Genomic DNA, 57,671 nt, shown 5'->3' on the forward strand with positions numbered 1-57,671 from the left:
TTTGCTATTCGTGAAGGTGGTCGTACTGTTGGTGCCGGTATCGTCTCTAAGATCATTGAATAAATAATGCTTGTTGAGTGCTTTGATTATTGAAGGCACTTTGTATAACAGGGAAATAAAGAGCATGAACAGTCAAAATATTCGCATTCGCTTGAAAGCGTTTGATCATAGAATTCTTGATACGTCGACGCGTGAGATTGTATCGACTGCTAAACGTACCGGTGCAAATGTCCGTGGTCCTATTCCGCTTCCGACGCGGATTGAGAAATTTACGGTCAATCGTGGACCGCATATCGATAAGAAGAGTCGTGAGCAGTTTGAGATGCGAACACATAAGCGTCTTCTTGATATTGTTGATCCAACGCCGCAAACAGTGGATGCGCTTATGAAGCTCGATCTTTCTGCTGGTGTGGATGTAGAAATTAAGCTCTGAGGTTTGAGGACAGAAGGAACAGACCCGATGCGTTCAGGTGTAATAGCACAGAAGCTGGGCATGACCCGTATTTATAATGATGCTGGTGAGCATGTGCCGGTGACGGTACTTCGTTTGGAGAATTGTCAAGTCGTTGCTCAGCGTACAGTTGAAAAGAATGGTTATACTGCTGTTCAATTAGGTGTAGGCTTTGCTAAAGTTAATAATACTTCACAAGCTCTTCGTGGACATTTTGCTAAGGCTTCTGTTGAGCCTAAAGCCAAAATAGCGGAGTTTCGTGTGAGTCCCGACAATCTTCTTGATGTTGGTACTGAGATTACAGTAGAACATTTTGTTCCAGGGCAAAGGGTTGATGTGACTGGTACCAGTATTGGTAAGGGGTTTGCTGGTGTTATGAAACGGCATAACTTTGGTGGGCATCGTGCTTCCCATGGTAATTCGATCACACATCGCTCTCATGGTTCTACAGGGCAGTGTCAAGATCCTGGTAAAGTTTTTAAAGGTAAAAAAATGGCTGGCCATATGGGGCGAGTACGTGTAACAACACAGAATGTTGAAGTTATTTCCACTGATAGTGAGCGTGGTTTAATTTTAGTGCGTGGCGCTGTTTCTGGTTCTAAAGGTTCTTGGATTTTGATACGGGATGCTGTGAAGAAGTGTCTTCCTGATAATGCTCCAAAGCCTGCTGGTATTCGCCGTCTTGTGAAGGAGAAAACAGAAATGGTTACTCCGGTGACGGAAACCTCTGAAGTTGAGGGAGCCTAATAATGGATCTTGTAATTAAAACTCTTGATGGTAATGAAGCCGGCAAATTAAAGGTTTCTGAAGCTATTTTTGATCTTGTTCCACGTGAGGATATTTTGCAACGTGTTGTTCGTTGGCAGCTTGCACGTCGTCAGCAGGGAAATCATCAATCCCAAGGTCGTTCTGATGTGTCGCGAACAGGGGCAAAAATGTTTAAACAGAAAGGAACTGGGCGTGCTCGACATTCATCTGCACGTGCACCGCAGTTTAGAGGTGGGGGTAAGGCACATGGACCGGTGGTTCGTAGCCATGCGCATGATCTTCCTAAAAAGGTTCGTGCTCTTGGGTTACGTCTTGCTTTATCTGCAAAATTAAAAGCAAAAGATTTAATTATTGTGGATGAGTTGACTGTTAAGGATGCTAAAACGAGAATGCTTGTTTCTCATTTTTCTAAACTTGGATTTAATAACGCTCTCTTGATTGGTGGTAAAGAGATTGATATTACCTTTTTTCGTGCAGCCTCTAATATCCCTAATATTGATATTTTGCCTATTCAGGGAATTAATGTTTATGATATTTTGCGTCGCAGCAAGCTTGTTTTATCAAAGGCAGCTGTTGAGGCTCTTGAGGAGCGTTTTAAATGACAGATCTTCGCCATTATGATATAATTATTAGTCCAGTTATTACTGAAAAGTCGACTATGATTTCTGAATGTAATCAAGTTGCTTTTAATGTCGCGCCGAAAGCGACGAAGCCTGAGATTAAGGCTGCTATTGAAGCGCTTTTTAGCGTAAAAGTTAAAGCAGTTAACACGATAGTCCGTAAGGGTAAAGTGAAGCGTTTCAAAGGTATAGTTGGTCGGCAGAGTGATGTCAAAAAAGCGATCGTGACTCTGGCCAGTGGTCAGACTATCGACGTTTCGACAGGTCTTTAAAGAGGCTCGGAGATAGGAATAATGGCACTTAAGCAATTTAATCCAACAACACCTGGGCAGCGTCAGCTTGTTATTGTAGAACGTTCTTGCCTTTATAAGGGAAAACCTATAAAGATGTTGACTGAAGGTTTATCTTCAAAGGGTGGACGTAATAATCGTGGTCGTGTTACTGCCCGTTTTCAGGGTGGTGGACATAAACGTAGTTATCGGTTTATCGACTTTAAGCGTCTTAAACGTGATGTTTCAGCAAAGGTTGAGCGTTTAGAATATGATCCTAATCGTACCGCTTTTATTGCTTTAATTCGCTATGAGGATGGGCAATTGAGTTATATTCTTGCGCCACAGCGTCTTGCTGTTGGTGATTCTGTTATGGCTGGTTTAAATGTGGATGTTAAACCAGGTAATGCTATGCCTCTTGGTAATATGCCCGTAGGCACAATTATTCATAATGTTGAGATGAAGCCAGGAAAAGGGGGGCAGATTGCACGTTCAGCAGGTGCTTATGCGCAGTTGGTTGGGCGAGATCATGGTATGGCTATTCTTCGTTTAAATTCTGGTGAACAGCGTTTGGTTCCTAGTAGCTGTTTTGCAACTGTTGGCGCTGTTTCAAATCCTGATCATGGGAATATTAATGATGGTAAAGCAGGTCGGTCACGTTGGCGTGGTAAACGTCCACATGTTCGTGGTGTTGCTATGAACCCCGTTGATCATCCGCACGGTGGTGGTGAAGGTCGTACATCGGGGGGGCGCCATCCAGTATCTCCTTGGGGTAACCCTACGAAAGGTAAGCGTACGCGCTCCAATAAAGCCACTGATAAATTTATTATGCGTACGCGTCATCAACGCAAGAAATGAGAAAGGTAGTCTGAAGTGGTTCGTTCAGTTTGGAAAGGTCCGTTTGTTGACGGCTATCTTCTTGGTAAAGCAGAAAAGGTACGTGCAAGTGGGCGCAATGAAGTTATAAAAATATGGAGTCGTCGCTCTACTATTTTACCGCAATTTGTTGGTTTAACTTTTGGTGTCTACAACGGTAATAAGCATATTCCTGTTTCTGTTTCTGAAGAGATGGTTGGACATAAGTTTGGTGAGTTCGCTCCTACCCGGACTTATTATGGTCATGGTGCTGATAAAAAAGCGAAGAGGAAGTAGGAATGGGAAAAGCTAAAGTTTCGCGCCAGCTTAAAGATAATGAAGCAAGAGCTGTTACACGGACAATTCGTGTTAGTCCGCAGAAGCTTAATTTAGTTGCTGCAATGATTCGTGGTAAAAGAGTTAATGTAGCACTCGCTGATTTGATGTTTTCACGCAAGCGTATTGCTGCTACTGTGAAAAAAACGCTTGAATCAGCGATTGCAAATGCAGAAAATAACCACGATCTTGATATTGATTCGCTTATTGTGGCCGAAGCTTATGTTGGTAAGTCGATAGTGATGAAGCGCTTTCATGTTCGTGGTCGAGGGCGTGCTAGTAGAATTGAACGTCCATTTTCGCATCTTACTGTTATTGTTCGTGAAGTTACCGAAAAAGTGGAGGCCGCGTAATGGGTCAGAAGATCAATCCAATAGGACTTCGTCTTGGTGTTAATCGGACTTGGGACTCTCGTTGGTATGCTGATAGTGGTGAATATGGACGCCTTCTTCATGAAGATTTGAAAATTCGTTCATATGTGCTTGAAGAGCTTAAACAGGCCGCTATTTCTAAGGTTGTTATTGAGCGTCCTCATAAAAAGTGTCGTATTACGATTCATTCTGCACGTCCTGGTTTGATTATTGGTAAAAAGGGTGCTGATATCGAAAAGCTTCGTCGTAAGCTCTCAGAAATGACGGATGCTGAAACTTCATTGAATATTGTGGAGATTCGTAAACCGGAGATTGATGCGACGATTATTGCACAATCAATTGCTCAACAGTTAGAGCGTCGTGTTGCTTTTCGTCGTGCAATGAAGCGTGCTGTTCAGTCTGCTATGCGTCTTGGTGCGGAAGGTATTCGTATCAATTGTTCTGGCCGTCTTGGTGGTGCTGAAATTGCTCGTATGGAATGGTATCGTGAAGGTCGTGTTCCACTTCATACCTTGCGTTCTGATGTTGATTACGGTACAGCAGAAGCTAAGACCGCTTATGGTATTTGTGGTATTAAAGTTTGGGTCTTTAAGGGTGAGATTCTTGAACATGATCCGATGGCTTCGGAACGTCGTGCAACGGAAGTTGATCAATCTGGTTCTTCGTCGAATCGTCGCCGCGAAAATGCTTAGTTTTTAAGATTGAACTAAAATTTGGAGTAGAGAACAATGTTGCAGCCAAAGCGCACAAAGTTCCGTAAACAGTTCAAGGGCCGTATTCACGGTTTTGCGAAGGGTGGTACGGATTTGAATTTCGGTGCTTACGGTTTGAAGGCTGTTGAGCCAGAGCGGGTTACGGCTCGTCAAATTGAAGCGGCGCGCCGTGCGATTACACGTTATATGAAGCGTTCTGGTCGTGTGTGGATTCGCATTTTTCCAGATCTTCCGGTTACATCGAAACCGACTGAAGTTCGCATGGGTAAAGGTAAGGGAAGTGTCGACTATTGGGCTGCACGTGTCGCTCCTGGACGCATCATGTTTGAGCTTGATGGAATTCCTGAGGATGTTGCACGTGAAGCATTAAGATTGGGTGCTGCAAAGTTGCCTATAAAAACGCGTTTCATCCAGCGTATTGCTGAATAATGAGGTTAAGCGATGAGAGCCACAGAATTACGGGCGCAAACGCTCGACCAAATGAAAGATGAATTGGCTAAGTTAAAGAAAGAGCAATTTAATTTGCGTTTTCAAAAAGCAACAGGTCAATTAGAAAAGACTGCGCGCGTTAGACAAGTTCGTCGTGATATTGCGCGTATTAAAACTTTTCTTCGTCAAAAGATTAAGTGAAAGTAAGGTTTAAGGAAATAAGAAATGCCTAAACGCGTTTTGCAGGGTGTTGTTATTAGCGACAAAAGTGATAAGACTGTTGTTGTCAAAGTTGAGCGCCGTTATTCTCATCCGCTTCTTAAGAAGACTGTTCGGCAGTCTAAAAATTATAAAGCGCATGACGAAAACAACCAATTCAAGATTGGGGATCAAGTTTCTATTCAAGAATCTAGACCAATTTCGAAAGATAAATGTTGGATTGTTGTAAAAGACAATGTAGCGTAATGAGTTAAGTTTATTGTTTTAGAATTTAACGGTGTTTTTATCATTGATAAATTTGAAGGCGATAACTTTATTGTTATTTGGCAGGCAAATCCGAGTGTATAAAAGGTACAATTGGATATATGTGTTAAGAGAAGGTGCCCAGTCATGATTCAGATGCAAACAAACCTCGACGTTGCTGATAATTCTGGTGCTCGTCGTGTCATGTGCATCAAGGTGTTAGGTGGTTCAAAGCGGAAATATGCTTCGGTCGGTGACATTATTGTTGTTTCGGTTAAGGATGCTATTCCTCGTGGCCGTGTTAAAAAAGGTGATGTTATGAAAGCTGTTGTGGTTCGTACTGCTAAGGATATTCGTCGTGCAGATGGTAGTGTCATTCGTTTTGATAGTAATGCTGCGGTTTTAGTGGATAATAAAAAAGAGCCGGTTGGTACTCGTATCTTTGGACCTGTTCCTCGCGAATTGCGTGGTGGGAATCATATGAAGATCATCTCGCTCGCTCCTGAGGTTTTGTAAGGAGTAAATGTTGTGCAGAAGATTCGAAAAGGTGATAAAGTTGTTGTTTTATCCGGTAAGGATAAAGGATGTAGTGGTGAAGTAATTAAGGTTAGTCCAAAAGAGAATAAGGCTTTTGTTCGTGGGATTAATATGATTAAACGTCATCAACGTCAAACGCAGAAGCAAGAAGCTGGAATTATTTCTAAAGAAGCTCCGATTCATCTGTCTAATTTGGCGATTGCTGATCCTAAAGATGGTAAGCCTACACGTGTAGGCTTTCGTATGAATGCAGATGGTAATAAAGTGCGTTTTGCCAAGCGTTCGGGAGATTTAATTAATGGCTGAGGACAGACAAATACCGCGTATGAAAGTGCATTATTTTGAAGTGATTCGTAAAGTGCTTCAAGAGAAGTTTAATTACAGAAATGCGATGCAAATTCCGCGGATTGATAAAATTGTAATAAATATGGGGATAGGTGAAGCAACTGCTGATTCAAAGAAGCCTTCCCTCGCTGCTGAGGATTTAGGGCTAATAACAGGTCAGAAGGCTGTTGTTACGCGTGCGCGTAATTCTATTGCGACCTTTAAGGTTCGTGAAGGAATGCCTCTTGGGGCTAAAGTTACATTGCGTAAAGATCGTATGTTTGAGTTTTTAGATCGTCTTGTTACGATTGCTCTTCCACGGGTTCGTGACTTTCGTGGTTTAAATCCAAAGAGTTTTGATGGTCGTGGCAATTTTGCTATGGGTATTAAAGAACACATTGTATTTCCAGAAATCAACTATGATAAAGTTGATCAAATTTGGGGCATGGATATTATCGTTTGTACGACAGCAAAAACGGATGATGAAGCTCGTGAGTTATTGCGTGCTTTTAATTTTCCTTTTCGTTCGTAACGGCAAACGTAGTGAGGTGAAATTATGGCCAAAGTAAGTGCCGTTGAAAAAAATAAGCGTCGTGAGGTGATGGTAAAGCGTTATGCTGCCCGTCGTGCACGTTTGAAAGCAGTAGTTATGGATCAGAAGGTTTCTCTTGAAGAACGTTTTAAAGCTTCTGTTCAGTTGGCAGAGTTGCCGCGTAATTCTTCGAAAGTTCGTATTCGTAATCGCTGTGAGGTTTCAGGTCGTCCGCGGGCTTATTATCGTAAATTAAAAATGTCGCGAATTGCGTTGCGTGAGCTTGGCTCTATTGGCCATATTCCTGGTATTGTAAAGTCTAGTTGGTAAGAGGAGATTATTTAATGTCTATGTCAGATCCTCTTGGTGATATGTTAACGCGTATTCGTAATGCACTTGGTCGTAAAAAAAGTAAAGTAGTTACTCCAGCTTCGAAGCTTCGTGCGCATGTTCTTGATGTTCTTCAGTCTGAAGGTTATATTCGCGGATATAATCAAATTGATTTAGGTGATGGGAAAGCTGAAATTGAAATCGAATTGAAGTATTTTGAAGGGTTGGCTGCTATTCGTGAGATTTCACGTGTATCAAAGCCAGGTCGTCGTGTGTATGTTTCTGCTAAGTCACTTCCACAGGTGGCAAATGGTCTTGGTATTTCGATTTTATCGACTCCTAAAGGCGTTATGGCAGATCATGAGGCGCGTGAACAGAATGTTGGTGGAGAACTCCTTTGTCGTGTTTTCTAAGTTATGTCAAGAAAACGGAAGAAAAAGTAGGTTAGAAGAATGTCTCGTATTGGAAAGAAACCCGTTTCAATTCCTTCTGGAGTTACTGCTACTGTTGAAGGTCAGCTGGTTAAGGCAAAAGGTCCAAAAGGTGAGCTGAGTTACGTCGTCAATGATGAAGTCTTAGTCAAGTTTGAGGAAAATATCATATCAGTTATGCCGCGGGATCAGTCAAAAGATGCGCGTTCTAAATGGGGTATGTCGCGCTCAATGATTGAGAATATTTTTTGCGGTGTGAAAGATGGTTTTGAAAAGAGATTGGAGATTAATGGGGTTGGTTATCGTGCTGCTTTGCAGGGTAAGGATGTTCAACTATCTCTAGGCTTTTCGCATGATGTGGTTTATAAAGTTCCATCGGGTGTTACTGTGACTGTTCCTAAGCCAACAGAAATTGTTATTTTTGGAATTGATAAGCAGAAAGTTGGACAAGTTGCAGCAGAGATTCGTGAGTATCGTAGGCCTGAGCCTTATAAAGGTAAAGGTGTTAAGCATGCAGATGAACGTATCTTTCGTAAAGAAGGTAAAAAGAAATAAGGATTTTGTATTATGGTTTCATCTAAGGACATTATCCAACGTCGTGCAAGGCGTGTTCGTCGTAGAGTTAAAATGGTTTCTCATGATCGTCCTCGTCTTAGTGTTTATCGTTCAAATCAGAACATTTATGCTCAAGTTATCGATGATTTACGGGGATGTACACTTGTTTCAGCCTCTACTCTTGAAAGTGATTTAAAAAAGTCGTTAAAGAGTGGTGCTGATAAAAAAGCGGCCTTCGCTGTTGGTAAGTTAATTGCTGAGCGTGCGAAGAAAGTGGGTGTTAATGAGGTGGTTTTTGATCGTGGAGCCTATGTGTACCATGGTCGAGTCAAAGCTTTAGCTGAAGCTGCTCGTGAAGGTGGTTTGAATTTCTAAAATTTCTTATTTATGAATGAGTAAGGAGAGTTTAGAGTGTTTCATTTAAGTTCTTCCAGTTTGATGAGGGACTTTGTTATCGTGCTTCCGGAAAAGAAAAAGGAATGAGGAATGGCACAAAAAGAACGTGGTGAGAGAGAAGAACGCGATAATGAATTTGTCGATAGGCTAGTTCATATCAATCGTGTTGCTAAAGTTGTAAAGGGTGGTCGGCGTTTTGGTTTTGCCGCTCTTGTTGTCATTGGAGATCAAAAAGGGCGTGTGGGTTTTGGACATGGTAAAGCCCGTGAAGTTCCAGAAGCCGTTCGTAAAGCAACGGAATCTGCAAAACGTGGGATGATTTATGTTCCGCTTCGGTCTGGACGTACATTGCATCATGATCTTGAAGGGCATCACGGAGCTGGGCGTGTTTTGCTACGTTCGGCTTCTGCTGGTACTGGTATTATTGCTGGGGGGCCTATGCGTGCTATTTTTGAAGCTCTTGGTATACAGGATGTCGTTGCAAAATCACTAGGATCGTCGAATCCTTATAACATGGTTCGTGCAACGTTTGATGCGTTGAAACATCAAATGCATCCTAGAGATATTGCTGCTCAACGTGGTATAAAATATTCGACTTTGCAGGCGCGTCGTCGCCATTCAGTCGATCTAGAAGGATAGTTTCTGAGATTATCAGAAAAGGAATTAAGAAATGGTTCAGAAAAAATCTCAGAGTGGTAAAACTATTACGGTGGAGCAAATTGGAAGCCCTATTCGAAACTCACAGATTCAGCGTGCAACCTTAAAGGGGCTTGGACTAAATAAAATGCGTCGTCGGCGCGTTTTAGATGATACACTTTGTGTGCGGGGTATGATTGCTCAGGTTCGGCATCTTGTTCGCGTTATAGATGAAGGTTAAGGGTTGCGGGAGTATTAGATATGAAACTCAATGAACTGCGTGATTGCGAAGGCGCAACAAAAAATCGTAAGCGTGTTGGGCGTGGTATTGGTTCCGGTACGGGTAAGACTGGTGGCCGTGGTGTAAAAGGGCAAAAGTCGCGTTCTGGTGTTTCCCTTAATGGTTTTGAAGGAGGGCAAATGCCTATCTATCGTCGTTTGCCAAAACGTGGATTTAGAAATTTCTTTGCTAAAAACTACAATGAAGTTTCACTAGGGCGTATTCAGGTGGCAGTTGATGCAGGTAAGTTGAATATTGAAAAGCCTGTTGATATGATTGTTTTGAAAGAAGCTGGTATTATTCGTCGTGAAAAAGATGGGGTTCGTCTTCTTTCTGATGGTGATTTGAAGGCTAAGATTATCTTTCATGTTTCTGGTGCTTCACAAGCTGCTCGTGTTAAGATTGAACAAGCGGGTGGTCAGGTTATTTTTCCTGATATTGCTCAATAATTTTTTTAATATGAGTAGAGACCTAAAGAAGAGTTACATCTGTTCTGTGGGATCGTTTGTGGAGAATTTTTTAAGTTCTGTATCTATTTGTGTATGCATATATGAATTTTAGGGTTATACTTCTTTGATTTAAAGAACTGGAGTGTGAAGTGGAGACGTTTTATGGCATCAGCAGCAGAGCAATTTGCTTCCAATATAAACTTCGGGACCTTTTCGCGTGCAACTGAATTAAAGAAACGCATCTGGTTTACTCTGTCGGCGCTTCTTGTATATCGTTTTGGTACTTACATCTCTCTTCCAGGTATTAATATCGATGCTTTGCGGCAAACATTTGAACATCACGCGTCGGGTGTATTAGGACTGTTTAATATGTTTGCTGGAGGTGCCGTTGGGCGTATGGCTATTTTTGCGCTGGGTATTATGCCTTATATATCGGCATCTATTATTGTGCAATTGTTAACATCTATTATTCCTTCTTTGGAAACTCTTAAAAAAGAAGGGGAAGTAGGTCGTAAGATTATCAATCAATATACGCGTTATGTAACAGTAGTATTGGCAATTCTACAAGCTTTTGGTATTGCGGTTGCGCTTGAAAGCGGTATAGGGACGGGGCTTCAAATTGTTTTAGAGCCAGGTCTTATGTTTCGTATTTCTTCTGTTATTACACTTGTCGGCGGAACGATGTTTCTCATGTGGCTTGGCGAGCAAATTACGTCACGTGGTGTTGGTAATGGGGTTTCGCTTATCATCTTTACGGGGATTGTAGCCAACTTTCCTTCTACTTTTGCTCAGCTTTTGACAGCTCATAGTCAGGCTGATTTATCAACTTTTCTTTTAATAGGAATCGTTCTTATTGCTGTTTTGGTTATTGGGCTTATTGTTTTTATAGAGCGTGCGCAACGGCGAATTCTTATCCAGTATCCAAAACGTCAGGTTGGTAATCAAATGTTTCAAGGAGATATGTCGCATCTTCCTTTAAAGTTGAATACTGCTGGTGTTATTCCACCTATTTTTGCTTCATCTTTATTGTTATTACCTGCCACTATTAATAATTTTTCTGATAAAATGCCACAATGGGTTCAGGCGATTTCTTATGCTCTTAGTCATGGACAGCCACTTTATATGATTGTTTATGCATTTTTAATGGCGTTTTTTTGCTTTTTTTATACAGCTATTGTTTTTAATCCAAGTGATACTGCAGATCAGTTGAAAAAACATTCTGGTTTTATTCCAGGGATTCGTCCAGGTGAGCGTACAGCCGAATATATTGATTACGTTTTGACGCGTATTACTGTTGTGGGCGCTATTTATATTATCTTGGTTTGTTTGTTACCTGAATTTATGATATCTGCATTACAGGTTCCTTTTTATCTTGGGGGAACATCCTTGTTGATTGTTGTTACTGTTACACTTGATACGGTTGCTCAAATTCAGGGGTATCTTGTTGCTCACCAATATGAAGGGTTGATAAAAAAATCAAAACTTCGTGGGGGTAGAAGGAATCGATGAGAGTTATTCTTTTAGGTCCTCCTGGAGCGGGAAAAGGTACGCAAGCAAAAATGTTGACTGAGGAATATAACATTCCTCATTTATCAACAGGGGATATGTTGCGTGAGGTGATTGCCAAAGAAACGGAGATTGGTAAAAAAGCTAAAGCTATTATAAGTTCTGGTGCTTTAGTTCCTGATAGTATTGTTAACCAAATCGTATCAGATCGGATTGATGAAACTGATTGTGTAAACGGTTTTGTTTTGGATGGATATCCGCGAACTGTGGGGCAGGCAGAAGCGTTACAACAGATACTGGAGTCAAAAAATACGCGGCTTAATGCTGTTATTGAGTTGTGTGTTGATGAAGACGTGTTGATTGAACGTATGAAGAAGCGCGTTGAGGAAGCGATAGCGGCTGGTGGACAAGTTCGTTTAGATGACAATCCTGTTGCTTTTGCAAAAAGATTAGTAGAATATCGTGAAAAAACAGCTCCCTTATCAAAATTTTATTCAGAGAGGGGAATGTTGAAGGTTATTGATGGAATGATTGGTATTGCTGAAGTGACACGTATGATTAGAGGGTTTCTTTCATGAGATTTTTTTTAAAATAAATGAAAAGAGTTGACTTTTGAGATGAAATCTATCAGAAGTAGATTTAATTTATTTTAGTGAAATAAGAGGATTCGGAAGAATTTTTTTCTGAGTCTATTTTTTTCTGTAAGGTGTATCAGGTATTTTATAACAATTTGTCAAAATAACTAAGGAGAGTAGGCGTGGCTCGTATTGCTGGCGTCAATATCCCGACAAATAAGCGTGTAATTATTGCGCTTCAATATATCCACGGGATTGGACCGAAATTTGCTCAGGAAATTATTGAAAGAGTTGGCATTCCCTTGGGGCGTCGTGTGCATGAACTTTCAGATGCTGAAGTGCTGCAGATTCGTGAGGCGATAGATCAGGGTTATCAAGTTGAAGGTGATCTTCGTCGTGAGGTTGCTATGAATGTTAAGCGTTTGATGGACCTTGGTTGTTATCGAGGATTGCGTCACCGCCGGTCTTTGCCTGTCCGAGGGCAGCGTACACATACGAATGCCCGTACGCGTAAAGGGCCAGCTAAGGCAATTGCCGGTAAGAAGAAATAAGATTCTTCGTGGAAGGTTTTTATATATTCTATTTCTTGTTTGATTTGTTTGACAAGGAAAAGAAGGTGGAGCTGCTGATGTTACGGCAGTGATGAGATCGCTGAAAGGGAAATTATGGCCAAGGAAGTCACACGTGTTCGTCGTCGTGAACGTAAAAATATTTCTTCGGGTGTTGTGCATATTAATTCAACATTTAATAACACAATGATTACTATTACTGATGCTCAGGGTAATACAATTGCTTGGTCATCTGCGGGGGCTCAAGGGTTTAAAGGTGCGCGTAAATCGACTCCTTTTGCTGCTCAAGTTGCTGCGGAGGATTGTGCAAGAAAAGCGCAAGAGCATGGTATGCGTTCTTTGGAAGTTGAAGTTTGTGGACCTGGATCAGGGCGTGAATCTGCTCTACGTGCATTGCAATCTGTTGGTTTTATCATTACTTCTATTCGTGATGTAACACCAATCCCTCATAATGGATGTCGTCCGCGGAAAAGGCGGCGTGTTTAATTGGGTGTTGTTTTTTTGTTGTCGGAGATTTCTCTGATGTTCACATTGGTCGTTACGATTGAATGGTAACGGAACTAAAGAACGGGAATAAAAATATGATTCAGAAAAACTGGCAGGAACTTATTAAACCCAATAAGGTTGAATCGTGTGCGCATGATAATCCAAATATTATAAGTGTGATTGCTGAACCTCTTGAGCGGGGTTTTGGCTTAACGTTAGGAAATGCACTTCGTCGCGTGTTGTTATCTTCGCTTCGTGGTGCTGCTATTACTGCTGTACAGATTGACGGTGTCTTGCATGAATTTTCATCGATTCCAGGTGTGCGTGAGGATGTTACGGATATTATTTTGAATATAAAAGAAATTGCGCTTCGTATGGAAGAGGAAGGGCCTAAACGTGTCGTCGTTTATAAAGAGGGGCCTGGTGTCGTGAAAGCGGGAGATATCAATACCGTTGGGGATATGGCAATTCTAAATCCAGATCATGTTATTTGTACTCTTGACGAAGATGCTGAAATTCGTATGGAATTTATTGTCAATACAGGAAAGGGGTATGTTCCATCTGATCGTAATTGTGTTGATGATGCACGTATAGGACTTATTCCAATTGATAGTCTTTATTCACCAATTCGTAAAGTGTCTTATAAAGTGGAAAATACGCGTGAAGGTCAAGTTTTGGATTATGATAAATTGACCTTAACGATTGAAACGAATGGTGCTGTTAATGGAGAGGATGCTGTTGCTTTTGCAGCACGCATTCTTCAGGATCAATTATCGTTATTTATTAACTTTGAAGAGCCACAGAAGGAGCCTGTTGAAGAGGCTGATTCTGAGCTTTCGTTTAATCCTGCACTTCTCAAAAAAGTGGATGAATTAGAACTTTCAGTTCGTTCGGCAAATTGTCTTAAGAATGATAATATTGTCTATATTGGTGATCTTATTCAAAAAACAGAATCTGAAATGCTTCGGACACCGAATTTTGGTCGCAAATCGTTGAATGAGATTAAAGAAGTTTTGGCATGTATGGGTTTACATCTTGGGATGGAAATTCCTGCGTGGCCGCCTGAAAACATTGATGATCTTGCAAAACGTTATGAAGACCAATATTAAAATTAGAATTTAAGGAGAGGGTTTATGCGCCATAGTAAGTCAGGACGCAAGTTGAACCGTACTGCCAGTCACCGTAAAGCGATGTTTGCAAATATGGCAACTTCGTTGATTGAGCATGAGCAGATTGTGACAACGCTTCCAAAGGCTAAAGAAATTCGTCCTATTGTTGAAAAACTCGTTACTCTTGGTAAGCGTGGTGGTTTGCATGCACGTCGGCAAGCAATTGCAGTACTTCGTGATGCAGGAAAGGTTGCAAAATTATTTGATACGCTTGCGCCACGTTATGCATCACGCAACGGTGGATATTTGCGTATTATGAAAGCGGGGTTTCGTACCGGTGATAATGCGCCTATGGCTGTTATAGAATTTGTTGATCGTGATGTTGAAGCGAAGGGTGCTGGGGATCGTGCTCGCATAGAGGTTTCTGAGAATGAAAAGGGGACATCTTCGTAGAATTTTTTATTCTGTTGGATTTTTAAAGGCCGCCTTGTCTTAGGCGGTTTTTTTGTGAGCATTTTAAAGTTTGTTTTAGTTGAGAAATAGGTTCAGAAAGAAAATTATAGGACATTGCATTATTTTATTTTTATAATATTTATTGTTTAAATAGGTTGTTTTTATTCTCTATTATGAAATATTAATAGAGATCCTTAGTTTGCGGGGATGAGTTTTTTAATTCTATTAATCTTCAACAGAATGTGCTGATTTTATAAGGAGTGGATTATGAGATATTCTTTTTGGGTGCGGATTTTTTTTGCAATTATGATGCAGATATCATTTGATCATGTATATGCTCATGTCCCTCAAACACAAACAGAAATCACTCTTTCATTTGCTCCTTTAGTTAAAAAGACAGTTCCATCTGTTGTAAATATTTATGCAGCTCGACAAATTAGAGCAAGATCACCTTTTGAAGGCGATCCATTTTTTGAGCAATTTTTTGGTCGTTTTCAAAATAATTTGCCTGTTCGCAAGCAATCGTCATTAGGATCAGGGGTGATTGTTGATGCACGTGGTTTGATTGTTACAAATTACCACGTCATTAAAGATGCAAGCGAAATTAAAGTGGCTTTTTCTGATGGGCGGGAGTTTGAGAGTAAGATCGTGCTCAAAGATGAAGCAACTGATATTGCAATTCTTAAAGTTGAGGAAAAAGATGCTCAATTCCCTGTTCTTTCTTTGGGAAATTCTGATGCTGTTGAAGTTGGTGATCTTGTTCTTGCTATTGGTAACCCTTTCGGTGTTGGTCAAACAGTTACAAGTGGTATTGTTTCAGCGCAAGCGCGTACACGTGTTGGGATTTCTGATTTTGACTTTTTTATTCAAACAGACGCTGCCATTAATCCAGGGAATTCTGGTGGTGCTTTAATCGATATGAAAGGTCAGTTAATCGGGATTAATACGGCTATTTATTCGCGTTCCGGTGGTTCTGTAGGGATTGGTTTTGCTATTCCAGTTAATCTTGTAAAAGTGATGCTTGATACTGTTAAACGCGGTGGAAAATATTTTGTGCCGCCTTATATTGGGGCTTCTTTTCAAAATGTTACACCTGATATTGCTGGTGGTTTAGGTTTAGAACGTCCCTATGGTGCTCTGATTATTGAAGTTATCAAAGATAGTCCTGCTGAAAAAGCTGGATTGAAAGTAGGTGATGTTATTTTGAGTGTGCAGGGGGTACGCGTTGATAGTCCAGATAGTCTTGGGTATCGTTTGATGACAGCTGATGTTGGACATAGTCTTACTTTGGAATATTTACGAAGTGGAAAAACTTTAAAAACACAAATAACAATTTCATCGATATCAGAAACTGCATTTTTAAAATCTGAAAAAATTATGGGTGACAGTCCTCTTGCTGGTGCTGAAGTGTTAGATTTAACACCGCAAAATAGTCGACGTTTTCATCTTCCTATATCTGCAAAAGGGGTTGTGATTACCAATCTTGATGAAATGAGCAATGCAGCTGGAATTTTTCAGTCAGGAGATATTCTACGTGTTGTAAATGGCCATAAAATTCAAACAGTTCATCAGTTGAAAAAGGTTCTTATGCAAGCTCGTTCGCGTACTTGGCAATTGGAATATGAACGTGATGGTATGTATATTCGCCAATTTATTCGGTGAGGTTTATTTGAAGAAAGATTTTTTTACTTCGTCGTTTGATTTTCAAGTTAATAAAAATCAGCCACTTGCAGAAAGAATGCGCCCTTGCTCTCTTAATGATGTTGTGGGACAAAAGCATTTGATTGGAGAGGATGGTTTGCTTTCACGTATGGTGGCCACTGGCTCAATTGGGTCGATGATTTTTTGGGGACCTCCAGGGACAGGAAAAACGACCGTTGCACGTTTGTTAGCACTTGAAACAAATTTTGCGTTTGAACAGGTTTCTGCTATTTTTATAGGAGTTTCTGAACTTAAAAAGATTTTTGAAGTTGCGCAGAGGCGTTTTATATCTGGGGATAAAACACTTCTCTTTGTTGATGAAATTCATCGGTTTAATCGTGCGCAGCAGGATAGTTTTCTTTCTGTGATGGAAGATGGTACTGTAGTACTTATAGGTGCAACAACTGAAAATCCTTCTTTTCAACTTAATGCTGCTCTTCTTTCGCGTGCACGTGTTTTAACATTTCTTTCTCATGATCATGAAAGTTTGGATATGCTTTTGAGGCGTGCTGAAGAAGTGGAGGGAAAAATTCTTCCCTTGAATAATGATGCTAGAGACGTTTTGATAGAGATGTCTGATGGTGACGCGCGGGTAGCGTTAACATTGGCAGAAGAAGTTTGGTCTATTGCACCATTGGGAGAGATTCTTGATGTTGTTGCTTTGCAAAAAGTTATTCAGCGCCGTGCGCCCATTTATGATAAAGGACGAGATGGGCATTATAATCTCATTTCAGCGTTGCATAAATCCGTTCGTGGATCTGATCCTGATGCTGCGCTTTATTATTTGGCACGTATGTTGGATGCTGGTGAAGATCCTCTCTATATTGGGCGAAGATTGGTTCGTATGGCCGTTGAAGATGTTGGTTTGGCGGATCCTCAAGCTCTTGTCATTTGTAATGCAGCAAAAGATGCCTATGATTATTTAGGATCACCAGAAGGAGAATTGGCTTTGGCGCAAGCATGTCTTTATGTTGCAACTGCGCCAAAGTCAAATGCAACATATCTCGCGTATAAAGCAGCACTGCGTTGTGCGCGCAAAAATGGCTCTTTATCACCTCCTAAGCATATTCTTAATGCTCCTACGAAATTTATGAAGGAGGAAGGGTATGGAAATGGTTATTGTTATGACCATGATGAACCGGACGCTTTTTCAGGACAAGAATATTTTCCCGAAAAACTTGGACGTCAGAGTTATTATAAACCAGTTGAGCGTGGTTTTGAGCGTGAAATTGTGAAACGTCTTGAGTGGTGGAAACAACTGCGCAAAAAACGTAAAGATCAAAAATAAAATTTGAGTTGAAATACATTTTTTATTGATCTTGGGTTTATTTTTTATCTCTTATGTTATTTTATGAGCAATTTAGCTTATGTTTTTAACATTTATTGCATTGCTCGTAGAGATTTTTTTGATATCTTAAAAAATGCATATTTTTTTATCCAATTTAAATGTGTCATTCAATTTTTAAACTGCTTTATTTTTGTGGTTTTTATTAAATAATATATTGATTTTAATGATAATTCACTTTTTGTAAGTTGAATGCCAGTCCCAAATACCGTAAATTTCATTCATTCCAAGCCTGTTATTTTTATTTGTTGAATCAATTAAATTATTCGCTTGTATGTTACAAGCAGGATTAGCGTAAAACTGTACAAGAAAGAACTAAAAATTCCTCTTGTGAATCGTCTTAAGTACCGAGAGCTGTCGCAACATTGGGGAATGATAAATAATGCGATGGTGTCGCTCCTTCTTTAGTGTAAAGATGGTGTCGCTCAAAGGGCTTTACAGTATACTACATTCATAGGTGTTGTCACGAAGTGAGTTTGGGGGAGTGTTGAGAGATGTTTCTTAAATCAAGTGCATGAATATGCAACACAATGGCGTTTTGTTCTTCGATGCAATAGGGTATGAGGTTGATTGATGATGCGTTTTTGTGTGATCAACAGCAGGAGAACTCTTAGTCTCTTAAGTGCTTAATCAAAGGGATAAGCAGAAGGACTGTAGAACATTGTGTTTAAATTTAAATTGTTCCTTTTCTAGAGAGATATAAATATGTTAACTATGCTCTCATAGGGTATTATTTATTGGAGTTTATTTTGTGTCGTAAGATAAGCAATATCAATTCTTTATTGTGATGGTCATGAATGTATGGACATAATGCGGAGATAGGAATGGGAATAGTCTGTGAAAATCTAAACTCAAGCCTTTAGTTAAATTAAAAGTACAGTGTACACTTAAGTTTTAGGTTATTATGAATCGATCAAGGATATACATCGTGGATAAAACAAAAGCTCTCGATGCTGCTCTCTCACAAATTGAACGTTCTTTTGGTAAAGGCTCGATTATGCGTCTTGGGCAAAAAGAGCAGGTTGTTGAAATTGAAACAGTTCCAACAGGGTCATTATCCTTGGATATTGCTTTAGGGATTGGTGGATTACCCAAGGGGCGTATTGTTGAGATTTATGGACCAGAAAGTTCTGGAAAAACAACATTAGCTCTACACGCTATTGCTGAAGCACAGAAAGGGGGTGGGATTTGTGCTTTTATTGATGCAGAGCATGCGCTTGATCCTATTTATGCGCGTAAGCTTGGTGTTGATCTAGAAAATTTGTTCATTTCTCAGCCAGATACCGGTGAACAGGCATTAGAAATTACAGAAACGTTGGTTCGTTCTGGTGCGGTTGATGTGCTTGTTGTGGATTCTGTCGCAGCTTTAACACCGCGAGCAGAAATTGACGGTGAAATGGGTGATGCTTTGCCCGGATTGCAAGCTCGGTTAATGAGTAAAGCGTTACGAAAATTAACAGCAGCAATTTTTCGCTCTAACTGTATGGTTGTCTTTATTAATCAAATTCGCATGAAAATCGGTGTAATGTTTGGTTCTCCCGAAACGACAACAGGTGGAAACGCTTTAAAGTTTTATGCTTCTGTTCGTTTAGATATTCGCCGCATTGGATCGATAAAAGATAGGGATGCAATCGTTGGTAATCAGACGCGTGTTAAAGTGGTGAAGAATAAACTAGCGCCTCCATTCAAACAGGTTGAGTTTGATATTATTTATGGTGAAGGTATTTCCAAAGTAGGTGAATTGATTGATTTGGGTGTCAAGGTTGGTATTGTGGAAAAATCTGGTGCATGGTTTTCTTATAATTCTCAGCGTTTAGGACAGGGGCGTGAGAATGCAAAGCAGTTTTTACGTGAACATGCGGAAATAGCTACAGAGATTGAAGCAGCTTTGCGTCAAAATGCTGGTTTGATTGCGATTGAATTGTTAGAAAATGCAGGGTCAGAAAATATAGAAAGTGATTCAGCTATTTAATGGAGCGTTTTTTTCGTCTATAATTTTTTCCTTTAAGATTTTTCTGTTTTTTGTTTGAGTTTTTAAATACACAGTTGTTTTTTCTCAATTTTTTAAAACAAATATTCCATTCTTTGATTAAATTGACTCCATGCGTAGCGAAGAGGATATTTAATGAGGGGGATTTTTCTTTTATGGTTTTGTGCTGTATTGAGCAGGTGTCAGTATGAATAGTGTTAATAATATTCGGTCAATATTCTTGGATTATTTTCATCGTAATGGGCATAAAGTTCTTTCTTCTAGTCCGCTTGTTCCGCGGAATGATCCTACACTTATGTTTACAAATGCAGGGATGGTGCAGTTTAAAAATGTTTTTACTGGACTTGAAAAACCTCCTTATAAGCAGGTAACAACGGCACAAAAATGTGTTCGTGCGGGTGGAAAGCATAATGATCTTGATAATGTTGGTTATACGGCGCGCCATCATACATTTTTTGAAATGCTAGGTAATTTTTCTTTCGGTGATTATTTCAAAGAAGAAGCCATTTTTTTATCATGGAATCTTTTAACGAAGGAATTTTGCCTGCCAAAAGATAAATTGTTGGTGACAGTTTACCAGAGTGATGATGTTGCTGCTGAACTGTGGCGTAGAATTTCAGGTCTTCCAGATAAAAAAATTGTCCGTATTGCGACGGCTGATAATTTTTGGTCGATGGGAGAAACAGGTCCTTGTGGGCCTTGTTCGGAGATTTTTTATGATCATGGTAATGAAATCTGGGGCGGTCCTCCTGGAAGTATGGAAGAAGATGGTGATCGCTTTATTGAGATTTGGAATCTTGTTTTTATGCAATATGAGCAGATTTCTCAGGAAGAGCGTGTTGATTTGCCTCATCCTTCTATTGATACCGGTATGGGATTAGAGCGTATTGCTGCTGTTTTACAGGGCGTTCATGATAATTATGACATTGATCTTTTTCGTGTATTAATTGCTGCATCAGAAGAAATTACAGGGATTGAGGCAAAGGGTGATTTTATTGCCAGCCATCGTGTCATTGCTGATCATCTTCGCTCATCTGCATTTTTGATTGCTGATGGTGTGCTTCCTTCTAATGAAGGAAGAGGATATGTTTTACGTCGTATTATGCGTCGTGCTATGCGTCATGCGCATCTTCTTGGTACTAAAGAGCCCTTAATGTGGAAACTTTTGCCTGTTTTAAACCGCGAAATGGGAGAAGCCTATCCTGAATTGGTGCGTGCTGAATCTTTGATTTCAGAAACTTTAAGGTTAGAAGAAATCCGTTTTCGTAAAACGCTTGAACGAGGACTGGGTTTGTTAAATGAAGCAAGTAGCGATCTTAAAGAAGGAGATCATTTAAATGGTGAAGTTGCTTTCAAGCTTCACGATACCTATGGTTTTCCGCTTGATTTAACACAGGATGTTTTGCGGTGTCGTGGAATATCTGTTGATGTTGATACCTTTGATAAAGCGATGGAACGTCAAAAAGAGGAAGCGCGTGCCAATTGGTCTGGTTCTGGGGAAGCTGTAACAGAAAAGATCTGGTTTTCTGTTCGTGATAAAGTAGGGGCTACAGAATTTTTGGGTTATGAAACAGAAACGGCTAAAGGCATTCTTACAGCTCTTGTGTGTGATGGTAAACTTGTTGATCATATTTCTTCAGGTCAGAAAGCTATGCTTGTTGTTAATCAGACACCTTTTTATGCTGAATCTGGTGGGCAAATTGGTGATAGTGGTATCATTTCTGGTGAAAATTTTATTTTTGAGGTGTATGATACCCAAAGAAAGGGTGATGGTGTTTTTATTCATATTGGGGAGGTGAAATCTGGTCAGGCATCGAGGTCTGATTGTGTAGAATTAACCGTTGATGTTGTTCGTCGTAAAAAAATTCGTGGAAATCATTCTGCTACTCATTTGTTACACGAAGCTTTACGACAAGTTTTGGGATCTCATGTTACACAAAAGGGCTCTCTTGTATCGCCAGATCGGTTGCGTTTTGATTTTTCTCATCCAAAATCCGTTTCACCAGAAGAACTGAAAAAAATAGAAGATTTAGTAAATGAGATTATTTTGCAAAATAGTAGAGTGATAACGCACCTCATGGCTGTAGATGATGCAATTTCTGAAGGTGCAATGGCATTATTTGGTGAGAAATATGGTGATGAAGTTCGCGTTGTTTCTATGGGGGAGCCAATTGAACAGCGAAGATTAAAAAAGCATTGGTCAATAGAGCTTTGTGGAGGCACACATGTGGAGCGAACAGGTGATATTGGTTTGATTCATATTTTTTCTGAAAGTTCTGTTTCAGCTGGAGTTCGGCGTATTGAAGCTTTAACAGGCAAAGAAGCACGTCTTTATCTTAGCCGCCAAGATGAACGTATTCATGAAATTGCTGATCTTTTAAAAACTTCTTCTGCTGGCGTGGAAGAACGGGTGCGAAATTTGCTTGATGATCGTCGTAAACTTGAAAAAGAATTGAATGATTTACGCAAGAAAATGATGTTGAGTGGTGGAATAACAGAAGGGAGCCAAGGTGATATTACCATCATTAATGGGCTTTCTTTTACTGGACGCGTTGTTAAGAATATTTTACCACGGGATCTTAAGGCGCTTGTTGATTCTGAGAAAAAACAAATCGGATCTGGAATTGTTGCTTTTATTAGTGTCTCGGGGGATGGAAAAGGGAGTGCTGTTGTCGGCGTTACGGATGATTTAACGGATAAGTTAAATGCTGTTGATCTCGTTCGTATTCTTTCAGCTATGCTTGGTGGTAAAGGTGGAGGTGGCCGTCCTGATATGGCGCAGGCTGGTGGTCCTGAGGGGAACAAAGCTGATGAGGCATTTGCGGCACTAAAAGATTTTCTTGAAAAAAATTAAAGAATGAAATTATTCTGGATAGGTATTGTTTACATTTTTATATTGAGGTGGCATATAAGTATCATGAATATCTGTCTGGTGTATTTCTGAAATGAAGATACAGCATAATTGGGGAAAAATACAATTGTAAAAATAAAAACAGTGTTTGTCTTTAATTATTACTTTTTTATTTGGCTTTATAGCTTCCAAGCGTTTCAGGAGTCACCGTTTTAAGACAAGATAGGTTATGCAGCACTTCATGCTTTGCTGTATATTGTTTTACTAGGAAGACTAATTATTGTGTTGCTCTTATAGATTTTTTTGAAGAAACATCTCTTTTTATGAAAGGAATAATACAAGATTTATTGCATACGATTATCCTTATAAAGTTATAAGCTGTCATTATTCTATTAGCTTTCAAATAACTAAAACCCCTTTCCTTGAAAATGCTTATAAAAGAATTGTTGTATCTTAGAGCTATTGTATTGTTTTCATTTTGCTTGTTATGTACAAGCAAACAGTTTTTTAGTTTATCATTAAAAGGTCTTGAAAAGAATATTCTCCTATCTTTATAAGTCTTTATTTTAAGTTATAAATAATGAATTATCTATATAAATCAAACGAATATTACATAAATCTAAAGATTTAGATTAATGTCTAATTTATTATAAAACGATTGCCTTAATACATTGATTTATAATGATAATTTATCGTTTCAAATTCTGTGTATGTTAAATTAATCACAACCACTCACGGATGTCGTTGTGAAATGGGTTTAGGAGTATTGAGAAATGTTTCTAAAAAAAGCCATATGAATGTGCAAAACAACGACGTTTTGTTCTTTATGAGAGGACTATAAAAAACGTGATAAACAAAAAGCAAAGCAATACATAATATTCATTATTTAAAAGCTATTGCTTTAGTTCGTTTTGAAATTCGTAAAGCTGAGTTAAAAGAAGACGGTAAAACTGGAAGTTGTTTTTACCTTTACATCTTTATATTTTCCCTAAATGAGAGTGTATATTCGTTAATACGCACAGACATAGGGCAGTATTTTTGTCCCAATCTAGTAAAATTGCAATAGTAGAGAAAATACTAAATTGTTTTAATATCTGTCTTAAATACCTAAAATGGATTGTGGCATTTTTAGAAATCTTTTTACTTGTATCATATATAAGCACTCTTGTTATATTAAGGAGGATTTTTTTGCATAAGATTTATGAAGAGTATGTTTTTATGATGCTATGGCTTCGTGTAAGGGGATAACATTTTCTCTTTCTCTTTCTGGTGGTTTGATTGTTAAACTACTTGCCTTTAAAAATTTATAGAAACGTCCCCCTTTATCGATCAATTCTTGAAAGTTTCCTTTTTCCATTAAGTAACCATGTTCCAGAAAGAGTATCACATCAGCATTGCGCACTGTTGAGAGGCGATGTGCTATAATAAAAGTAGTGCGGTTATGGCGTATGCAATCGAGAGCATCTTTGACACGTGCTTCTGTTTCAACATCAAGAGCGCTTGTTGCTTCATCTAGAATGAGAATAGGGGCATTTTTTAAAACAGCACGTGCAATTGCTAGTCGCTGTTTTTCTCCACCTGATAATTGAGATCCTCGTTCGCCCACCATTGTGTTATAACAATCAGCTTTTTTTAGAATAAAATCGTGAGCTTCTGCTATTTTTGCTGCTTCATAAAGTTCTTCATTCGTTGCGCTCGCTTTTCCTATTAAAATATTGTCATGAATAGTACGGTTGAAAAGACTTGAGTCTTGAAATACTGTTGCTAGAGATTTGCGTAAAGATTTGCGATTGATCGAGCATATATTTATTCCATCAATGGAGATATGCCCAAAGATAGGGTCGTATACGCGTTGCAACAGATTAATCAATGTTGTTTTCCCAGCCCCTGTTGGTCCTACAATCGCAACAGTTTGTCCTGCTTTAACCTCAAAGGAAATATCAAAAACACCTTGAGAAGAATTTGGGAATTTATAGGTCACGTGATGAAATTCTATGGTGCCTTTAACATTTTTGAGGGAAGGAAGATTTTTCGGTTCGTTGATATGAAAAGTTGAATCTTCCATTTCAAAAAATTCTTGCAGTTTTGCTTGTGAGGATATTGCACAATTAATAAAATTGCTTATTTGGTCTAGACGGCTAATCATGAGTTGCGCAAATCCAACAAAAGAAACGACTTCACCTACTCGTAATTGACCTTTTGCAACAAAAAAGGCTCCAAGGAGAAGAACACAAACGATTGAAATTGTTGAAGCCATTCGATTTAAGCCACTGGCAAGCGCCCACCAATTGAGAACAGGATTTTGTGCCTTAAGCAGAGCATTTGTATGTTGATGCAGTATAGAAGTTTCTTCTTTTATTCGGTTATAACTTTGTACAATGGAAACATTAGAGATTGAATCACTGATATGTTTAAAAAGGTTGTGGTGGTAGCATTCTACAGCGGCTTGTTCGTCTTTTGTTTTTCGCATCACTAAACGTGCAATTAATACGTAGATGATGGCAAGCACAACCAAGACTATTGAAAGACGCCAATTCATATTAAACGCTGTGGGGATGAGAACCAATAAGGCGACAAGCGTTGAGAGGTGTTGGCGCATAAAATCAAGCCATATGGTTGACATGGAATCTATTGCGCGCAAAAGTGTATGGAGTGCGTTGGAAGTCCCACGTTGTTGATGCCAAATTAAAGGCATGGCAATGATACGTTCGAAAGATTCTGTTAAAACCGTTAAACGGCGTCTATGGGCTAAGCGGTCAGCACCGCGAGCAACAAGGACATAAGCAATAATATGTGAAAGTCCAAAACAAACCCAAATGGTAAGAGTAGGAATGATAGCTGATTTTTCTGAAATAGAATCAATAACGCGTCCGAATAAAATAGGTTCTGCAATGGTGATAATAGCTAACATAACATTAGCGGTACAGATTAAAAGGGATGCATTTTTTTCTCTATTTAGGTAAGTGAGAACACGTGCATAGGTTTTGAATAAGGACACAGTTAATTACCTCCATTCGCTATTAAGCGTAAAGGCTGTTGATTTTTATAACGCTTAGTTTTTAGCTAATAAAATTTGGATGTTAAGAAAAGGCAATTTTGGATACTAACTGTAATATGGTGTGATAAAGCCAACTAAAATATGAATTTTTGTGTTTATAAAGGCGCAAAAATAGCTCAATAAAATTATCAGGTAAGGGAATTTTCATGGTAGGTATAGAAATAAAAAAAGTTGAGGCAGATGAAAATGGAATGCGTTTAGATCGCTGGTTTAAAGTGTATTACCCAGGACTTGGTTTTGGAGCTTTGCAAAAATTGTTGCGTTCTGGTCAGATACGGGTTGATGGCGGACGTGTGAAAGCCGATACGCGTCTTTGTATGGGGCAAGCTGTTCGTATTCCACCTCTCCCTATTAATGACAAGGAAAATCTTTCAATAACGGATAAAACACTTCGTGGGCAGGATGATGGAACCGTTTTAAAAAAAATGCTGCTTTATGAAGACCCAAAGGTATTTGTTTTTAATAAACCAGCTGGGTTGGCTGTACAAGGAGGCTCTGGTTTAACACGTCATATGGATAGTATGCTTGAGGTATGGCGCAATAAAAAAGGTGAAAAGCCGCGTTTAGTTCATCGTCTTGATCGTGAGACGTCGGGTGTCCTTATTGTTGCGCGATCAAGGGGAGCTGCTCAGTCCTTAACAGCTGCTTTTAGAGCGCGAGAAACAAAAAAGATTTATTGGGCGTTGATTCGGGGCGTGCCTAAAAAAAAGCAGGACAAAATTTCAACGTGGATGGTTAAGGAAATGACTGCACAAGGTGACAAAATGCGCGTTTGTGAACATGGGGAGCCAGATTCACATCATGCGGTTTCCTACTATCGCGTTTTAGATACGCGAGGGCGGGCTCTTTCGTGGCTTGAAATGGAACCCTATACAGGGAGAACACATCAGCTTCGTGTGCATGCTGCCTATATGGATCATCCTATCATTGGCGATACAAAGTATTTTTTTTCTGATAGTAATTGGACATTACCAGGAGGAATTCAAAACCGTCTTCATCTTCATGCACGTCGTATTCGTATTCCTCATCCTTCAGGAGGAATATTGGATATTGTTGCACCTTTACCACCTCATATGGTCCAAAGTTTTAATCTTTTGTCTTTTAATGAGAGTGATGCTGAAACAGAATAAAGAAACTTCATTTGTTCTTTTTGATTGATACAAACTTTGTCTATCAATTTGATAAGATGAATAGGGCATCATTTGAAGAAAATTTTTGATAAGTAAATCTCTATGAAAAAATTGTGTTTTTGAGTGATGAAATTTTCGAATATCATAAGTTTTTTCTACAGCTCTTTATCCATATAGATTGTATTGTTATTTTTGGATATGGCGTGTTATTTAATAATCTGGACTGATGAAGCTGCTCCTTTGAATTATCTACAGAGGTCGGGGGGCGTGTCTGTTGAGGGAGACGAGTTAGATAAAATCTGAAGGATATTTACTAAAATAGTGAAGGCAATTTTAATTTTTTCATGGGGGAATAATTGAGGCATTTTATAGTAATGCTTAGGAAAAGTAGCCTCTCAAAAATATATTGCAATATTGATAGAGGAATTGGTTTTAAAAACAAGGTGATTTCTCTCTTCAAGCTGGTTCATACAAATCATCATGTGTTTAAAAGATATGAGTTTCACCCTCTTTTTAGGGCAATCATTAGCAATTCGTGGCCCTAACGGAGCGGGTAAATCGACACTGATTAAAATATTTTCTGGGATACAATATGCTGATGAGGGATGTGTTAAAGTTCTTGGTGTTGATCCTTATAAAGCGAAGAAAGATCTGTTCAAATCTTTGGGTGTGGTCGTTGGTCACAAGAATTGTTTATGGTGAGATTTACCCTTACGTTACAGTCTGGATATGGTTCAACCATATGGTCTTGAATGTGCCTTTTCCCCGTGATTTTAAAGAGATCACTGAGTTTCTGGGGTCTTGAGCATATTATGGATAAGCCAGTGCGGATGCTTAGTCTGGGTGAGAGAGTGAAAAGCGAATTGGCATTTAATCTCTCTTTTAGACCTAAACTGTTGTTCCTCGATGAGCCAAGTATTGGTCTTGATATTACATCTAAGCATGAAATCAGAGAGCTTCTTAAAAACTGAAAAAAGAGAGCGGTACTGGATACGTCGATGATATTATTCTCTTGACATAAGGGAAATAAACAGTTTCATGGTAACCTTCACGCGCTTTAAAATATCATTCCTTCTTTGGTGAGAATGACCATTTTTTGTGAACATTTGGCTGCACCTTCAGCTGTTGTAGAAAAAATTGATGAGATTGCGTTGAAATTATCTACTCTTTTAAAAGATAAGCACTTTAACGCTGAAGAATGCTCGCTGGAGGTTTCGCTGTCCCGTGAGGATTTTGCGCGTTTTGTACGCGAAATTACAACCGAACTGAACTGTACGTTCTCTGTTATCTACTCCCTCGCTTGAAGAGATGCTCCGTGTTAAATTGAAAGAATTTATCTAACCACTGCTTTGGTGTGTTTCTTTTTGCCAAGAATTGATTACTCACAGTTCTAAGTTATAGAGCAGTGTTTTTTACCGATATTATCATTGGGATACTTTCGCCATTTGTTATTCAACTTCTATTATGGAATGCACTGTTCTTTGATACGGGCAATACCATAAATGGCTTTAGCTTTATGATATGATGCATTATTATGCTTTTGCTTTAGTCCTAGGACGCTTAAATAATGTTTATAATGTGATTAAATTTTTCTCTCATCATGTTAAAGAAGGTCAATTAGAAGTATATCTCACAAAGCTCTTCAGTTATATGACACAAATGCTTTTTACTTTTTTAGGGGAGAGTGTATTATATGGCATCCCGTTATTGGCTCTTTTTGTTGTTAAGCTTGTTTTATCCTATGAAATATTCTGGGATTGGTTATCGCTTTTCTATTCTTTTTTCTCATTGCTATTCTATCACAATTGCTTTGTCTTTTACTCTCTTTTGGAATTGCCTTATTAAGCTTTTGGGTGATTGAGTACAATATATTACTCTCTTTCAGTATTCTTGGTTCGGCGCTTTGGGGGAGTGTTCTTTTACCACCATCTTTTTGGCTGGTGTGGTTTATTCCGCTCATGCAATTTAATCCTTATCGTTTCATGATATTAGCTCCTGCCGAGTTTTTCGCGACGCAAAATTTAGCGTTGTTTTAGCAGTTTATTTTTGGAAGTTTTGCTTATATTTTGTGTCTTTTATTCTTAATTTATATTGCTTGGAATAAAGGAATGAAAGCATATAATGGAGCGGGTGGTTGAGATGAAAATAATCCTTTATTTTATCAGCCTAAATATCTGCCGACAGATTGTTTACGGTAAGAATTTGGCTAGGGAGTTTATTCTTTCTCTATGCTATTTTATTTAATTCATATTTATTGATAGAATATTTTTTTCAGGAAAGATCGGTAACTATAGCAGAGATGAAATCCATTTTATCTTTGTTGTTTTTGTTTTACTTAGAATATTTTTACTAATTCTATTGAAACGTTTTTTGAAAAAGTAGCTGATGGTAAAATTGAGCCATACTTGATAAAGCCTGTTTCAATCTGGTTGTTGATGTTGTTTGGTTGGTGTAACCCAATTAATCTGATCAAACTCTTTGTTCTTTATGTGAGTGCCTATTTATTTGTATCATTACCGAATATATCCGATTTTAAGCTAAGATGGATCTCTTTTATTGTTGCAATATTTTGTGTTTTTATCGTCAATATTTTTTTCATGATGTTTAATTTTGTAACATTTATTATTAGCTGTAAGATGCTTATCGAATATTTTCATGAAATGATTTACGAGCTTTCATTTGTATCAATAGGAATTTATCCTTCAAGCATCGTAAAATGGCGTTTGTTTATGCTTCCCATGGCTTTTTCTGCTTCTTTGCCCGTTTCACTGTTATTTGGTAAAAATGAATGGAATATTGGATCTTTTCTGTTGAGCGCTTTTCTTTTTATTGTCATGACTTTTATAAGTTATAAGAAACAATTCATAAATTTAATAGGTTAGGGGATGATATAAAAGTCAGAAAGTTATAATCGTAGAAGACAATGAACTTTATTGAAATTATTCTGCGTTCTTGTAGAAACGAATGGCTGTGAAATCGTTGAAATGTGTAATGGCCTTATGGCATTGCATTAGATTTGGCGCGTTCACCAAAGTTATTCCTTATCTTATCTAATTTAGCTTTTTTAATCAAAGAGCCAAGCTGGTTCTGACGCTAATTTTTTGCTGGGGAAGCTATTTCTTCTCAATCTATAATAAGGCAAAATTATTTTATCAGAATAAGATATTTTTTCTGTAAATTTTAAAAATAATTATCTTAATATATTATAAAAAAATAAAAAACACTACGTATAACTAAAAAAACACAGTGATATTTTTTATACTATAATATCTAATAATATTTATGACAATAAAGATAAAAATAATACAAAATTTTAATTAATAATTTTATTTTAATATGTTTTTACCATTAAATTATACAATTTTAAAACACAAATAAAATAATTGACAATCTTAAAATAAACATGTAACGGATATATTGTAAATGTAATATAATATAAAATTATTAATTAAAATTTTGTATTATATTTTTTTATGATCATAAGATAAATATAATTTATCGATAGATGATGTAATGTTTTATATTTGGAGGGGACAGTAAAGAAAATTTATTTTATTAAACATTGTAATAGGTGGTTATGATGAAAATATTTAAGCATTGTGTATTATGTGTAATTGCAGTAGCTATTTTCTTTTCACAGATTTTAGGAGTCAATGCCGATTCTTTAAATGGTAGATTTCAAAATGCTGGTTTCATTTCTGTAATGACACAGGAAAATAGAGTTATTAAAGCTGTTGATATGATTATTAGCCAATTTGGAGGCCAAGGGGCTGAGAAAAATGTCCAAAAAGTCGCGATTTTAATGGGGATAGAGACATTAATTTTTGGTTTAGTCGCATATCTTGTATATTTCTTTACTAGAACGCCATCATGTCCTGAAAGAACGACAGGTGGAAGAATGTTTGATGCTCTTGCTCATAGCGCATGGGCTTTGAATTAAAAGATATTTTACTTGATGAACTTTGAATTTTTCTGTTTTTGAATATTTCATATAAATAAACCGTTATATTTAATCACGGTTTATTTATATCTTATTCTTAATGATATTGATAAGTTTATCCTTAAGATATTTTTTGGGGGATGGCGGTATATGGCATATTAAATTTTTAACTAATCAGCTATTTTAGAGGCTACTTAAATTTTCCCTCTTCAAGATACGCATTTGAGCTAAGTTTGTGGTTGATATTTTTTCTATGATGAAAACGCGAATGCATTAATTGAGATATCCATAAACTTTGTATATCAACTCAAAAAATACACGGTAACACAATTTACGACTATTGTGGGTTTCATTTTTATGAAGTGAAAAAGCATAGTGATGAGTATTACAAATGTTTGCGTAAAAAGCCTTTATTGGAAGCTTTTAGTCTCTTTGTGGTTTACAATTTTTTTTATCATTTTATCTTAAACAAAGAGAATGTAGATTCATTTCTATTTTGTCTAAGAAGGATGGAAGTTATACTAATGTCAAAAAAAGTCATGATCGTGGAAGATAATGAGCTTAATATGAAGCTATTCCGTGATCTCGTAGAAGCGAGTGGCTATGAAACCATTGAAACGCGGAATGGTCTTATGGCATTAGATTTGGCGCGTTCATCAATGCCATCTCTTATCCTTGTGGATATCCAGTTGCCAGAGGTTTCTGGAATAGATGTTATTAAACAATTAAAAGAAGATGAAGAACTAAGATCGATTCCCGTTGTTGCTGTAACAGCCTTTGCTATGAAAGGGGATGAAGAACGAATTCGTGCAAGTGGATGTGAAGAATATATGTCAAAACCTATTTCTGTCCCGCATTTTATCACAATGGTAAAGCATTTTTTGGACTGAAGCTTGTTAAGTGATGATAGAAAAAGGCATTGAAAAGCTTATGAGATAACTAAAGTTATATTACAGATATTTTTGTATTCTAGCACGTGGATATGTCTATTAGCAGAATACAAGTTTTAAAAAATTGAAACTGAGGTTTTGCATTTTTTGATCTATTTTTTAGCTCTTGTCTAAGGAGACGCGGTTGTTTTGTATTCTTGTTTTTTTCTAACAGATATAAATTTTTCTCTACGAAACGTCTGTTTTAGCAGTTTAAAAAAAGCCCCGTTTTTGTCCGAGGCTTTATGCATTGTACAAAAATTGAAATTAACGCTTTGAGAATTGGAAAGAACGACGTGCTTTTGCTTTACCGTATTTTTTACGTTCAACAACACGGCTATCACGGGTAAGAAACCCCCCTTTTTTCAAGATTGAGCGAAGTTCTGGTTCGTAATAGGTTAAAGCTTTGGAAATGCCATGGCGTACTGCACCGGCTTGTCCGGAAAGACCACCACCTGTAACGGTTGCAATAATATCAAACTGGGTATCCCTGTTTGTTGCAACAATTGGTTGACGAAGAATCATTCTAAGAACAGGACGAGCAAAATATTTGTCAAATTCCTTATTGTTGATAGTGATTTTTCCAGAACCTGGTTTAATCCATACACGTGCAACAGCGTCTTTACGCTTTCCTGTTGCGTAAGCACGTCCTTGTGAATCAAGCTTTTGCACGTGGACAGGAACAACATTTTCATGTGTTTCTATAATACTTGTTACTATGCTAAGCTCAGAAAGAGAATTAATTTCAGCCATAATCAAGCAATCCTTTTGTTTTTGCGGTTTAAAGCACCAACGTCAAGAGATTCAGGCTGTTGTGCTTCATGTGGATGTTGGCTTCCAGCGTAAACACGTAGATTCTTCAATTGACGGCGACCAAGAGGCCCACGAGGAATCATGCGCTCTACCGCTTTTTCAATAACGCGTTCAGGAAAACGCCCCTCAAGAAGTTGACGTGCTGTACGTTGTTTGATTCCACCAATATAGCCGGTATGCCAATAATATTTTTTATCCGTATATTTTTTGCCAGTGAGAGCTATTTTATCTGCATTAATGACAATAACGTTGTCACCATCATCAACATGTGGAGTAAATGTAGCTTTATGTTTGCCACGTAAGCGGTTAGCAACAAATGTGGCAAGACGACCTAAAACAAGGTTTTCTGCGTCAATAATAACCCATTTTTTCACCACTTCAGTTGGCTTTTGTGAAAAAGTTGCCATAGAAGTATCCTTTATTAGAACCCTTTTAATATAAGGGAATTTTTATTGTTTTGCGTTGAAAATTGTTACCATAGCGAAATATTTAACGCATACTACTTTCTTTGATATAATGTCTTTAGATTGAGGTCAAGAGAAAATAAAAACTTTATAAAACAATACGTTATAATAAAGGTATTATAATACCTCACTAAAAGAAGTTTGTGGACAATTTAAACTTAAAATGAATGTTGCAAAAGACTATAATTTATCCTTAACGCATGATTGTATTTTATCGTTCTTCATTATAAAATAAGCAATAATGCAGTGGTCTCGTTATTTTCTCAATGTAAAATCTTCTGCTTGTGGTCAAGCTTGGTTAAATGCCCTTGATGTTCAAGGAATAAATAATGCGCGCGCTATTTCTCAAAAATTTGGTTTTCCAGATCAGTTAGCTCGAGTACTTTCAGCAAGAGATGTGGATGAAGCTGAGGCTGTTGCTTTTATTAATCCAACATTACGTACGCTTATGCCTGATCCAGAAAGTTTTAGGGATATGCAATGCGCTGCAGAGCGTATTATTAAGGCTCTTCTCAATCAAGAGCAGGTTGCTGTTTTTGGTGATTATGATGTTGATGGTGCTTGTTCTTCGGCACTTATCGCCCGTTTTTTTCGTTATTTTGGTATTGAAGTCAAAATTTATATTCCTGATCGTATTGTTGAAGGCTACGGTCCGAATGAACAAGCAATGAAGATGCTTGTGCAAGAAGGCGCTCGGTTAATTATCACTGTTGATTGTGGCGCAAATAGTCCAGATGCAGTAAAAGCAGCGAGGCTTGCTGGTGCTGATGTTGTGATTTTAGATCATCATCAAATGTCAGAGATTCATCAAGAAGCCGTTGCTCTTGTCAATCCTAATCGCCCTGATGATTTTTCTAAACAGGGGCATTTATGTGCGGCGGGCGTTGTTTTTGTTACATTAGCTTGGGTTCATCATTTGCTGCGGAAAAAACAATTCCCAGGGCAGCTGCCTGATCTCTTGAGTATGCTTGATCTTGTTGCATTGGCAACCATATGTGATGTCGTTCCATTACAGGGGGTTAATCGTGCTTTTGTGATAAAAGGGCTTCAAGTTGCTCGTTCTATGCATAATCTAGGAATAACAGCTTTAACAAAGGTTGCACGAATAGGAGAGCCGCTTAATAGTTTTCATTTAGGTTTTTTGTTAGGTCCTAGAATTAATGCAGGAGGGCGCATTGGTGATCAAGCTTTGGGAGCACGTTTGCTGAGCTGTGAGAATAAAGATGAAGCGGACAGAATAGCAGAACAATTAGATCGGCTTAATCAAGAACGCCAAGAAATGGAGAACATTCAATTAGCACAAGCGGAATCTTACATTACTTCTCTTTATCAAGATCAAAAAATACCATTGTCACTTGTAATTTCTCATAAAAAATGGCATCCGGGAATTATTGGTATTCTTGCTTCTCGTCTCAAAGAGCGTTTTTTTTGTCCTGTTTTTGCTATTGCTTTGAAAGAAGATGGAAATGGCGTAGGGTCGGGACGCTCAATTAATGGTATAGATTTAGGAGCACTCGTTCGTGAAGCTGTTACATTAAATTTATTAGAAAGAGGAGGGGGACATAGTATGGCAGCAGGAATTACAATTCAATCAACAAAAATTGAAATCTTTCGGAAATGGCTAGAAGAAAAAGTTTCTTTAATGGTTTCACAGTTGCGTGCAAAAAAATCTCTTAGTATAGATGGTTCTCTTTCTGCTTCTGGTGTTAATGAAGCGCTGTTTGAGTTGCTTGAAAAAGCAGGGCCATTTGGGACAGGGAATGCAACACCTGTTTTTGTTCTTCCCTCTCATCGATTGGTGAATCTATCTGAAGTTGGTAAAGGACATCTTCGCCTCGTTGTATCTAATGTTGAAGGAAAAAAACTGCAAGGAATAGCTTTTTGTGCTGTAGGGACATCGCTTGGTGATTTTCTTTTTGAAAATATTGGTGAAATGATTCATTTAGCTGGTCATCTTAGTTTGAATTATTGGAATGGAACGACCAATCCGCAACTGCGCGTCATTGACGCAGCCGCAGTTGTTTGAAAGGGATATTTTTTACATTAGATGTCTAGGTTAGAAGCAAAAGTAGAATTTTCTTGTATGAAACGAAATCGTGCTTCTGGTTTTGTTCCCATGAGACTTTCTACAGTCTTTTTCGTTTCTTGCATTTCCACGGCATCAATAGAAACACGAAGCAATGTACGTTTTTGAGGATGCATAGTCGTTTCTTTAAGTTGTTCCGCGCGCATTTCACCCAGCCCTTTAAAACGCCCGATTTCGATTTTAGCTTTTCCAGTAAATTCAGTTTTGAGCAATTCATCCTTATGGATGTCATCGCGTGCGTAAGCAACTTTTCCTCCTTGCGATATTCTATAAAGGGGAGGGACGGCGAGATATAAATGTCCCTGATGAATAAGGTCGGGCATTTCTTGAAAGAAGAAGGTAATGAGCAGTGACGCAATATGAGCACCATCAACATCAGCATCTGTCATGATGATAATACGTTCATATCTGAGATCTTTTTCACGATACTTGGAGCGTGTTCCACACCCAAGAGCGAGGATAAGATCGCTAATTGTTTGGCTTGAGTTCATTTTTTCATATGCAGCACTGGCGACATTTAAGATTTTACCACGAAGAGGTAAAATTGCTTGGTTTGCTCTATTTCTTGCTTGTTTAGCAGATCCTCCTGCTGAATCCCCTTCAACAATGAATAGTTCAGCACCCACCGCGTGGTTCTGGCTACAATCTGCAAGTTTACCGGGCAGACGTAATTTACGGACAGCAGTTTTTCGACTTATTTCTCTATCTTGGCGTCGTCTAACACGTTCTTCAGCACGTTCAATAACCCAATCAAGAAGTTTTGTTGCTTCTTGCGGGGAATTTGCTAACCAATGATCAAAAGGATCGCGGATTGCATTCTCAACGATACGCTGCGCTTCAATGGTTGCTAATCGATCTTTTGTTTGTCCAACAAATTCAGGGTTATTGATAAAGACTGAAAGTATCACAGCTGTTGAAATCATAATATCGTCAGACGTAATAATTGCTGCGCGCTTGTTTCCTATTAACTCAGCGTAGGATTTCAATCCACGCAAAAGAGCTTGACGTAATCCTATTTCATGTGTTCCGCCTTCTCCTGTAGGAATAGTATTGCAGTAAGATTGCACACAAGAATCACCACCATGCCAAGCGATAGCCCATTCAACGGAGCCATGGCCATTATTTTGTTGTGTTTTGCCAGAAAAAATTTCTGACGTTACTCGATATTCATCTTTTAGTGATGAGAGTAAATAGTCTTTAAGCCCATTGGGGAAATGAAAAACAGCTTTTTCAGGAATATTTTTTGCGCCTTCAAGTATAACGGGATCACAAGTCCAGCGAATTTTTACGCCCCCAAAAAGATAGGCTTTTGAGCATGTCATCTTATAGATTTTTTCTGGATCAAAAGCTGCTTTTTCACCAAAAATTTCACAATCAGGATGAAAACGAACGCGCGTACCACGACGATTATAAATATCTCCTAGATCTTCCAATCCAGATTGAGGAATACCGCGTGAGAAACGTTGGCGGTAAAGTTTTCGTTCTCGTGCAACTTCAACTTCCATATCATCGGAAAGAGCATTGACGACAGAAATTCCTACTCCATGAAGTCCACCTGCAGTTTGATAAGCCTTTCCATCAAATTTTCCTCCTGAGTGGAGTTGTGTCATAATAACTTCAAGAGTAGATTTTTCAGGCATTTGAGGATGATTTTCGACAGGAATACCGCGTCCATTATCTGTAACGGTTATATAACCCTTCCTATCTAATGAGACCTCAATGGAATCTGCATAACCCGCAACAGCTTCATCCATCGCGTTATCAATAATTTCGGCAAATAAATGATGAAGCGCTTTACTGTCTGTTCCACCAATATACATTCCAGGGCGTAAACGTACGGGCTCTAAACCCTCAAGCACTCGAATAGAGAGGGCATTATAGTCATCTTCTTGCGTATCTTTTGCACTTTTTTTTGAAATCATCGTTTTTGATTTCATTGGGGACTGCAGAGTGTTTTCTTTTGTATTTACCCGAGATTGAGCATTATCTAAGACACTAAAAAGATCCTTTTTGTTATCGCTCATAGCGTTTAACTATCTACCTCATAAAATAGAATATTTATTAAAATAATTTTATGCCTGTTTTTTATTTAAAAATCAATGCACTTAGGAAACATCAATTGTTGGACCAAAAATTTGTTCAAAAGCGTGTTTGAGAGCAATATCAATATCATGCATTGTTACAGGGCAACCTAGATCAAGAAAGCTTGTTACACCGTGGTTTGTAATTCCACAAGGAACAATTCCTGAATAATGGGCTAAATTAGGATTAACATTGATAGAAACTCCATGAAAACTTATCCATTTGCGCACTCGAATGCCAATAGCTGCAATTTTATTTTCGGAAGAAAGATCATTTTGTTTTGATGGGCAATGAGACTGTTTAACCCAGACACCAACGCGATCTTCTCTGCGTTCACCTTTAATATTAAAATTTGCAAGCATCTGTATGATCCATTCTTCTAATGCACTAATGAAAGCACGAATGTCTTGTTTTCGGCGTTTAAGATCAAGCATAATATAAGCAATACGCTGTCCTGGACCGTGATATGTAAATTCACCTCCACGTCCTGCTTCATAAACAGGGAATAAATCAGGCGCCAAAAGATCTTTTTTATTTGCACTCGTTCCCGCTGTATAAAGGGAAGGGTGTTCAAGAAGCCAAACTTGTTCATGCGCGGTTTTTGCAAGAATTTTTTCTACACGTTCTTGCATATAACGCAGAGCTTCAGGATACTCAACTAGATGATCACTTATCTTCCATTCAACGGGTGGATTCCCTAGAACTGCATTAAAATGATGTGATAAGTGATTACGATCCGTATGTTTCAATTCAAATGTCATGGGTAATATTTATCTTGATGTTTGAGTTTGTATTATAATCAGAAAAATAAAAAAGAATAAGATTAAGAGATAGTTCATAAGAAGTGCAATGAATTTTATTAAAAAAATTGTTATGCTCGTTTTACCATCTTCCTGTTGCACCGCCACCACCTGATGATCCACCACCACCTCTGAATCCTCCTCCCCCTGAATGTCCACCAAAGATTCTACCAGAACCTCTACCGCTCGCATTTAAATTTAAAAACCAAGGTGTGAAGACAATACCCATCCAAAGATACTTTCGTGGACCTATTTTTTTACCAAAAATCATAGCAAGAATGGGCAAACCAACGACTATAAAGAGAATGAGAAACATGATTGTATTCATAATCATTTCTTCTTTTTCAGCTTGTTTACGTTGTTCTTCAACAGCTTTAGCTTTTTGATTGATTCGAAAAGAAAAATCAGCATCACTTTTTGTGATTACTTTGATAATTGCATGAACGGATTCGATAATTCCTTTTTGATAATTTCTTTCACGAAAATTAGGAATCATGAAGCTATTAATAATGACAGAGGAAATGGCATCTGTTAGTTCTCCTTCTAGACCATAGCCTATCTCAATACGTGCTTTGCGTTCATTTGGTGCAATGACGATTAATATGCCGTTATTGATTTTTTTTTGACCTAATCTCCATGTACGAAAAAGAGAATTGCTGTATGTTTCTATATCATTGCCCGAAAGAGTAGGGAGCGTCACAAGAACAATTTGATCTCCTGTTTTTTCTTCGAGTGTAGCTAGCTTTTCCGTTAAATTTCTTTGTGTTGTATGATCAAGTAAATGAGCCATATCGTTGATATAGCCGGTTAAGGGAGGAAATTTAGTGTGTGCGTAAGTGATATTCCCCAATGCAATGATCAAATATAGAATACTCAAAGGAACCCATAAACGTAGAAAAGTACGACGTTGTATAGAGTGTTGGAATAGTTTCATTATTTAAAATTAACCTTTGGTGTTTGTTGGCTATCAGTATCGATGGTAAAAGTAGGCATAGGCTTAGCATCACGAAACCATAATTTTGCCCAAATCATCGTTGGCATTGTTTTGAGTGTAGTATTGTAGGCACGGACTGTTTCAATATAATCGCGGCGCGCAACGGAAATACGGTTTTCTGTTCCTTCTAATTGTGATTGAAGAGCAAGAAAGTTCTGGTTTGCTTTAAGATCCGGATAGTTTTCGACAACAGCCATAAGCCGCGAAAGTGCACTTGATAAATTTGCCTGATTTTTGAGATATTGCTGCATAACTTCTGGATTATTCAACATATCTGCATTAAGGTTGACTTGCGTTGCTTTGGCACGTGCTTCAATTACATTTGTGAAAACGCTCTGTTCATGAGTTGCGTAAGCTTTAACTGTTTCTACAAGATTGGGGATGAGATCTGTACGACGTTGATATTGATTGAGCACTTCACTCCATGCTGCGTGTGCTTTTTCTTCATTTGTTGGTATCGAATTAAATCCGCACCCACTTAAAAATGGCAATAACCATGCCAAAAAAATCACGATTGGAAATTGTTTTAATATTTTAAACATTGAAGCAGTTTGTACATTTAACATAAAGATGTCTCCACAGATATTTTATGTATTATATAGGGTTTATCTTCTTGGTAGAAAGTATTTTGAATTTTATAAACAGGCGTATTTATCGATAAATTGATATCTCTTTGCGTTTTAGGCACGCTTAAGTGACTTTTTGATATTAAAATAATAATGATAATATAGATGTCATCTTATAAAAGATCAATAATATTCATATCACTTATTATTACAGACAATTATATTATTTTCGTAGTATTTTTGTGTTTCACAACGTGCAGATAACAATTGGAAAAGGGAAAAATATAAGCATCAATCTTATAGAAATATAGCAAGGTAAGGGCAGGTCTTATTTTTCTTCCTTATAGAAGTTATGCTTAATACAGTGGACAAAAAAGGGCTTTTTAATTATGTATGGTAGTAATTGTGAAGGAGGGAAAATCCTGTGATAGAAAGTGTTCAGAGGCAAAATAAAGTTTGATGGATTGGTTAATGATTATGATCGTTATCGTCCTCTCTATCCCCTTACTTTATTTAAAACCATGCTGCATCCTTTTAAGAATAAAAAGCATTTGTCCATTGTGGATGTAGGAGCTGGGACAGGAATTGCATTAGAGGGAATTGTTAAATTTTTAGGAAATGAGCACCAATATCATGCTATCGATGTATCGGCAGATATGATTAAAAAGGGGGCGAAGAAAATTTCTTACGGTGCAGTGGTATCATGGCCGTGCCGAAGACCTATTGCCTCAAATTGGCGAGGTTGATCTTGTCATTGCAGCGCAAGCGTTTCAGTGGATGGATCGTTCTAAGTTGCTTTGTTCTGTTTCAGATCAACTTCGGGTCAATGGTGTCATGGCGGTTATTCAAAATAATCGCGATTTCCAGCATAGCGAATTTCTAGAGGCTTATGAGACATTGTTAGAGAAAATGAGTCCGAACTATTCTCGGTATTATCGTAATTTTGATTTTTTACAGGAAATGAGTGATGGCTTTGGGGTAGATCCAGAAAAGATTTTTTTCATACGCACAATTGGACGCTGATGATCCCATCTGAAGCTTTTATTGAAATGAGCCGCTCTTCAACGCAAGCGCAACGCGCTATTGCTTGCTATGGGGAAGAATATTTGCGGCAATTGGTCGCATTGATAAAGAAATATGAAGTGCAAGGCAATTTGGAGCTTTTGTATCGAAGTGAGCTCTATATGTATGCAGGATAATCCGATATCGATGATTGCTTTTGCTCTTTTAGCACATCAGAGTAGGTGGTATTCAGGAAATTAACGCATTATTAAGGCAGACTTTGAGGGGGAAGTTTTTTTCTTCAGCATTCACATTGACATCTTATTACCGCTGATTTTCATTGTTCATTTAATATGAGAGAGTTTAAATAGAAAATTTATGCACTGCATTATAGCATCGAAGCGCTTTCTTTACTGCAGTTTAACAACAGATTATTTTATAAAATGGAAAGAGGTAGATTGAATAGAAATGTTTGATAATTCTTTGTTTTTATGATTGCTTTTTATTATTAAATGAGAGTGTTTTTAATAAATTTTGACAAAAATAACTGAAAAAGTACAAAAAATTATCATAATCAGAAATTTGTAGTAAAAAAGGTAATGGCTTGGAAGAACCTTTAAAAAACAACTCATTTTGAAATTATCTCTAAATTCAGATTGAATATAACAAAAAGTAAAATATAAATATGCTATATGAAGCATTTCTCTTTTTTAAAGATAATATAAAAACAATATGTTAATTAAATTTTTTGATATAAAAAACTTCTTTTATTTTCTATTTTAAATAACGGGTTAGTCTGAGTTTTGTGCGGTTTTATTGAAGATTTGCTTTTCAGGTTTCAATCTGGCGCTTTAAATACAATTTTAGAAGTGACAAATAAGCTCAATTTCTTCTCCGTTATGGTGTGTTGAATAAGTTTTTAATTTTCTATAGAGTTTAATTTTCGCAATCATGATAGATTGTGGCAGCTATCTATTTAAGATTTTTATAAGTTTAGTGGGAATAGCTTAATGATAAATCCATTGAGTCCTCTATCTTTACGCTTTATGAAAGAATAAGCCTGCACCATCATACACTTTGCTATCTCCCAATGTTGTGCTACAGCCCTTGACACTTAAGACGGTACATAAGAGGAGCTTTTAGTCCTTTTTTGTACAGTTTTATCCATACGACAATCTCGCTTATGACGTGCAAGCGAATGGTTTTGATTGATTCAACATACACAGATTTGGAATGAGAGAATCTTAAAATATTCGATTCTCTACATTTAATATGAATAATGCTAGATTATGATTATAAATTAACGCGTTATCTATTTTTTAAATCCATGATCTTGGTTGTGCTTGTCAATATTTCATTTTCATTTATCGTCAACTGTTCTACTTTTGGATAATGACTCCATTGTAAGGAATATCTTTAAGAAAGCATTCTCGCTTTAAAAAGTCGTTATAGTTTTTTTTGTTTTATAGAAGGATCAATAATGCTAAACGTTATACTTTGATAAAAAAAGAAAGTAAATTATGACTATTATACTGAAACCGAGCGAGGTGACGCTTAGTGAGCTTGCAGCTATTTATTTTAATGGTGAAGTGAGTAAACTTCATAATGACACGCATTTAGCTATCGAGAAAGGGGCTCAGCGCATTGCTGAAATTGCTGCTGGAAGTGAGCCTGTGTACGGTATTAATACTGGTTTTGGGAAGTTGGCTTCCATTAAAATTGATGCGGACGATGTCGCTGTTTTACAGAGAAACCTTATTTTGTCCCATTGTTGTGGGGTAGGAGAGCCTTTAGCTGAAAATATTGTGCGTTTGATAATGAGCTTAAAGCTTATCTCTTTAGGAAGAGGGGCTTCAGGAGTTCGTCTAGAATTGGTAAATTTGCTGGAAAATATGCTTGCAAAGGGCGTCATTCCTGTCATCCCTGAAAAAGGGTCTGTTGGTGCTTCAGGTGATCTAGCTCCACTTGCTCACATGGCGGCTGTTATGATGGGAGAAGGAGAAGCATTTTTTCAAAATATTCGTATGAGTGGGGCGGTTGCATTAGAGAAAGCGGGATTGTCCCCTATTATTTTAGAGGCAAAGGAAGGTCTAGCTCTTATTAATGGGACTCAAACATCAACAGCCCTTGCACTTGCTGGTCTTTTTCGAGGTTATCGGGCATTGTGTAGTGGATTGTTGGCAGGGGCTTTGACGACAGATGCCATCATGGGATCAACAGCGCCATTCCATCCTGATATCCATATTTTACGAGGACATTATGGGCAGATTGCTGTATCGAAAACATTAGAAAAGCTCGTAGAGGATTCAGAAATTCGTGCAGCACATTTACGTGGTGATGAGCGTGTACAAGATCCTTATTGTATACGTTGCCAGCCACAGGTCATGGGGGCATGTTTTGATATTTTGCTAGCAGCAGCAAAAACACTGATTATTGAAGCAAATGCTGTTACAGATAATCCATTGATTTTAAGGAATGGTGAAGTTGTATCAGGTGGGAATTTTCATGCTGAACCTGTAGCGTTTGCTGCTGATCAGATTGCTCTTGCTTTATGTGAAATAGGATCTATTTCTCAACGTCGTGTTGCTTTGATGGTTGATCCAGCAGTTTCTTATGGACTTCCAGCTTTTTTAGCACATAATGCGGGTCTTAATTCAGGTTTTATGATTGCTGAAGTAACAGCAGCGGCTTTAATGTCTGAAAATAAACAAATGGCCCATCCTGCTTCCGTTGATTCAACACCGACTTCAGCTAATCAAGAAGATCATGTTTCAATGGCTTGTCATGGAGCTCGTCGGTTATTGGTAATGAGCGAAAATCTTTTTACACTTATTGGCATTGAAACGCTTGTTGCAGTACAAGGAATTGAATATCGTACGCCTTTAAAAACAAGTACTTTTTTGCAATCTGTTATTGAATGTTTACGCAAAAATGTTGCTTCTCTTAAGGAAGATCGCTATATGGCTCCAGATCTTCATCAAGCACATATACTTGTACGTGAAGGGCACTTATTATCTGTTTTACCAGAAACAATTTTTCCTTCATTAGAACCTAAATAATATTTATTTTTGAGTTTAAAAGAGAAGGAGAGATCTAATTATGAGGGTTCTTTGTAAAAAATTGGAGAAATAATGAATATATTTTTATAATACTTAATAAGTATTTTTACATTTATCGACTGTTATGTATTGTGTTTATTTAAATTTATTTCTTTAATATGCTTATCTTATGATATAATCTAAGTTAGATAAGTTTATGAATGAGCGTTTTATATTTATTATTACTCACTAAAATTAATATTTTTATTGAGTATTTCTCTTTTTAAAAGATGGTTTATAATTTTTGTATTTTTAAATCACGAAAAAGGGAAAATAAATGTCTAAAAATCGTCTACTATGTATTTTGATGGCAATCATTGTTTGTTTTACCCAAATTGTGGAGGTTCACGCGAATTTTTGGAGAGGAAGATCTCAACAGGATGGTTTTATTACTATAGGGGCACAGGAGAAAGATATTTTTGTTCAGCTAACAAGGGGAGTTATCATGAGTGTTTCAGGTCAAAGAAGTGAAAAAAATAGTCGCTCTCTTGTTGTACCAAAGGTTGAAAAGATGATATTTGCCGCAGTTGCTCTTTTGCTTGGAAAGCTTGTATTTAAAGCGGCTGGAGTTTTTAAAAGATGGGTTGGGGCTAAAATTTCTTACGCCTTTGAGGAATGGCGAGTTTCACTTTATCATTGATTAAGCTATATCAATTGGTTTTAAAAATGAGTGCATATGGTGTTGAATACAGTTTATGATAATATGACAAGCTAAAAAGTGTAGAAGGTTTATACGGTATTAATAGTAAAGTTTAATGCATGTTTTTCTTGAATATGATGATAGCAATTTAAGGTTTTTATTCATAGCCTTGAAAACACATATGATGAATAGAAGCATATGCCTCTCATGTAAAACAGTGTTATTTTTTGCATTCACGGGTTTGTTTTAAGGAAATATCTCCTCAATACTTAAGCTTACATTTCAGGGTTGCATCCGTGAATGGTATAAGCTAAAAACTCTCGTGAAAAATATAAGATTAATAGTGCATCATTATTTTTTATGTTACGAAGATACGAGTTGATACTATCAGATAATCCATTTCCTGAGTTGTGGCAGCTTTCTGCACTTTGGACAGTTTATTAAAAGGCATTTTATTCCTTTCTTTACGTGTTTTTTATTTACACATCAATCTCACTTATAATGTGTAAACGAAAAGTTTTGATTACTTCAATATGAACAGGTTTGGAAAAGAGAGAATCTTATGATATTGAGGGGTCAATTCAATATATAAAACAATGAATTATCCTTATGAATAAAAATGTTTATATTATCTTGCATTCAACTCCACATTTTTTGCAGAAAAATAGAAAATATAAAAATGAGTTAAATGACAATTATAAAAAATTTTATTATCACGTAATTTCAATAAAATGATACAAAACTTAGCCTATAAAAAGCTGAATCATTCGCAATAAAAGTATTTTAATTGCCTAGGATAGAGCATCTGGAAGGTTATTGTTTAATGCTTTTAAAGTATATCTTCGAAAGAGAAACATGAGGCTTTATTTATCATAAAGCTGTTATTGTGGTGTGGATTTTCATCAACATTTCAATAAAGAAGGAAAGTAATGGCACGAAATGAATTGAAACGAGGTATGAGTAAGCGCCAAGTTATTTTTTTAGCTCTTGGCTCTGCTATTGGAACAGGTCTTTTTTATGGGTCTGCACAGGCAATTAAGCTTGCGGGTCCAAGTGTTTTGATTGCTTATTGTATTGCTGGTTTGGCTATTTTTATGGTTATACGGGCTTTAGGAGAGATGATTATTCATAATCCATTGCCTGGTTCTTTTGCACGTTATGCGGCAAATTACATATCGCCATTAGCAGGTTTTTTAACGGGATGGACATATGTATTTGAAATGATTCTTGTTGGTTTGGCTGATATTACAGCTTTTGCGACTTATATGGGTTTTTGGTATCCTGATGTCGCTCCTTGGGTATGGGCATTTAGTATTACGTTAATTATCACGGGTATTAATTTAGCTGCCGTAGAAGTATATGGTGAACTAGAGTTTTGGCTGTCTTCTATTAAAGTTATTGCTATCATTGCAATGATTATTTTAGGAATAGTAATTATTTTTTGTGGTTGGAGTGAAAGTGCAGTTTCTTCTACTGTTACTGTTCATAATTTATGGAAGAATGGTGGTATTTTTCCTAATGGTTGGTTTGGTTTTTTAGCTTGCTTTAGTGTTGTTGTGTTTGCTTTTGGTGGTATAGAAATCATTGGAATGGCAGTTATGGAAGTTCAAAACCCTTATCAAACAATTTCAAAGGCAATTAATTCTACTCCAGTTCGTATTTTGCTTTTTTATGTCATGACGTTGGCTATTTTAATGTCACTTTATCCTTGGAATGAGATTGGTCTTATGGATAGCCCTTTTGTATCCATTTTTGAAAATCTTGGGATTTCATATGCAGCAAATATCTTAAATATTGTTGTTGTTACAGCGGCTGTTTCTGCAATGAATAGTGGAATGTATGGTGCTTGTCGTATGATACATGGTTTATCGCAGGAAGGTTATGCTTTAAAGAAGTTTCAATATTTATCAAAAAATGGTATACCAATTTTTGTTATTTTGATGATCTTCGGTATTTTTTTTCTTGGTGCTGTCCTTAATTATTTTTACCATGAAAAGCTTTTTTTTCTTATTGCTGCAATGGCAACATTTGCGACAGTTTTTGTTTGGATGATGATTCTACTTTCACAAATTTTTATGCGAATTAAGATGCCTAAAGAAGAACAGAATAGTTTAAAATTTCCAATTCCATTTTGGCCAATAGGATCAATTTTTTCTATTTTATTTATGGTTTTTATTTTTATTCTCTTATGGTCTTTTGATGAAACACGACCGGTTTTAATTATAGGTTTTAGTTGGATTGCTTGGCTTGTTATTTGTTTCTATGCACTTAAACTTTATAATTTTAAACAAAAGAAAATGTAATAAAATGTGAATAGAGATAAAACTCAAAACAAATAGCTGATGTTATCAGGAAAACAGGTGTTTTATTGTTATTCTCTAAAAATTAGAACAATCTAGATTGAAAAAAATCTGCTCGTTATTATTTTGCTTTGGAAATTTTTGTGAGCCATTGCTTATAGTAACGGCCAAATCATATAAATATTAGGCATTTTTTGATGGTGAGCCCTGCAATCAATATAAGTCTTTCATGTTAAAATGCCTAACAGTGCAAATAGATTTTACTAGATACAAGATTATAGGCAGATATCTTTTTCTAAACGTATTAATGGAGTTCTGCTACACAAAAGAAGTTATTGTAAGAATTGTTTTTATTGTTTTACAAGCTCTTTAAAAAATTGGTTGTTTAAGAAACTACTATCGCTTTTAGAAGCGCAGATAAAATCTTTATCTCTTTTCTTGAAAAGAAGGGTTGGAGTCCTCTGTGTCCTTTAAAAGGATATTTGGGTTGTTATGGGGTAAATGGTTAAAGTTTTTTCATTTCTATTATTTCTTTCTTAAAGAGGATTGGCGTTGGTAGAAAATAGTGGATAATAAAGTCATTGGAGGCATTGTTTCATTGTATTTGCAAAAACTTCAATAAAGAGCAGCAAGGTATCACAATAAAATTTAATAGAAGAGTAAATTAAAGAGAATAATTAACGTGTGGCAGTTTTACGATTCTTGTTATTATTGCGATCAAAAGAGCAAGGATCAAACTTATTTTTTATAATATTGATACGGGAGTAATTTTTATCACAAGTGGAGGAGGACAAAATGCACTCCGAAACTGTATTTTGGTGCAAAATTATTCAATATTACTATAAAAAGCGCTCAAGAGCACTACGACCAGCAAAAACAATCATCGGAAAGTGGCTTTTTACACGAGAAATCTTCCTATAGTTCTGAAACGCACACCACAACGATTTCTTCTATCCTTGAGGCAACGGGTAAAATTGATATGGATGTATAAGGAGATGCTACGATTACTGCTTCTCATCTGATTTCTGGTCAAGATATCAATGTAATGGGAGAAAGTGTGACGATTGTTGGTATGACAGACCATCATAGTAGTCATTCACAGACGTATAAAACAGGTTTTGGTGTGGGTTCATGCAAAAATTTTGTTTCGATATACGGGAGTGAATTAAAGACAGAAAATGAAGAGCATTTTGAACATCAAAGGTTCTTCTCTCAATGTTGACTGTAATATCAACATTACAATCAAGAAAAAAGATGTGAGCGTAGTAGACTCTGATCTTGCAGGGGAGGATATTAACCTTCCGGCAGCGCATGATGTCAATGTGTTTGTGGGTCATAATAATCATAGTTCAACTACACAGGAAGAGTGCACAGGCTTTGGATTTCAGTTTGAAAAGAGCAGCAAGCGGTGCTTCTGTTGGTGTTGGGGTTGTGAGTGCGCAAGATAACGGCGATCAGTAGGAAAATACCTCCGTTCAATCCTATTTCAAAGTCCGCAGAGATGTGCAGATTACTGCTGATCATGATGTAAACATGCAAGCCGACAAATGTTTCGGCAGGGCGTAATGTCAACGTTGATGCTGGAAATAATATCACGCTTTCGGAAAGCTGCGTTATCTCTAAGACACAAGAGATATCTGAAAAGCCTTTTGTTGATGTGACAGGATCTATTAATGTGGGCATTCTTGGTAGCATAAAAGATATAAGAGATGTAGCAAAACGTTTTGGTCATGGAGATGTGAAACACAAAATCGGCAATGGTTTGATTGGCGGACTAAATGGCAATAAAGCAGGGATTGTTAGTGCACATAGCCCGAGGTGCCATAACAGTAGGTAAAGGACTGCGTGACTTTAAAAAGCGTGGTATCCACAATATAGCAAAGAAAACAGATATCTATCTTTTGGAGACGGCTGATAAGGCGCTATCGATAGCGAATCCATTAGAATGCATTATATGTCGTAAATGATGGCGAAAAAAATTATGACTACCTAAAAAATCATTTATTTAACCTCTTTGGTATAGGATTTGGTTACAATCCACCTACTTTTTATAAGGTACCTTTGGAGTTCCCCTATGTATTATTTCCACCAGCAAGTCTCATACGAAAGGAAGGGAGAGTGCTAGGCGGCTATGATCCTAGAATTGTTATGGTCATGCAAGTTATGCGTGTGTAAGGCGCTATGGAACGCCTCATATTATGCCAATTTATTGGATTTTAGATAATTTAGGTTTAGGTTATTTATGGAGAAAAAAATGAAACAAATCTTAAAATTATTAAGCGGTCTCATTCTGTTAAATAGCGCTGGATGTAACATCGACAAGCCTCCACTAAGAGTTTTGAGTGCTTGGTAGAAGTCTAGAGCAGACTTTACTGAGGTAGGAAAAGCACTGTTAGAATGTGGTATGCCAACCTCTTATGATGTCTTTCCAGAAAATAAAAAGTTAAGCATTAATGCAGGGCTTCCATTGATGCTTGCATGACTCAAGCAAAATTCCACTATAAATGGGAGAACTATATTGGTGTTATACTTAATAAAGATGAAAATCTCTCCATTTGTTTGTCGTCCTAGTGCTGTTATCCCACAACGAAGTGTCAAGAAGCGTTTGAATAGCTCGTTTTGTAAAAAATATAAAATTGCACCTGGATGCCAGCCTTAATTTTTGCTGGTGATGATTAACAATCGCTACTTTCATGTTTTTCATGCCTGTGCGCGGGGGGACTTAATTCACCATTTCAATGCTATTTATTTATGGGGACTACAACTGTAGGCGCAATAATATAAAAATATCTATTTTGGTTGTAATCAAAATATTGATAATAATTATAAGCATACCGTTGATAGAATATGATTTTAGTAATAATTTTACCGTATTTTTGATATAATAATAATGGCATAATCTTCGGAAAGATAAAAATAATAAAGGTTGATAATGTCCATCATTGTTTTGGAAATAAAAAACAGCATGTAAAATAATTTATAGATTGTTTCGTAATATCAAAATTACTCAAGGATAGAAAAATGAAGTATATTTTAAAATTATTAAGCGGGATAACCTTATTTGTTATGGCTGGATGTTCCCCAGAGCAGCCTTCTCGAACAGCTGTAGATGCATGGGAAAAGCCCGGTGCAGATCAGCTTGAGATTAAAAAAGCTCTGTTGGAATGCGGAATGCAGCATCTTGATGGTCGTCTTGATACAGAAACAAGTCTTGATGAGAAATTCAATGCTGAGGAAGCAAGGAGTGCATGTATGATCCAAGCAGGCTTCCAAGATAAATTGGGAAGGGTGAAGTGGTGTGAGAAATATGAAAATCTTCCAATTTGTCAGCCTGATGCAGTTATTCCTCAGCGAAGTGTAGAGAGGCGTTTAAATAGTCCTCATTGTGAAGAGCATAAAGAACAACCTGAATGTCAACCTTAGGTATTGATATTTCTGTAATCAATAATTCTCATGTTCTTTTTCTTGCATGGGGGGGGAGGATTGCTTTTTTAATGTATAGCCATTTTGCATGCGAAAAAATACTAGCAGGCTTATCAGCCTTTCTATCGTAAATATTGAGGGGGAAATGAAAAAATATTGAAATTATTGAGTGTTATAATTTTATTAAGCTCTGCTAGATGTGTTAGCAAACCTTCCCTATCGACCCTGGCATTATGAGGAAAGCCCAATGTCAATAAATCTACGATCTCACAAGCATTGTTAAAATGTGGCAGGCAGCTAATCTACGCTTTTCCTGACAATATGGATTCGCGTTCAAGTGAGTTTGCAGCAATTTATGAATGAATGCTAAAGCAGGTTATTGGTACAAACTGCAAGATTCAAAGAAAATCTATTTTTCATCAGGATCGTGAAGTGATTCATTTTTAGCCAGTTTAATGGTAGTAGGGTATCAGCAGGTTATAGATAATGATATTTTTGGTGTAACCAATTCGACGAAACAGATGTTACATCTTGATGAATGATAAAAAACGCTAGTAAATAAAAAAAGCTTTTCAGAAGTGATCATCAACAGCAAAATGTTTATTTTTAAAGCAATAATTGAATGAAAATATTAAACGAGAGGAGAGAGATAACGGCTCTTTTGTCTCCAATATAGTTATATTCCTCAGCTACGAGATTAGCAATAGTGTTGTTGTCAGATGATGATAGCAGAGGATAGTTAGTTGTTGTTTAGAGAAATTTATTCAATATAAAGAATGGCAAATAATAGCTTTGCTAAAATATCTGCTTTAATGATAATAAACAGATAGCTTTCATAAAACTGATTTTGATGAAATTTTATTTTGGTGTTTTTTAATTTCAAGATGGTGAGTGTTTTACTGTATTTTAGATTTTATCAAAAGATCTAAAGTATTACTTTTATTAATTCAAATCATTGATGATAGAGTATTAGGAGAAGTTTTTTTATTTATTCAAATTTTTTTGTTAGATATCTAGTATTTTTAATATAGAAATTATGTACATTAGCCTATATATTAGTGTGCAATTTATTGTTTTTTTGTTGTAGTTGAAGAAATGATGCTGTTATAAATTTCATATATTATATCTCATTTTGTTATATTTTTATTTTTCGATGGTGAGATAAATTGAATATTATATTTCTTAAAAATTTGCATTTTTTCGCGTTTTTTTGAGATTAGTTTCTGGGCATTTTGTATTACAGTTTTCAGCGGTTTTTGAGATGCACATTTTAAAAGAGATTGTCATTCTAAATAGTATTTTTAAACTTTTTGTTCTTTCTTTACATAAAATACAAAACATATTATAAAAATACTGTAATTTATCAGAAAAAAATAAAATAACTTTATTTTTTATTCTTATTGTGTTTTATTTTTTGTCAGCATTTTTTGTTTTTGTTGAAAAAAAAGAAAGTTTTGAAAAACAATGATAATCAAGGTATCTAACAATCACTTGTATTCGTGCGTTTTTACAGCAGTTATTTTTTCTTTTTTGTTAAATATAAATATTGAGGCGCATTCTCATTCATTTGTATCACTGTTATGTGACGAAAACAAATTGCCTTATAAATGCAGTGATGGTGTAAAGCATACAATTAGTGATAAAGTATATAAGTTTACGGCACCTGTTAAAGAAAAGAATGGGGAGGGTAATTCTCTCATGTTGCCTGCTGCTATAGTAGTACAGGAGCCAAATACAGTTATTCAGGGAATGCGTGTAGAGGTTGAAGCTACTGCAAGTATAGAAGATATTTATGGTGTTTTTGTATCACGTGGGGGAAGAATTATTTTGAGTGATTCAGTTTTTAAAAATGTGTCAATAGGTCTTAAAGCTGATAGTGGAATGATTGAAGTTAATCGTGGAACAATAGAGGCTTCTCAGATTGCAGCTTATGCAGAGAAGCGGGGAGCATCTGTTACGTTAACGAATACAAAAATTAAAGTGGAAGGTTTGGGTATCGGTCAAGAGAGTGCTCTTTTCGTTAGGGCTGATGCGGGTATTCAGATGAAAAGTGGATTTATTGATGTGAATGATGCTGCTGCGCTTTATGTGGGGAGAGGGGGGAGTGCGATTTTAGATGGTGTTACCATTACTTCAAAATATCAAAAAACAGAAGACAATGAAAATACAAATGAAAAAATTGCACATACAGTTTTCAATGTAAAACATCAGGGCTCTATTTATTTAAAAAATACTAATATTATTTCTACGGATGTTCATGTTTTAACAGTTGGACAAGATTCTAACACACCATCCAATAATGGCAGGGAAGGAAATATTTTAATTTCGCGGGTTAATATTGAAGATTCAACAATTAAGGCAATAGGTAACAAACATGGTATGTATTTTGAGATGGATGAGGGGAATGATGCGTATGAAAAGGGGCTTGTCTTTTTGAAAAGGACAATTTTTGAGGTTCCAGCTGGAACAGCTATTCATAGTAATAACAGTCGTAGTTATATTGCAGTAACAGAAGGTACAAAAATTTTTGGTGACTTGTTATTAACAGCTAAAAAGGGAGGGACTGTAGCGATTTTGGCTGATTCTTCTTCATTGATAGGAGGGACTCGTGTTGCCGATGATTCTATTGCTGAGCTTTATTTGACAAGGGGATCAAAATGGTTTTTGACAAAAAGAAGAGAGATAGATTCGCAAGTTGCAAACCACACAAGTTCATTTATTTCATTTGTAAAAATTTCTGATAGCTTTATTGCTTTTGAAACTCCAATGTTTCAGGAGTATCAGACACTTTATATTGGGGAGGGAGAGAAAGAAGTTTATAGTGCGCAAGAAAGGGCTGATATTTATCTCAATACATATCTCAGTAGTGATGGTTTGCTCGATAATAAAAAGACTGATCGACTTTTGATACATGGTGATGTTTCTGGGAAAACGACAGTTTATGTGCAATGTGTTGCAGAAAATCAGGGTGAGATAGCAACCGGTGAAAATGCTCATAGTATTTCACTTATTCAGGTTTCTGGAAAAGCAGCAGAAGATTCTTTTCAGTTAAATCGTGCTTATATTGCATTAGAGGGGTTGCCTTACCAATATTATCTTCATGCTTATGGTCCAGATTCTACTCTTGGAAATGCACAAATTTCTCAAAGATTGGTTGAAGGAAATGGGGATTTTTGGGATTTTCGCCTTGAAAGTAAGTATATTCAGCCTGCTTTGGGAGTGTCTGTTATTCCTCATTCTGCGTTAAAGGTCAGAGAGGTTGTTCCGCAAGTTCCAACCTATCTTTTGTTACCAAATGCTTTGTTTCATATTGGACTCATGGATATCAGTAATCAACAAAAGCAATTGCAGGTTACGCAGTCTATTCCTCGCAAACTATTAAAAGTTGAAGGGAATTTTGCTTTATCTGTCCACGGTTATGGTGGGAATTATCGTTATGTCTCAGATCTTTCTACACTTAAATATGGGTACGATGGTAATATTGATTATAACGCTATAAAAACAGCTATTTTGCTCAAAACAATAGAGAGCGCATATAGTACGACATTTTTTGGGGTTATGGGAACCTATGGAAAGCTTTCCTTACAACCTCGTAACGTGGAACAAAGCCAAAAGAGTACGTTTAATAAATGGTCATTTACGACATACGGTAGTGTGAAACACAACACTGGTTTTTATGTAGGTGGTCTTTTATCTTATGGTTTGTTTAAAGGGGATGTGCTTACCCATGCTTGGGGTAAGACGGCGACATTAAAAGCAAATCCTTTGAACGTTTCGTTTTCTGCTGGTAAAGTGTTTATGACAGGATATGAAGATCTTATTTTTGATCCGCAACTTCAGCTTATTTATCAATATCTTCAATTTGATAAGTTTCGTGATATTGATGGATTTGATGTTGAGATGAAAAAAATAGATCAATGGTTGGTGCGTATTGGCGGGCGTTTAAATAAAACATTTTCAGCATCTGAAAAGGATCGTATCATTTGTTTTTATGGTAATATTCATCTTTCTAATCGTTTTGGTAAAAAACAATTTGTTCATTTTAAAGATGTTTTCCAGTTGGGTGCTTTTGGTTCTTTCTTAGAAACAGGTTTGGGTATCAATGCGCAGTTTTCTTCTAAAGTTACACTTCACAGTGATCTTAGCTATCAGCATAGATTAATTAAGGCTGGTTTTTCTGGAGTTCATTTTTCTGGTGGTTTGCGCTATCATTTTTAATAAATCTTTTTAAAAATAATAAATGTGATTTTTGAAGTTTTGTTTTATTGTCGGGATTAAAACCATTGATGGTGCGGAATTTTAATTGCTTCTTTTAATGATGGCATCATGTGTTTTAATAAGTATGGAAGGATCACGTTGATTTATTTTTTTATCCGGTTGATAGGGGTGCTTAAATGCTTCAAAAAAATTGATAATGAGACTGTAAATCTATTTGTGTTATTTTGATTATAAATATTTGGGATGGATTCGTCATCAGCTTTTTAAAATAGGTAGCATTATTATCCTGTCAAGTACTGTCGTTTGAGGTTGCTGATATCATCATGAAAGGCAGGGGAGGGTATTAATTGTTGATTAAAAGCTTTTGCTGTTAAGCAAAGGAAGGGATATGTAAAATATACAGCTCTATCGTTTCGTGGATGATGCTTATTTTTATGCTTTAAAATTTTATAAAAAGCGTTTTTGAAGCTGTTCGTATCAATTGCATTATTGCAGGTGGATAATGAAAAAAGTGGTAAAGCGTGAACACTCTTACCATCAAATTCAACATCTTCAGTTCTTATAAGGATAAATCCTTTAAAAAAATTGTTCTAATAGCTGTATTAAATATATGAACAAGATCGTGTCTTATTTGTGAAATAGATATGAAATATAACTTTTAAATCAGAGTGGGAGCGGTAAGATCTTTCTTCTTCTTTGAAGCATGGGAAGGTTGGATTAAATCTTATTAAAGTGTATAAAACTTGGATAAAACAGTCGCTTTCTTGAAAAGATCAGGGGTAAACAAATATGCGTGAGATTTTGGATCATTTTGATATGCCATTGAATAAGAATAAAAAAGCTTCTGTTCAAAAGATTCAAAATCTTTCATGTCAACCGCTACCAAAACGATTTTATAGACAAGTGAAGATTGCTTGTGAGGAAGGGAGCTTTACTATCTTATTAGATGAACGTCCCGTTAAAACGCCTGCAAGGCGTCATTTTCATGTGCCAACAGAAGTGTTTGCTGAATACGTTGCTCAGGAATTTGAGAGCCAAAAGCAGGTTGTTGATCCTGCAAAAATGCCGATGACGCGTTTGGTTAATACTGTTATTGATGGTATCGCTGATGATATGCAGGTTGTTTTTGAAGATTTATTGCGTTTCGTTGCGTGTGATATGATCTTTTATCGTGCACAGACGCCTAAAGAGCTGGTACAAAAACAATCTGAACAATGGGATCCTTTATTAGATTGGGCAGAAAAAAAACTGGGTTCAAGGTTTTATTTGACAGAAGGGCTGATGCATGTGGAACAATCATCAGAAGCACTTCAAGCTGTGAGTCATTATTTACGTAGCGTTGAGTCTCCTTATATGCTTGCTGCACTTCATATGATGACAACCTTAACGGGATCTGCTCTCATTGCTCTTGCTGTTGCTGCGGGAAACATTGATGCTGATCATGCTTGGTCTATTGCCCATTTAGATGAAGATTGGATGATGGAACAATGGGGAATAGATAAAGAAACAATGGTGCGTCGTGCTCATAAAAAAGTTGAATTTAAGGCTGCGGCTACAATTGTTACAACTTGTTTATAGGGCTTTAACAGCTTGCTTGTAATGTATTTATATGTTTGTAATAATATACATTATGGATAGATTTATTGGGATAGGTAAGGCCGCTCAAGTTTTGGGTGTTTCGATTAGCACTTTGCGCCGTTGGGAAGGTGAAGGCAAAATTATTTCTGAGCATACGGCAGGATGACACCGCCGTTATGACCTATCCAAGCTTAGGCCTGAGCTTTTTCATTCGAGAGAACTGTCACAAAGAAAAACCATTGCTTATGCGCGTGTATCGAGCCATGATCAAAAAGACGATTTAGAGCGACAAAAACAGGTTCTTGAGCTTTATTGCGCAAGCCAAGGTTGGACTTATGAACTCATCTCTGATTTAGGGTCAGGGATGAATTATCGTAAAAAAGGTCTTAAACGTTTATTGGATGCTCTCATTGAAAATGAGATAGGTCGTTTGGTGATGACGCATAAAGATCGTTTATTGCGCTTTGGTGCAGAATTGGTCTTCGCCATTTGTGAAGCCAAACAAGTTGAGGTTGTCATTCTTAATCAGGGAGAAGAAAGCAGTTTTGAAGAAGATTTAGCCAAAGATGTTTTAGAAATTATTACTGTCTTTAGTGCTCGTCTTTATGGAAGTCGTTCGAGAAAAAATCAAAGGTTATTAGAGAATGTTCGTCAAGCTGTAGAGGCATCGCAATGATTGTTGCTCACAAAATAGCTCTAGACTTAAACAATAAGCAACGAAGTTACATGGCTCGAGCCAGTGGTTGCGCGCGCTTTGCTTATAATTGGGCACTGAAGGAATGGCAGCAGCAATATGAAGCATGGAAGAAAGATCATAATTTACCAAAGCCTAATGACTATGCGCTACGTAGACAATTCAATTCTCTAAAACGAGAACAATTTCCATGGATGATGGAAGTTACTAAAAATGCTCCACAAATGGCCATTATTCAATTGGGTGTGGCTTTTAAGAATTTCTTTTCAGGGAGAAGCCGATATCCCACTTTTAGAAAGAAAGGAGTGCAGGATCGTTTTACTTTAACCAATGATCAAATACAGTTGCAAGGTTTCAAGATAAGAATTCCCAAACTTGGTTGGGTTCGTCTGCGAGAACAATTGCGATTTCAAGGAAAGATCTTGTCAGCAACCATTAGCCGTAAAGCGGATCGGTGGTTTGTAAGTCTTAGTGTTGAAACAGATAATCAAGAGTCACTGAGCGAGAACCAAGCTATTGTTGGTCTTGATTTGGGCATCAATGCACTTGCAACGCTTTTGACAGGAGAAACCATAGGAGGCGTTAAACCTTATAAGGCTTTGCTAAATCGTTTACGGCGCTTATCACGAAGGCTAAGCCGTAAGCAAAGAGGCTCGAGCAATCGTTATAAGGAGAAACAAAAACTCGCTAAGCTTCATGCACGGATAAGTAATATCAGAACAGATCATTTGCATAAGGTTACAACAGATTTAATTCAGCGTTTTGGTACATTTTGTCTGGAAGATCTTCATGTAAAAGGCTTGCTGAAAAATAAGCATTTATCGCGTGCCCTTGCAGATCAAAGTTTTTTCGAGTTTCGCCGTCAATTGGAATATAAGGCGGCACGCTATGGTCGACAGATTGTTATTGCAGATCGTTGGTATGCGAGCAGTAAGATCTGCCATCATTGCGGATGTAAGATTGAACAATTGCCTCTTAGCATACGTGAGTGGAGATGTTCTCATTGTGGTACACACCATGATCGAGACATTAATGCCGCGATTAATTTAAAAAACTTGGCGGTGAGTTCCACCGTATCAGCCTGTGGAGAGGAAGGCTCTGGCCAATGTCCTGTGACTTTGGTGAAACCAGCCTCAAAGAAGCAGGAAATCAACAGTATATTTAATCAGAAATGATCACATTTACATAAGTTTGATAGAACGGGTAAATCTTTTATTTATGTGCATTCTTTTCGCTCAGAGTATTTTTGTGATTTTTTGAGGATTGATTTTTACTTTTTTAAGTCCAGGAAATAGTTCATTGGTTATATTTAAGAGTGCTTCGTCATTACCACGGATAAAGTACCATTGGTTATCGTGAAGTAGGGCAATAATTTCAGTTTGAATAGAGCATTTTTTTCCAGCATTTGTTGTGGTTACAAGTTCCACGGGGATAACAAAATAAGGGGTACCATTATCAAGTGTACCTTCACGTTTTTGTTTTTGGTCAATGTTGATTGTTTCAATCTTGTAACTTTCTGCCAACCGT

At 37.1% G+C, this 57,671-nt stretch carries 54 protein-coding genes and 6 pseudogenes (1 of these 60 running past the window's edge); 51 read left to right on the plus strand and 9 right to left on the minus strand.

Annotation, left to right across the window (positions count from 1 at the left end; all coding sequences use genetic code 11):
* The 32 genes and pseudogenes from ACFIJS_RS02905 to alaS form a co-directional block, all read left to right on the plus strand.
* Nucleotides 1-63 (plus strand): annotated as a pseudogene (locus ACFIJS_RS02905) (elongation factor Tu); the annotation flags it as partial.
* A gap of 61 nt (nucleotides 64-124) precedes the next feature.
* Nucleotides 125-433: a 30S ribosomal protein S10 gene (gene rpsJ / locus ACFIJS_RS02910; protein WP_005773267.1), complete on the plus strand. Its 309-nt coding sequence runs from the start codon at nucleotides 125-127 to the stop codon at nucleotides 431-433.
* Nucleotides 434-460: 27 nt separating this feature from the next.
* Nucleotides 461-1,198 (plus strand): 50S ribosomal protein L3, encoded by a 738-nt coding sequence (gene rplC / locus ACFIJS_RS02915; protein ID WP_375649781.1) that lies wholly within the window; start codon nucleotides 461-463, stop codon nucleotides 1,196-1,198.
* A gap of 2 nt (nucleotides 1,199-1,200) precedes the next feature.
* Entirely contained in the window at nucleotides 1,201-1,821 is a 621-nt protein-coding gene (gene rplD / locus ACFIJS_RS02920; protein ID WP_375649784.1) for a 50S ribosomal protein L4, read from the plus strand.
* A complete protein-coding gene (locus ACFIJS_RS02925) occupies nucleotides 1,818-2,111 on the plus strand; it encodes a 50S ribosomal protein L23 (RefSeq protein ID WP_375649786.1) in 294 nt (97 codons plus the stop codon). The genes rplD and ACFIJS_RS02925 overlap by 4 nt, the downstream gene beginning before the upstream one ends.
* A 21-nt stretch (nucleotides 2,112-2,132) precedes the next feature.
* Nucleotides 2,133-2,966 (plus strand): 50S ribosomal protein L2, encoded by an 834-nt coding sequence (gene rplB, locus ACFIJS_RS02930; RefSeq protein WP_375649788.1) that lies wholly within the window; start codon nucleotides 2,133-2,135, stop codon nucleotides 2,964-2,966.
* A gap of 15 nt (nucleotides 2,967-2,981) precedes the next feature.
* The gene (gene rpsS / locus ACFIJS_RS02935; RefSeq protein WP_004855734.1) at nucleotides 2,982-3,260 is read left to right on the plus strand and encodes a 30S ribosomal protein S19; all 279 of its coding nucleotides are present in this window, start codon (nucleotides 2,982-2,984) and stop codon (nucleotides 3,258-3,260) included.
* 2 nt (nucleotides 3,261-3,262) lie between these two features.
* Nucleotides 3,263-3,652 carry a 50S ribosomal protein L22 gene (gene rplV, locus ACFIJS_RS02940; protein ID WP_375624090.1) on the plus strand — a complete coding sequence of 130 codons (390 nt, stop codon included), beginning with the start codon at nucleotides 3,263-3,265 and terminating at the stop codon, nucleotides 3,650-3,652.
* Nucleotides 3,652-4,362 carry a 30S ribosomal protein S3 gene (rpsC, locus tag ACFIJS_RS02945; RefSeq protein WP_015856582.1) on the plus strand — a complete coding sequence of 237 codons (711 nt, stop codon included), beginning with the start codon at nucleotides 3,652-3,654 and terminating at the stop codon, nucleotides 4,360-4,362. Before rplV ends, rpsC begins: the two co-directional genes overlap by 1 nt.
* Nucleotides 4,363-4,398: 36 nt before the next feature.
* Nucleotides 4,399-4,812, plus strand: coding sequence for a 50S ribosomal protein L16 (rplP, locus tag ACFIJS_RS02950; protein ID WP_375649791.1), 414 nt, complete (start codon nucleotides 4,399-4,401; stop codon nucleotides 4,810-4,812).
* Between the two features lie 12 nt (nucleotides 4,813-4,824).
* A pseudogene (rpmC, locus tag ACFIJS_RS02955) lies at nucleotides 4,825-5,026 on the plus strand (50S ribosomal protein L29).
* 11 nt (nucleotides 5,027-5,037) lie between these two features.
* Nucleotides 5,038-5,277, plus strand: coding sequence for a 30S ribosomal protein S17 (gene rpsQ / locus ACFIJS_RS02960; RefSeq protein ID WP_012231991.1), 240 nt, complete (start codon nucleotides 5,038-5,040; stop codon nucleotides 5,275-5,277).
* 144 nt (nucleotides 5,278-5,421) lie between these two features.
* Nucleotides 5,422-5,790 carry a 50S ribosomal protein L14 gene (gene rplN, locus ACFIJS_RS02965; protein ID WP_375649793.1) on the plus strand — a complete coding sequence of 123 codons (369 nt, stop codon included), beginning with the start codon at nucleotides 5,422-5,424 and terminating at the stop codon, nucleotides 5,788-5,790.
* 12 nt (nucleotides 5,791-5,802) lie between these two features.
* A complete protein-coding gene (gene rplX, locus ACFIJS_RS02970) occupies nucleotides 5,803-6,117 on the plus strand; it encodes a 50S ribosomal protein L24 (RefSeq protein WP_375624084.1) in 315 nt (104 codons plus the stop codon).
* Entirely contained in the window at nucleotides 6,110-6,667 is a 558-nt protein-coding gene (rplE, locus tag ACFIJS_RS02975) for a 50S ribosomal protein L5 (protein WP_375649795.1), read from the plus strand. The genes rplX and rplE overlap by 8 nt, the downstream gene beginning before the upstream one ends.
* Nucleotides 6,668-6,691: 24 nt before the next feature.
* A complete protein-coding gene (gene rpsN / locus ACFIJS_RS02980) occupies nucleotides 6,692-6,997 on the plus strand; it encodes a 30S ribosomal protein S14 (protein ID WP_375624080.1) in 306 nt (101 codons plus the stop codon).
* A 14-nt stretch (nucleotides 6,998-7,011) separates the two neighbouring features.
* Nucleotides 7,012-7,410: a 30S ribosomal protein S8 gene (gene rpsH, locus ACFIJS_RS02985; protein ID WP_375649798.1), complete on the plus strand. Its 399-nt coding sequence runs from the start codon at nucleotides 7,012-7,014 to the stop codon at nucleotides 7,408-7,410.
* 39 nt (nucleotides 7,411-7,449) lie between these two features.
* A complete protein-coding gene (gene rplF / locus ACFIJS_RS02990) occupies nucleotides 7,450-7,983 on the plus strand; it encodes a 50S ribosomal protein L6 (RefSeq protein ID WP_375649800.1) in 534 nt (177 codons plus the stop codon).
* 12 nt (nucleotides 7,984-7,995) lie between these two features.
* On the plus strand, nucleotides 7,996-8,358 hold the full coding sequence (gene rplR, locus ACFIJS_RS02995; RefSeq protein ID WP_375649802.1) for a 50S ribosomal protein L18: 363 nt from the start codon (nucleotides 7,996-7,998) through the stop codon (nucleotides 8,356-8,358).
* Between the two features lie 111 nt (nucleotides 8,359-8,469).
* Nucleotides 8,470-9,018 (plus strand): 30S ribosomal protein S5, encoded by a 549-nt coding sequence (rpsE, locus tag ACFIJS_RS03000; RefSeq protein ID WP_375649805.1) that lies wholly within the window; start codon nucleotides 8,470-8,472, stop codon nucleotides 9,016-9,018.
* A 31-nt stretch (nucleotides 9,019-9,049) separates the two neighbouring features.
* The gene (gene rpmD, locus ACFIJS_RS03005; RefSeq protein WP_015856573.1) at nucleotides 9,050-9,256 is read left to right on the plus strand and encodes a 50S ribosomal protein L30; all 207 of its coding nucleotides are present in this window, start codon (nucleotides 9,050-9,052) and stop codon (nucleotides 9,254-9,256) included.
* A gap of 20 nt (nucleotides 9,257-9,276) precedes the next feature.
* Complete coding sequence (rplO, locus tag ACFIJS_RS03010) at nucleotides 9,277-9,744, plus strand: 50S ribosomal protein L15 (RefSeq protein ID WP_375649807.1); 468 nt, start codon at nucleotides 9,277-9,279, stop codon at nucleotides 9,742-9,744.
* A gap of 162 nt (nucleotides 9,745-9,906) precedes the next feature.
* Nucleotides 9,907-11,253: a preprotein translocase subunit SecY gene (gene secY / locus ACFIJS_RS03015; RefSeq protein ID WP_375649979.1), complete on the plus strand. Its 1,347-nt coding sequence runs from the start codon at nucleotides 9,907-9,909 to the stop codon at nucleotides 11,251-11,253.
* Nucleotides 11,250-11,828, plus strand: coding sequence for an adenylate kinase (locus ACFIJS_RS03020; protein WP_375649809.1), 579 nt, complete (start codon nucleotides 11,250-11,252; stop codon nucleotides 11,826-11,828). Before secY ends, ACFIJS_RS03020 begins: the two co-directional genes overlap by 4 nt.
* 179 nt (nucleotides 11,829-12,007) lie before the next feature.
* The gene (rpsM, locus tag ACFIJS_RS03025; RefSeq protein WP_026500557.1) at nucleotides 12,008-12,376 is read left to right on the plus strand and encodes a 30S ribosomal protein S13; all 369 of its coding nucleotides are present in this window, start codon (nucleotides 12,008-12,010) and stop codon (nucleotides 12,374-12,376) included.
* A gap of 114 nt (nucleotides 12,377-12,490) precedes the next feature.
* Nucleotides 12,491-12,880, plus strand: coding sequence for a 30S ribosomal protein S11 (gene rpsK / locus ACFIJS_RS03030; protein ID WP_375649812.1), 390 nt, complete (start codon nucleotides 12,491-12,493; stop codon nucleotides 12,878-12,880).
* A 95-nt stretch (nucleotides 12,881-12,975) separates the two neighbouring features.
* A complete protein-coding gene (locus ACFIJS_RS03035; RefSeq protein ID WP_375649814.1) occupies nucleotides 12,976-13,989 on the plus strand; it encodes a DNA-directed RNA polymerase subunit alpha in 1,014 nt (337 codons plus the stop codon).
* A gap of 24 nt (nucleotides 13,990-14,013) precedes the next feature.
* A complete protein-coding gene (gene rplQ / locus ACFIJS_RS03040; RefSeq protein WP_375649817.1) occupies nucleotides 14,014-14,442 on the plus strand; it encodes a 50S ribosomal protein L17 in 429 nt (142 codons plus the stop codon).
* A 267-nt stretch (nucleotides 14,443-14,709) separates the two neighbouring features.
* Nucleotides 14,710-16,104, plus strand: a complete 1,395-nt coding sequence (locus tag ACFIJS_RS03045) for a DegQ family serine endoprotease (protein WP_375649819.1) — start codon at nucleotides 14,710-14,712, stop codon at nucleotides 16,102-16,104.
* A gap of 7 nt (nucleotides 16,105-16,111) precedes the next feature.
* Nucleotides 16,112-17,431: a replication-associated recombination protein A gene (locus ACFIJS_RS03050; protein WP_375649981.1), complete on the plus strand. Its 1,320-nt coding sequence runs from the start codon at nucleotides 16,112-16,114 to the stop codon at nucleotides 17,429-17,431.
* 985 nt (nucleotides 17,432-18,416) lie between these two features.
* Nucleotides 18,417-19,460 (plus strand): recombinase RecA, encoded by a 1,044-nt coding sequence (gene recA, locus ACFIJS_RS03055; protein WP_375624053.1) that lies wholly within the window; start codon nucleotides 18,417-18,419, stop codon nucleotides 19,458-19,460.
* A gap of 205 nt (nucleotides 19,461-19,665) precedes the next feature.
* Nucleotides 19,666-22,332, plus strand: coding sequence for an alanine--tRNA ligase (gene alaS, locus ACFIJS_RS03060; protein ID WP_375649821.1), 2,667 nt, complete (start codon nucleotides 19,666-19,668; stop codon nucleotides 22,330-22,332).
* Nucleotides 22,333-23,545: 1,213 nt separating this feature from the next.
* Here the strand turns inward: alaS and ACFIJS_RS03065 are convergent.
* Nucleotides 23,546-25,327, minus strand: coding sequence for a glucan ABC transporter ATP-binding protein/ permease (locus tag ACFIJS_RS03065; RefSeq protein WP_375649824.1), 1,782 nt, complete (start codon nucleotides 25,325-25,327; stop codon nucleotides 23,546-23,548).
* 206 nt (nucleotides 25,328-25,533) lie between these two features.
* Between ACFIJS_RS03065 and ACFIJS_RS03070 the strand changes: the two genes are divergently transcribed.
* The 4 genes from ACFIJS_RS03070 to ACFIJS_RS03085 all read left to right on the plus strand — a co-directional run bounded on the left by ACFIJS_RS03070 (nucleotide 25,534) and on the right by ACFIJS_RS03085 (nucleotide 27,821).
* A complete protein-coding gene (locus tag ACFIJS_RS03070; protein WP_375649826.1) occupies nucleotides 25,534-26,517 on the plus strand; it encodes an RluA family pseudouridine synthase in 984 nt (327 codons plus the stop codon).
* Between the two features lie 480 nt (nucleotides 26,518-26,997).
* Entirely contained in the window at nucleotides 26,998-27,219 is a 222-nt protein-coding gene (locus tag ACFIJS_RS03075; protein WP_375649828.1) for an ATP-binding cassette domain-containing protein, read from the plus strand.
* 128 nt (nucleotides 27,220-27,347) lie between these two features.
* Nucleotides 27,348-27,488 carry a hypothetical protein gene (locus tag ACFIJS_RS03080; protein WP_375649984.1) on the plus strand — a complete coding sequence of 47 codons (141 nt, stop codon included), beginning with the start codon at nucleotides 27,348-27,350 and terminating at the stop codon, nucleotides 27,486-27,488.
* A gap of 114 nt (nucleotides 27,489-27,602) precedes the next feature.
* Nucleotides 27,603-27,821 (plus strand): hypothetical protein, encoded by a 219-nt coding sequence (locus ACFIJS_RS03085; protein ID WP_375649832.1) that lies wholly within the window; start codon nucleotides 27,603-27,605, stop codon nucleotides 27,819-27,821.
* Between the two features lie 419 nt (nucleotides 27,822-28,240).
* Here ACFIJS_RS03085 and ACFIJS_RS03090 read toward each other — a convergent pair whose 3' ends face one another.
* The gene (locus ACFIJS_RS03090) at nucleotides 28,241-28,477 is read right to left on the minus strand and encodes a hypothetical protein (protein WP_375649834.1); all 237 of its coding nucleotides are present in this window, start codon (nucleotides 28,475-28,477) and stop codon (nucleotides 28,241-28,243) included.
* A gap of 445 nt (nucleotides 28,478-28,922) precedes the next feature.
* Between ACFIJS_RS03090 and ACFIJS_RS03095 the strand changes: the two genes are divergently transcribed.
* The 3 genes from ACFIJS_RS03095 to ACFIJS_RS03105 all read left to right on the plus strand — a co-directional run bounded on the left by ACFIJS_RS03095 (nucleotide 28,923) and on the right by ACFIJS_RS03105 (nucleotide 31,347).
* Nucleotides 28,923-29,399: a hypothetical protein gene (locus tag ACFIJS_RS03095; RefSeq protein ID WP_375649837.1), complete on the plus strand. Its 477-nt coding sequence runs from the start codon at nucleotides 28,923-28,925 to the stop codon at nucleotides 29,397-29,399.
* Between the two features lie 698 nt (nucleotides 29,400-30,097).
* A complete protein-coding gene (locus tag ACFIJS_RS03100) occupies nucleotides 30,098-30,457 on the plus strand; it encodes a hypothetical protein (RefSeq protein WP_375649986.1) in 360 nt (119 codons plus the stop codon).
* 524 nt (nucleotides 30,458-30,981) lie between these two features.
* A complete protein-coding gene (locus ACFIJS_RS03105) occupies nucleotides 30,982-31,347 on the plus strand; it encodes a response regulator (protein WP_015856546.1) in 366 nt (121 codons plus the stop codon).
* Nucleotides 31,348-31,653: 306 nt separating this feature from the next.
* On the opposite strand, the gene rpsI is transcribed toward ACFIJS_RS03105, so the two are convergent.
* A complete protein-coding gene (gene rpsI / locus ACFIJS_RS03110; RefSeq protein ID WP_375649840.1) occupies nucleotides 31,654-32,139 on the minus strand; it encodes a 30S ribosomal protein S9 in 486 nt (161 codons plus the stop codon).
* 2 nt (nucleotides 32,140-32,141) lie between these two features.
* Entirely contained in the window at nucleotides 32,142-32,606 is a 465-nt protein-coding gene (gene rplM, locus ACFIJS_RS03115) for a 50S ribosomal protein L13 (RefSeq protein ID WP_015856544.1), read from the minus strand.
* Between the two features lie 298 nt (nucleotides 32,607-32,904).
* On the opposite strand from rplM, the gene recJ reads away from it, so the two are divergent.
* Nucleotides 32,905-34,689 carry a single-stranded-DNA-specific exonuclease RecJ gene (recJ, locus tag ACFIJS_RS03120; protein ID WP_375649842.1) on the plus strand — a complete coding sequence of 595 codons (1,785 nt, stop codon included), beginning with the start codon at nucleotides 32,905-32,907 and terminating at the stop codon, nucleotides 34,687-34,689.
* 17 nt (nucleotides 34,690-34,706) lie between these two features.
* Here recJ and parE read toward each other — a convergent pair whose 3' ends face one another.
* The 4 genes from parE to ACFIJS_RS03140 all read right to left on the minus strand — a co-directional run bounded on the left by parE (nucleotide 34,707) and on the right by ACFIJS_RS03140 (nucleotide 39,191).
* Nucleotides 34,707-36,773, minus strand: a complete 2,067-nt coding sequence (gene parE / locus ACFIJS_RS03125) for a DNA topoisomerase IV subunit B (RefSeq protein WP_375649845.1) — start codon at nucleotides 36,771-36,773, stop codon at nucleotides 34,707-34,709.
* Between the two features lie 81 nt (nucleotides 36,774-36,854).
* On the minus strand, nucleotides 36,855-37,592 hold the full coding sequence (gene lipB / locus ACFIJS_RS03130) for a lipoyl(octanoyl) transferase LipB (RefSeq protein ID WP_375649847.1): 738 nt from the start codon (nucleotides 37,590-37,592) through the stop codon (nucleotides 36,855-36,857).
* A 121-nt stretch (nucleotides 37,593-37,713) separates the two neighbouring features.
* A complete protein-coding gene (locus ACFIJS_RS03135) occupies nucleotides 37,714-38,565 on the minus strand; it encodes a TPM domain-containing protein (protein ID WP_375649849.1) in 852 nt (283 codons plus the stop codon).
* The gene (locus tag ACFIJS_RS03140; RefSeq protein WP_375649851.1) at nucleotides 38,565-39,191 is read right to left on the minus strand and encodes a LemA family protein; all 627 of its coding nucleotides are present in this window, start codon (nucleotides 39,189-39,191) and stop codon (nucleotides 38,565-38,567) included. The genes ACFIJS_RS03135 and ACFIJS_RS03140 overlap by 1 nt, the downstream gene beginning before the upstream one ends.
* A gap of 424 nt (nucleotides 39,192-39,615) precedes the next feature.
* On the opposite strand from ACFIJS_RS03140, the pseudogene ACFIJS_RS03145 reads away from it, so the two are divergent.
* From ACFIJS_RS03145 to ACFIJS_RS03195, 11 genes and pseudogenes are all read left to right on the plus strand, one after another.
* Nucleotides 39,616-40,390: pseudogene (locus tag ACFIJS_RS03145) on the plus strand (class I SAM-dependent methyltransferase).
* 1,323 nt (nucleotides 40,391-41,713) lie between these two features.
* Nucleotides 41,714-43,252 carry a histidine ammonia-lyase gene (hutH, locus tag ACFIJS_RS03150; protein ID WP_375649853.1) on the plus strand — a complete coding sequence of 513 codons (1,539 nt, stop codon included), beginning with the start codon at nucleotides 41,714-41,716 and terminating at the stop codon, nucleotides 43,250-43,252.
* Between the two features lie 316 nt (nucleotides 43,253-43,568).
* A complete protein-coding gene (locus ACFIJS_RS03155) occupies nucleotides 43,569-43,931 on the plus strand; it encodes a hypothetical protein (protein WP_375649856.1) in 363 nt (120 codons plus the stop codon).
* A 929-nt stretch (nucleotides 43,932-44,860) separates the two neighbouring features.
* Nucleotides 44,861-46,234: an amino acid permease gene (locus tag ACFIJS_RS03160; RefSeq protein WP_375649858.1), complete on the plus strand. Its 1,374-nt coding sequence runs from the start codon at nucleotides 44,861-44,863 to the stop codon at nucleotides 46,232-46,234.
* 829 nt (nucleotides 46,235-47,063) lie between these two features.
* Nucleotides 47,064-48,014 (plus strand): annotated as a pseudogene (locus ACFIJS_RS03165) (hemagglutinin repeat-containing protein); the annotation flags it as partial.
* Between the two features lie 471 nt (nucleotides 48,015-48,485).
* Nucleotides 48,486-48,890, plus strand: a pseudogene (locus ACFIJS_RS03170) (hypothetical protein).
* 362 nt (nucleotides 48,891-49,252) lie between these two features.
* Nucleotides 49,253-49,654: a hypothetical protein gene (locus ACFIJS_RS03175; RefSeq protein WP_375649860.1), complete on the plus strand. Its 402-nt coding sequence runs from the start codon at nucleotides 49,253-49,255 to the stop codon at nucleotides 49,652-49,654.
* 1,464 nt (nucleotides 49,655-51,118) lie between these two features.
* Nucleotides 51,119-53,872, plus strand: a complete 2,754-nt coding sequence (locus ACFIJS_RS03180; protein ID WP_375649862.1) for an autotransporter outer membrane beta-barrel domain-containing protein — start codon at nucleotides 51,119-51,121, stop codon at nucleotides 53,870-53,872.
* A gap of 789 nt (nucleotides 53,873-54,661) precedes the next feature.
* Nucleotides 54,662-55,450 (plus strand): ATP12 family chaperone protein, encoded by a 789-nt coding sequence (locus ACFIJS_RS03185; protein WP_375649863.1) that lies wholly within the window; start codon nucleotides 54,662-54,664, stop codon nucleotides 55,448-55,450.
* 52 nt (nucleotides 55,451-55,502) lie between these two features.
* Nucleotides 55,503-56,126 (plus strand): annotated as a pseudogene (locus tag ACFIJS_RS03190) (IS607 family transposase).
* Nucleotides 56,123-57,319, plus strand: a complete 1,197-nt coding sequence (locus ACFIJS_RS03195) for an RNA-guided endonuclease InsQ/TnpB family protein (protein WP_375649866.1) — start codon at nucleotides 56,123-56,125, stop codon at nucleotides 57,317-57,319. Before ACFIJS_RS03190 ends, ACFIJS_RS03195 begins: the two are co-directional and overlap by 4 nt.
* A 60-nt stretch (nucleotides 57,320-57,379) precedes the next feature.
* Here ACFIJS_RS03195 and ACFIJS_RS03200 read toward each other — a convergent pair whose 3' ends face one another.
* A protein-coding gene (locus ACFIJS_RS03200) for a hypothetical protein (RefSeq protein ID WP_375649868.1) crosses the window boundary here: on the minus strand, nucleotides 57,380-57,671 show its 3' portion. The gene runs 254 nt beyond the window's last position; only the last 292 of its 546 coding nucleotides appear in the window; its start codon lies off the right edge, out of view — the gene reads right to left on this strand; it ends in the stop codon at nucleotides 57,380-57,382.

It is taken from the genome of Bartonella sp. OT172YNZD (assembly GCF_042193725.1).
GTDB classification, from domain to species: domain Bacteria; phylum Pseudomonadota; class Alphaproteobacteria; order Rhizobiales; family Rhizobiaceae; genus Bartonella; species Bartonella grahamii_A.

What these genes read in the sequence shown, in the direction of transcription:
- ACFIJS_RS03085 (WP_375649832.1), top strand. Translation starts at nt 27,603, where the DNA reads ATGACCATTTTTTGTGAACATTTGGCTGCACCTTCAGCTGTTGTAGAA.
- rplV (WP_375624090.1), top strand. Translation starts at nt 3,263, where the DNA reads ATGGGAAAAGCTAAAGTTTCGCGCCAGCTTAAAGATAATGAAGCAAGA.
- ACFIJS_RS03100 (WP_375649986.1), top strand. Translation starts at nt 30,098, where the DNA reads ATGAAAATATTTAAGCATTGTGTATTATGTGTAATTGCAGTAGCTATT.
- rpsI (WP_375649840.1), bottom strand. Translation starts at nt 32,139, where the DNA reads ATGGCTGAAATTAATTCTCTTTCTGAGCTTAGCATAGTAACAAGTATT.
- rplN (WP_375649793.1), top strand. Translation starts at nt 5,422, where the DNA reads ATGATTCAGATGCAAACAAACCTCGACGTTGCTGATAATTCTGGTGCT.
- rplQ (WP_375649817.1), top strand. Translation starts at nt 14,014, where the DNA reads ATGCGCCATAGTAAGTCAGGACGCAAGTTGAACCGTACTGCCAGTCAC.
- ACFIJS_RS02925 (WP_375649786.1), top strand. Translation starts at nt 1,818, where the DNA reads ATGACAGATCTTCGCCATTATGATATAATTATTAGTCCAGTTATTACT.
- rplO (WP_375649807.1), top strand. Translation starts at nt 9,277, where the DNA reads ATGAAACTCAATGAACTGCGTGATTGCGAAGGCGCAACAAAAAATCGT.
- ACFIJS_RS03080 (WP_375649984.1), top strand. Translation starts at nt 27,348, where the DNA reads ATGCTTAGTCTGGGTGAGAGAGTGAAAAGCGAATTGGCATTTAATCTC.
- ACFIJS_RS03135 (WP_375649849.1), bottom strand. Translation starts at nt 38,565, where the DNA reads ATGAAACTATTCCAACACTCTATACAACGTCGTACTTTTCTACGTTTA.
- ACFIJS_RS03160 (WP_375649858.1), top strand. Translation starts at nt 44,861, where the DNA reads ATGGCACGAAATGAATTGAAACGAGGTATGAGTAAGCGCCAAGTTATT.
- rplR (WP_375649802.1), top strand. Translation starts at nt 7,996, where the DNA reads ATGGTTTCATCTAAGGACATTATCCAACGTCGTGCAAGGCGTGTTCGT.
- rpsE (WP_375649805.1), top strand. Translation starts at nt 8,470, where the DNA reads ATGGCACAAAAAGAACGTGGTGAGAGAGAAGAACGCGATAATGAATTT.
- ACFIJS_RS03020 (WP_375649809.1), top strand. Translation starts at nt 11,250, where the DNA reads ATGAGAGTTATTCTTTTAGGTCCTCCTGGAGCGGGAAAAGGTACGCAA.
- ACFIJS_RS03045 (WP_375649819.1), top strand. Translation starts at nt 14,710, where the DNA reads ATGAGATATTCTTTTTGGGTGCGGATTTTTTTTGCAATTATGATGCAG.
- rplD (WP_375649784.1), top strand. Translation starts at nt 1,201, where the DNA reads ATGGATCTTGTAATTAAAACTCTTGATGGTAATGAAGCCGGCAAATTA.
- rplF (WP_375649800.1), top strand. Translation starts at nt 7,450, where the DNA reads ATGTCTCGTATTGGAAAGAAACCCGTTTCAATTCCTTCTGGAGTTACT.
- ACFIJS_RS03185 (WP_375649863.1), top strand. Translation starts at nt 54,662, where the DNA reads ATGCGTGAGATTTTGGATCATTTTGATATGCCATTGAATAAGAATAAA.
- ACFIJS_RS03035 (WP_375649814.1), top strand. Translation starts at nt 12,976, where the DNA reads ATGATTCAGAAAAACTGGCAGGAACTTATTAAACCCAATAAGGTTGAA.
- parE (WP_375649845.1), bottom strand. Translation starts at nt 36,773, where the DNA reads ATGAGCGATAACAAAAAGGATCTTTTTAGTGTCTTAGATAATGCTCAA.
- recJ (WP_375649842.1), top strand. Translation starts at nt 32,905, where the DNA reads ATGCAGTGGTCTCGTTATTTTCTCAATGTAAAATCTTCTGCTTGTGGT.
- rplM (WP_015856544.1), bottom strand. Translation starts at nt 32,606, where the DNA reads ATGGCAACTTTTTCACAAAAGCCAACTGAAGTGGTGAAAAAATGGGTT.
- rpsK (WP_375649812.1), top strand. Translation starts at nt 12,491, where the DNA reads ATGGCCAAGGAAGTCACACGTGTTCGTCGTCGTGAACGTAAAAATATT.
- ACFIJS_RS03180 (WP_375649862.1), top strand. Translation starts at nt 51,119, where the DNA reads ATGATAATCAAGGTATCTAACAATCACTTGTATTCGTGCGTTTTTACA.
- rpsN (WP_375624080.1), top strand. Translation starts at nt 6,692, where the DNA reads ATGGCCAAAGTAAGTGCCGTTGAAAAAAATAAGCGTCGTGAGGTGATG.
- lipB (WP_375649847.1), bottom strand. Translation starts at nt 37,592, where the DNA reads ATGACATTTGAATTGAAACATACGGATCGTAATCACTTATCACATCAT.
- rplP (WP_375649791.1), top strand. Translation starts at nt 4,399, where the DNA reads ATGTTGCAGCCAAAGCGCACAAAGTTCCGTAAACAGTTCAAGGGCCGT.
- ACFIJS_RS03090 (WP_375649834.1), bottom strand. Translation starts at nt 28,477, where the DNA reads ATGAGCGGAATAAACCACACCAGCCAAAAAGATGGTGGTAAAAGAACA.
- rplB (WP_375649788.1), top strand. Translation starts at nt 2,133, where the DNA reads ATGGCACTTAAGCAATTTAATCCAACAACACCTGGGCAGCGTCAGCTT.
- ACFIJS_RS03195 (WP_375649866.1), top strand. Translation starts at nt 56,123, where the DNA reads ATGATTGTTGCTCACAAAATAGCTCTAGACTTAAACAATAAGCAACGA.
- secY (WP_375649979.1), top strand. Translation starts at nt 9,907, where the DNA reads ATGGCATCAGCAGCAGAGCAATTTGCTTCCAATATAAACTTCGGGACC.
- ACFIJS_RS03105 (WP_015856546.1), top strand. Translation starts at nt 30,982, where the DNA reads ATGTCAAAAAAAGTCATGATCGTGGAAGATAATGAGCTTAATATGAAG.
- ACFIJS_RS03070 (WP_375649826.1), top strand. Translation starts at nt 25,534, where the DNA reads ATGGTAGGTATAGAAATAAAAAAAGTTGAGGCAGATGAAAATGGAATG.
- ACFIJS_RS03075 (WP_375649828.1), top strand. Translation starts at nt 26,998, where the DNA reads ATGTGTTTAAAAGATATGAGTTTCACCCTCTTTTTAGGGCAATCATTA.
- rpsJ (WP_005773267.1), top strand. Translation starts at nt 125, where the DNA reads ATGAACAGTCAAAATATTCGCATTCGCTTGAAAGCGTTTGATCATAGA.
- rplE (WP_375649795.1), top strand. Translation starts at nt 6,110, where the DNA reads ATGGCTGAGGACAGACAAATACCGCGTATGAAAGTGCATTATTTTGAA.
- hutH (WP_375649853.1), top strand. Translation starts at nt 41,714, where the DNA reads ATGACTATTATACTGAAACCGAGCGAGGTGACGCTTAGTGAGCTTGCA.
- rpsQ (WP_012231991.1), top strand. Translation starts at nt 5,038, where the DNA reads ATGCCTAAACGCGTTTTGCAGGGTGTTGTTATTAGCGACAAAAGTGAT.
- rpsH (WP_375649798.1), top strand. Translation starts at nt 7,012, where the DNA reads ATGTCTATGTCAGATCCTCTTGGTGATATGTTAACGCGTATTCGTAAT.
- ACFIJS_RS03175 (WP_375649860.1), top strand. Translation starts at nt 49,253, where the DNA reads ATGAAGTATATTTTAAAATTATTAAGCGGGATAACCTTATTTGTTATG.
- rpmD (WP_015856573.1), top strand. Translation starts at nt 9,050, where the DNA reads ATGGTTCAGAAAAAATCTCAGAGTGGTAAAACTATTACGGTGGAGCAA.
- rpsC (WP_015856582.1), top strand. Translation starts at nt 3,652, where the DNA reads ATGGGTCAGAAGATCAATCCAATAGGACTTCGTCTTGGTGTTAATCGG.
- rplC (WP_375649781.1), top strand. Translation starts at nt 461, where the DNA reads ATGCGTTCAGGTGTAATAGCACAGAAGCTGGGCATGACCCGTATTTAT.
- ACFIJS_RS03140 (WP_375649851.1), bottom strand. Translation starts at nt 39,191, where the DNA reads ATGTTAAATGTACAAACTGCTTCAATGTTTAAAATATTAAAACAATTT.
- ACFIJS_RS03155 (WP_375649856.1), top strand. Translation starts at nt 43,569, where the DNA reads ATGTCTAAAAATCGTCTACTATGTATTTTGATGGCAATCATTGTTTGT.
- alaS (WP_375649821.1), top strand. Translation starts at nt 19,666, where the DNA reads ATGAATAGTGTTAATAATATTCGGTCAATATTCTTGGATTATTTTCAT.